The following is a 53,294-nucleotide window of genomic DNA, read 5'->3' as shown; positions in this document are numbered from 1 at the left end:
CGACGTAGCACGGCAGGACGTGTTCGATTCCATCGAGATGTTCTACAACCCAAATCGTAAGCACACGAACAATGGCATGCTGTCACCGGTTGACTGAGCAGAAACTACGAGCACCTCACGATGAGCAAACTCTGGAAGTTCGAACTGTTGAGGTTGCCGGCAAGGCGTCTCAAATTAGCGCACTGAAACTACCATCTGGCTCACGAAAATGCGGCTATACATTCTTGCGTTCTAAGCGACTTGCGAGCGGACGAAGTACTATGAAGCCAACAATCGCCACACATAGATTGAATACAAGGTGGATCACCGCAACGGCCATATCATCCGACGCTATATTCGTTTCGACCCATTCTGCAACCCAAGGCATAATGGGTACAAAAGCCGCGACGCCTAACACGTTAAATATCAGATTTGCGATTGCTGACCTTCTTGCGACAGTGCCCATACTGAAGGAACTGATGAGCGCCGTTGACGTCGTCCCGATATTCGTACCCACGATAACAAAAAGCACATCGTGAAATCCGATTAAGTTTTGTTGCACAGCAATGATAGAAAGGCCCACCACGACGCTACTCGATTGCAGCAGCGCTGTCGCGAGGATGCCAATGGCGAAAGCGATCAAGGGATTTGTGGCATAGGCCATCCATTCTGCGACTTCAGTGTTTTCCTTTAAGGGCAACACAGCATCACTGATCAATTGCAGGGCCAGAAGAATGACACCAAGGTAGAGGATCGAGCGGCCAAACAGCGACGCTTTTCCAGGCAGAAATGACACCGCAACGCTCAAAATAATGAGAAGTGGCCCAATCATAGTCGCATCAAGTGCGACCAACCAGGCAGTGGATGTCGTCCCAACATTTGCGCCCAAAAAAACAGGAAGGCTATCGCGAAAACTGATTGTTCCAACTTCAACCAATGCCACTGCGATCCCCGATACAGCGCTTGACGACTGCACCAGTGCAGTAAGGCCTGCGCTTGCAAAAAAGGTTACGAGTGGGCGCGATGTGATCCGCGACAAAGCCATGCGCAGGGCCTCTCCGCCGGCTTCCTGCACGTCCTTGCTGAAACCTCTGAGGGCATACACGAAGAGTACGACAGCCGCTGCTACAGAGACAAATACTTCAAACACGGAAAATTCCGTCACTGGACCCTCTCCATCTGCTGTCAGTTCAGATAATTAGACCAGAACCGTGTCGCTGTCATGCTCGAACGAATGTGACGCGTCGATGCCAAGTTGGGCGAAGTTGTCAAAGTGGCTGAACATGGCGCTTGCGTTGACAACCAGAGGCACGACAGTAATTGGTTTTACTGCCGCAGCATTCGACCGGACTATGCACATTGCCATCACACGGTTTGCCAAAATGCTGCGCCAAGTGCGAACGGCAGGAATGCAAATGCCGGATCTCAGTGTAAACCGACCCCCTAATGTCTCTTATGGGCCGTTCGTGTCGAACGGCCCAAACATTTAGATTTCAATAGCTTCCGCAATTGCCAACGCATCTTCAAGTTCAACACCCAAGTATCTTACCGTGCTGTCCATTTTCGTATGTCCCAGCAGAAGCTGAACAGCGCGCAGGTTGCCCATTTTCTTATAAATCTGAGTGACTTTCGTGCGTCGCATTGAATGTGTCCCATAGGCGGTCACTTCCAGCCCGATGGACGAAACCCAATCCCGCACGATGCGGGCATACTGGCGCGTTGAGATGTGAAGCCGCTCATGAAAACGTCCAGGCCAGAGATACTCGGACCCAATCATCAGCGGATTTTCCATCCACTTCGCCACGGAGCAGCGCGTGCCCTCGGAAAGTTCAAACCGGACCGGCTTTTGGGTTTTGCTTTGCAGCACCGAGGCCCGTTCTTTGATCCGTCCAGACGCCATGACATCGACGACTTTCATCCGCACAAGGTCACAGCCGCGTAATTTGCTATCGATAGCCATATTGAACAGAGCAAGATCGCGATGGTTCTCGGACAGTTCCAGCCTGACACGGATCGCCCAGACATGTTTGGGCTTCAGTGGCCGTTTTTGGCCAACGATGCGACCCTTGTTCCAAGCGGGGCGAAGTGCGCGAATGGCCGGCAAGTTTCGTGTTTGCATGACAGTTCCTCCGATCCGCCATGCCCTCCCACATCGACAACCCGACGTTGACACTGCATCTTATCACGAGAAGCTGCACTACATCCGAGGTCGGCGTAGAGCCCAAAGTCAATAATGCTGCGCGAAGCATGGATGACTGCATTGCGCTTTAACGATTTTTAGAGGGCAAAGAGGCACTTCTCAGTGACTGAGCTTCTGCGATGGCAACAAAGCCAAGTCAATATGGCGCTCACAAGCAACCACAATATCGGCCCATAACTGAAAGCCAAACAGTTGCGTCTAATCCAAAACATCCCGCCATGAGTGCTTTGGTTGAAAACCTACCATATGCTTAGCTTTCTTGTTGGAAAAGAATGTCTCGTTGGGTCCCATCTCGCCGCGCACTTCGACTCCCGAATAGAACTGCTTGATCACTTGATCCGAGGTGAGACCGACCGACATATCATTGTTCGATACGTTGAATACTTCGTAGCCCAAACCGTCCGTTTCTAGGCAGCAATCAACCATATGCCCCAGATCACGGGCATCGATATAGGCAAATATATTACGGCGACGAAGGGCCGGATCCTCTACGAAGGCCGGGAACATCTCGGCATACTCGTGCGGTTCAATCACATTGTTGATCCGCAGCCCATAGATGTCGACACCTGTGCGCGCCTGAAAGGATCGTGCCGTCATTTCGTTGCAGACTTTCGACATCGCATAGCTGTCATGGGGTACGGTTGGGTGGGTCTCATCAATCGGCACAAAATCCGGTTTTAGATCTCCGTCCGCAAAGCAAATGGCATAGGTTGTTTCGGAGCTTGCAAAGATCACCTTGGGTATGGCCAGCTTCGTTGCAGCCTCGATCACATTATAGGTGGTCAAAGTATTCTGGCGAAAACACTCGCCGTCTGTGCCTATCATGACGCGGGGTATGGCGGCAAAATGCACAACGGCATCATAGGTGGGGACCCCGGTGCCTGTGTCCAGTTCCCCGAACTCGACGAATTGGGACATGGCCCCGATGACTTGCCCAGCGTCGCAAAGGTCAATCAGCAACTCCGGACAGCCGAGACCCGAAGGCGTTTGATCGACATTCACAACGTGATGGCCCTGCTCCAATAAGTGCCGGATCGCCCATTTACCAGCCTTGCCGCTGCCGCCTGTAAAGAGAACTCGCATATTACCCTCCGATTTGATCACGTAAGTGTCGTCATAATTTGATCCTGATGAATGCCATTTGGACGATGGACCTCTCACGCAAACCGGTCAATCAGACCGTCATACCAACGCTTGCCTGCATCATGAATTGCGCTCCGATGGGCCGTGTTGCGGCACCGATTGCACGGGCCTTGCCGCCGATGCTTCCGCTTTCGATGCGAGGCTTGATAAGGCCACGTGTGTCTTGGGTCACGACATAGCGGCGAACACGGCTCACAAGGTCGTCGCGGACACTGGCAGGGAAGGCACCGTCGATCAGGATCGCTTCGAAATCAATGACCGAGCATGTGGACAGTGCGGCCTTGGCCAGTTCTTGGGCGGTCTGTCCGAGCCATGGGTCTACATACCGCGATAGGGAATGCCAGCTATCAGGGTCAGACCAAAGCTGTTGCGGGTCAAGATCGACCTCGCGAAGGCGTAACTCCAACTGATGGATCGATGCCATATCGACCAGCTGCATACTTTCACCGTGGGGGCCAATGCTACGCAGCGATCCAAGTGCGCCTGCATTGCCTTGGCGTCCTTCAAAGACGGAGTTGTTCAGAACAATTCCACCGCCAATGAATGCACCGATAAAGAAATAGGCATAGTCCTGAAATTCTTTTCCGCGTCCGTATGTGTGCTCGGCCTGACAGGCCGCAGTCGCGTCGTTTAACAAGTGTACAGGAAGTTGCGTTCGTGACTGCGCTTCCGCCTTCAGATCGATGCCTTCCCAAGGCGCGAACGCAGCAGATATGTCCATGGATGTGTCTGGCCAATTCCACATCTCAAATGGCGCCGCGATTCCAATGCCGCAAATGCGGTCAGCGTGATCGGAAGGCATCGCGTCCGTGATGCTTCGGACATTATCCTCAAGGAATTCAAATATATCTGCGGGGACGGGCACGGGGTAGGTCAATCGCCGCTCTTCACGCAGATCACCATTCAGATCGATCAGCACCAGATCGGTGGACCTGCGCCCGATCTTGAGGCCAAACGAGAACACCCCATTTGACGCCAACCTCATTGGGATTGATGGCTTTCCAACCTTGCCGCGCATGGGCTCTCCGCGTTCAAGGATTCCTTCGCCCTCAAGGCGGCGCAGGATGCTTGAAACAGTGGGAGGCGAAAGTTCTGCAAGCTTTGATAAATCGCTGCCCGGCATCGGACCATTGCGCTGCAACAGCGATAGCAAAAGCCGTTCGTTGTGATCGCGAACGCCCTTCTGGCTAAGGCCGGTGCTAATTGATCTGATGAGTCCGTCTTCCATAGAATGCACCATAGCAGCCTGAGAATACGGGTAAACACATTAATAAGAAAAGTTAACTAATTAATTGACAGGTGATTGAGAATCACATCACTTAGGGTCAAGCGATGGGAAAATTCTGGTCGCATCAACGTCGGGGTGGAGGCTCTGACTCATCAATTGTCTGGGAGGACATCATGAAAAAGTTGCTCATTGGCACTGCTCTTGCTGCCATTACATCTGCCGGTTCCGTTTTGGCTGACGGCCACGAAGTATCTGCCTGTCTGATCACTAAAACAGACACCAACCCATTCTTCGTTAAGATGCGCGAAGGCGCAGAAGCTGCTGCTGCTGAAGCTGGCATCACACTTCGTTCGTTTGCCGGTCAGGTTGATGGGGACCACGAGACTCAGGTTGCTGCGATTGAAACATGTATCCTTGATGGTGCATCTGGCATTTTGCTGACCGCATCAGACACATCATCCATCGTGGGTGCTGTGACACAAGCCCGCGATGCTGGTCTTTTGGTCATTGCCCTCGACACGCCGCTCGACCCCATTGATGCAGCTAACGCGACTTTCGCGACAGACAACTTTTTGGCAGGTGAACTGATCGGTCAGTGGGCTGCTGCACAACTCGGCGACGAAGCTGCGAACGCAAAGATTGCAATGCTTGACCTTGCTGTTTCCCAGCCAACTGTTGGTGTTTTGCGTGACCAAGGGTTCTTGCAAGGCTTTGGCATTGATCTGGGTGATCCTAACAAGTGGGGGGATGAAGATGATGCGCGGATCGTTGGTAACGATGTAACTGCGGGCAACGAAGAAGGCGGGCGCACCGCGATGGAAAATCTCCTCGCCGTCGATGCTGACATCAACGTCGTTTACACGATCAACGAACCGGCTGCTGCGGGTGCATATGAAGCCCTACGGTCTATCGGTCGTGAAGACGACGTTCTAATCGTATCCGTTGATGGCGGTTGCCCTGGTGTTCAGAACATCGCTGACGGTGTAATTGGCGCAACGTCCCAGCAATATCCACTGCGCATGGCGGCCCTGGGCATTGAAGCGATTGCTGCTTTTGCAGCGGGCGGAACAATGCCAGAAAACACACCGGGCAAGGACTTCTTTGACACAGGCGTCGCCTTGGTCACAGATCAGCCAGCAAACGGCGTCGAAAGCATCTCAGTCGCCGAAGGCACCGAGCTTTGCTGGGGCTAACCCAAACCTCCCGCATCTTATCTTAGGTGCAACACAAGGGGCGGGAAATTACCCCGCCCCTTTTTCAAAGTGGGGTATGTTCCCACAAGCTATCCAATTCACCACAAGGGGATCGAACAATGTCTGGCAACGCCGACGATTTTGAAGCCGCCATCAAGCCATCCGCAGCAGACACAGTGGCTTCGTTCACCGAGCGCAAAGGTTTTCTGGCGAGGTTGCAACACGCCTTGCATGTGAACCCTGCGCTTGTGCCGCTGTTCGTCCTCCTTGTCTCAATTTTCCTGTTCGCGCTTTTGTTGGGGTCGAGATTCCTCTCTCCCTTCGCGCTGACGTTGATCCTTCAACAAGTGCAGATCGTCGGCATCGTCGCTGCTGCTCAAAGCCTTGTCATCCTCACCGCTGGGATTGACCTAAGCGTCGGGGCTATCGCTGTCCTTTCAAGCGTCATCATGGGGCAGTTTACGTTCCGGTATGGTGTCCCTGTCGAAGTCGCAGTTGCGTTCGGCCTTGCATTCGGCACGATCATCGGTTCGGTCAACGGTTGGTTGGTTGCCGTGATGAAGCTGCCACCCTTCATTGTAACGCTTGGCATGTGGCAAATCGTTCTGGCGGCAAACTTCTTGTACTCCGCTAACGAAACCATCCGCAGCCAAGATATCGAACAAAACGCGCCATTGCTTCAGTTCCTTGGGTCCACATTCAAAATCGGTGCAGATGCTGACGGGCGCGGCGGGGCCACATTCACCTTTGGCGTAATCGCAATGGTCTTGATCTTTGCCTTCCTTGCTTATGCCCTCAAACACACGGCTTGGGGTCGACACATCTACGCAGTGGGCGATGACCCTGACGCCGCGCAGCTTTCAGGTGTGAATGTAAAACGCACCCTGATTTCGGTCTACGCAGTTACCGGCTTCATCTGTGCCATTGCGGGCTGGGCCCTAATTGGACGCATCGGTTCTGTCAGTCCGACCTCTGGCCAACTGCTCAACATCGAAAGCATTACGGCTGTGGTGATCGGTGGTATCTCACTCTTCGGTGGGCGTGGTTCAATTATGGGGCCGTTGTTTGGTGCCCTTATCGTTGGTGTCTTCACCCTCGGTCTTCGCCTTGCAGGGGCCGACGCCCAATGGACATTCCTTCTTATCGGCGCACTCATCATTGGCGCTGTCGCAGTAGATCAGTGGATCAGAAAGGTCTCGGCATGACGTTGACGGAAAACATCGCGAATGGGTCGATTGAACCCATCCTCAAGGGGCGTGGTTTGGTCAAACGCTACGGCAAGGTCACGGCTCTGGACCACTGCGATTTCGATCTCTACCCAGGTGAAATTCTTGCCGTGATTGGCGACAACGGAGCGGGTAAATCATCCCTGATCAAAGCCGTCTCTGGGGCCGTAATCCCAGATGAGGGCGAAGTATTCCTAGAAGGCAAACAGGTGAACTTTGCGTCACCCATTGATGCCCGCAAAGAAGGGATCGAAACCGTTTACCAGACCCTGGCCATGTCGCCGGCGCTGTCGATTGCAGACAACATGTTCATGGGGCGCGAAATTCGCAAACCCGGGTTTCGTGGCAAATATCTGCGACAGTTGGATCGGCCCAAGATGGAACAGGTCGCCCGTGACAAGCTGTCGGAGCTTGGCCTGATGACGATCCAAAACATTAACCAGGCGGTAGAAACGCTGTCAGGTGGTCAACGTCAGGGTGTGGCTGTCGCACGTGCTGCGGCCTTCGGGTCGAAGGTCATCATTCTAGACGAACCTACTGCAGCACTCGGTGTCAAAGAATCCCGCCGTGTGCTGGAGCTGATCCTTGATGTCCGGTCTCGTGGTATCCCGATCATTCTGATCAGTCATAACATGCCGCACGTGTTTGAGGTCGCCGATCGCATCCACGTGCATCGTCTTGGCAAACGTTTGTGCGTGATCGACCCCAAAGACTACACAATGTCGGACGCGGTTGCGTTTATGACAGGTGCGAAGGAAGCGCCGACCTGACGCTGATTAGACTTGGATCGCTCTGCGCCAATTCCCGAAACCGGTCATTGGCGCAGTCGCAGCAAAATGGCGCTTCGTCCCGCGCTACCGACCTTGGCCCCCATTTCCCTTGGTTTTTCGGCCAAACTTGTTAGATGCTAGCTGTGAGCCCCAACCTCCATTTTTGTCTGCGATAGCAATGTCTGCTAAAGGGTCAGATTATGAAACTTCTCTATCAAACTCATCCTCCATTTGCCCGCAAGACAATGGTATTTGCACATGAAATTGGGATAGAACTTCGAGATCCACCTTCCTTTGCGCACCATAGGCTGATGGGGGGCCGGCAATAGATGCCTATGAAAAGAACTGCGAATAATTAACATGGTTTCTTTCCCAAGAGTACAGATTTCCTTGGGCCCGCGCCCCGGAAAAAAATCGATCAAACGGCTGCAGGACCTAAACCTCACACATTGCTGTACCTTGCTAAGCGAACGCGAAGGCGCACCTCTGATCGCAAAGGTTTGCGCACAATTGGGTACTGCAGAGCGGCCCTGCGAATGGGTCTGGCTCCCTATCGAAGGCGGCAATCAGGAAGCCCTGCGCCAAACGGATATTCTCTCATTGGTCGAAAACTTGCGCGAGGCAATCGCCAATACTCCCGACGTTCACATATACTTGCATTGCTCTGCAGGCATCCATCGAACTGGTTTCTTTGCCTATATTTTACTAAGGTTGATGGGCCATGACAGCGCCGCAGCTTTGGGCGAACTCGCTGATCTACGGCACGTAACATCCAACCAAGTTGGGGAAGAGCGCATAGAGCTGGCCGATGAATTTGTTGCGAGTCTAGCAACTGCGCAATGATCGAAACCAGTCTAACCGTCAATGTGCGCTTGGTCCGCTTGGCTGACCTACACCACCAAAATGCTGTACCTGTGCGCCAACGGCTGGTTTCGGGAAGCTGCACCGCAGCGTTAGATGACCTGACGAGCGGCAGCTCTGGGCCGTTCGTTACTTGCAAGCTTATGCATGGCCCCAATTTGCAAAGCCCTCTATCTGCGCATAGCAGCCGTTAGTCCAGGGCGCGGCGAATTCACGCTCTCCGCCCCAAATGCTGAGCGATTAGCCAAACCATTGTAAGCAGCCGCTCTGAACATCAGCAAGTTTTCAGCTCATCAGGTTTGAAGCCTTGGATAGATGGCTTCATCCTTAGAACATAGATAGGTGGCCGACCTCTGTCCCGGAGCTACTCTCTACCTCCCCCACCAACCCACTACCATATCCCAAAAACACCACACAAATTTGACTGAGGTGGTGGAGTGCGCAAAGGAGGGCGGGTGCCGCCGAAGTACCCCCGCCTCTTCACCTCCAATTCGGGAGGGGATACCTAGCCTTGAGAATAGATATTCAAGTGCACGAAGCTTTTTCCACCAGTGAATGGGAGATCTTAACTGCCTTTGCATCAGGCATCTGTCGGGACCATCTTCAGTGCGTGGAGTGTTGCCCTCAAACGATATGGGGCCGAGCCGGTCAACTCAACTTACGATCGTCAATCAGCAGACCACCCACGCAGCCCGCGCCAGCGCTATCAGAACAGTGAGGGCTTTCCAGCTTCGAAATGCTGGTAAAGTGAACGCGACGTCTTCCATACCCGGGCTATTGCAACAAAGAATTGTTGGGGGGATAAGAAATGCGTTTAAATTCGCAAATCATTGATATTATTTGGGTAATTAATTTTTATGGTGCCCAGAAGAGGACTCGAACCTCCACGACCTTGCGGTCACTGGCACCTGAAGCCAGCGCGTCTACCAATTCCGCCATCTGGGCACGGGTGGTGAAGCGCGGTTTAAGCCCGCCCCACTAGGGTGTCAACATTCTTTTTAAAAAGAATATCCGCGCGGCAATCCTACACCTTGCCGGGGAGGCCTTGGACCGGTATCCCTGCCTCAAGAAAGCATGCATGAGGAGATACCCAATGCCCAAACTCGTGACCATTTTCGGCGGAGCGGGATTCCTGGGGCGCTACATTGCCCGGCGCATGGCCAAAGAAGGCTGGCGTGTCCGCGTTGCCGTCCGCCGCCCTAACGAAGCCCTACACGTCCGCCCATATGGCTCCGTAGGCCAGGTTGAACCGGTTTTTTGCAATATTCGCGATGACGCCAGCGTCCGCGCGGCCCTTTTGGGGGCAGATGCTGCAGTGAACTGCGTTGGCACATTCGACAAATCCGGCAAAAACAATTTCGACGCCGTTCATGTCGACGGCGCTGGACGCATCGCGCGAATCGCTTCTGAAGTTGGAATCGATCAACTGACCCATATTTCTGCCATTGGCGCAGACGCCGGATCAGATAGCCTCTATGCGCAGTCCAAAGCCGCTGGCGAAGCTGCCGTTCTGGAACACATGCCCGACGCCGTCATTTTGCGCCCGTCAGTGATGTTTGGCCCAGAGGACCAGTTTTTCAACCGCTTTGGCACCTTGGCACGTTATAGCGTCGTACTGCCGATTGTCGGAGCCAACACCAAGTTTCAACCGGTTTACGTTGATGATGTTGCCCAAGCCGCAGTCAAAGCCACCCTTGGCCAAGCTCAAGCTGGCTCATATGAGTTGGGCGGGCCTGACGTCAGCACCTTCCGCGAGCTGATGCACGAAATGCTCCGTACGATTCACCGTCGCCGCTTGGTTTTGAACATTCCGTTCTGGGCTGCGTCGATCATCGCACCTATTTCCGAAGTGGTAGACAAGCTGTCTATTGGCCTTATCCCTGCCCAAATCACTGGCGACCAAGTCCGCAGCCTCAAATCCGACAATATTGTTTCTGACGATGCCAAAGGATTTGCCGAACTTGGAATCAAACCAACTTCGACCGAAACCTTGTTGCCAGAATACCTGTGGCGCTTCCGCCCCTCAGGGCAGTTTGACGCGATCAAGGAATCTGCAAAGAACCTTCGCGTCTGACAACGCAAATAGGGGCCAACTGGCCCCCACAAAACACACCAACAAAAAGCCCCGCGCAAATTCGCAGCGGGGCTTTTTGTTAGTTAGGCCTGCGCAATCGCGTCAAGGTCTCGCCGTTACAGCACCCAGGGGGTGGCAGCGCCACAAGAGCAGCCTGTTGCGAAAGCCACTTTTCGCAAGCTTCAACCAAAGCACAGCCACGGCAGTGCGTGACCATTCGGGCATAGGCTTCTGGTGCCAAATTACCGGTCTGCATCTCTTCGCTCAGGCTTAGCCCCATGACGCGTGCTACACTGCGGGTCATAAAGAAATGGCGCATGGGATCGCCCAGTTCTTGTCTCATTCCTAAAGCTCCTCAAGCTCTGCTTTGATTTCTGCAAGACGGGGGCGATTGACGCACTTTGAAGGGAGATCGCGCACTTCGTCTTTTGGTTTGTTTAGCCATTTCCCGCAGCCTTCGGCCCAACCGCAGCCCCGACAGTGGGTCACGATGCTTGCCCAGTCTTTTTGTGACATGACATCCGCGTCTGCAGCTTCAACCAAGTCAATTCCGGTGGCCTTTGCCATGCGTTGAACCAACCAAAAATGTTCCATTTCCGGTCCAAGCACCAATTTGGGCGGCTGTTCGGTTTGCACACTCATTGTTGGTCACCCCGCTTAAGATTTGTAAACAGCTCAGTGTTTCGGCAATAATCCGGTGTTTCTGATGCAAAGCTATCCTTCGCCTTCAGCCATACCGAGCAGGCGTCAGGCCGTGTACAGCTGGCGCATCGCAATACGGCATCTTCTATTTCTGGGATGGTTATAGTGCCGGCAAAAGTCGCCTCTTCGAGGTCGATTCCTTGTGCGGCCGCCATGTCGTCAAGTAAGCCTGCGTGCTTCCGTAACGTACTTAAGTCATACATGTTCGAATCCCTCTTGATCCCGTTGGATAAGAGGTAAAATAGCGCTTGAGCCAAAATCTACCTTGATGCAGGTCAACGCGCCCTTTGGCGAAGCCCTGATCAGAGCTGGGCGGCGGTGTCCCGAACGATCTGCCGCCGTGCCGCATTTGGTGGGTGCGAGCCCAAAAATTTATTGCCGGGATCTGGAATGCGGGTGAAAAACTCGGACCCTTTCACCGGATCATACCCGGCGCGCGCAGCGATGATTGTTCCCAGCTCATCTGCCTCCAACTCGTATTCTTTGGAAAACGAACGTGCCCCGATGACTGCCCCCAGCTCCTCAGCTGACTTCACTTCTTCTACATCCGCCCCGCTGATGGCTGCGATGCCGGACATGATAACCGCCCCATAGGTTGCCGTTTCGCGGGTCTTCTCAAGATGGTCCAGAATATGATGTGCCGCTTCATGACCCATGATAAAGGCCAGTTCATCGGCATTTTGTACGGAGGCGATCAGCCCCAGGTTAAACGCGATGATGGGCCGCCCCATACTGTCGACAGTCTGAAAGGCATTGGGCGGTTGGTCCGGGCGATCATCCACAACGATCTGGAAATCGCAATTGAGCCGTGTCGGGGCATTGCGGCATTCACGTTCCGCAACCGGTTCAACGGTTTCAACCACCGACACAAATTGCCGGGCAGCACGGACCGCCTGTTGACGAATAGCCGCGTTTTCTACGCTGTCACCCGTGGCGGGCGGCAGGATCGTTTCTTGCATTGGCACCGATGCGCAGGCAGACAGCAAGATGAAAATGAAAGGCAGCAATCTGGTCATAGTGCGTTCCCATTGAATAGGCCTGACCATAGGGGCGGTTTTGCCTAGGGGCCAGCCCTTGGAAATCACGTTTCAATCTACACAGGGATTTTGTGGTTTCACACCATAGAAAACCGGCTTAGGATTAACTTATGTTCAGCATAGAGCACGAATTTGACGCCACAGTCGTCACCCTTGTCGATGAGGGCGAAAGCCCCCTGCAAGAAGATGTTATTGTCTCGACCTTCGAGGAATGCGTCACGGTCGAGCAATTTGACCCACGCACAGAAGACACCCAGAAAGTAACGCTGTCTATCGCGCAAATGCGGGATTTGATTGCAGCGGTGACATTGCCCGAAGGGGTATATTCCCGAACCGATGATTAATTAACTATGCATCAAGGATGAGAAAAGACTTGTCGCGGGAAGTTTGCCCACGAACAAGCGACAGGCGGGATTTCGGCATGCCCAGCGCTTTTGACAGCAGCTTGACCACAGCGGCGTTGGCTTTTCCGCCTTCTGGCACCGTGGTGACATAAACCCGCAAAGCATCCCCATCGCGTTCGATTGTATTGCGCGACGCTTTGGGCGTGACCCGGACTTGGATCACGGCGTTTGGGGTCGCAAGGTCGCTTAGATCGGGTAATCGCATGGGGTTGGGCTAGCACTTGTTCCACAGCTCGGCAACTTTGCCGGTTGAAACCCTGCGTCAAAGCCCTGACATAAGCAAAGCGACAACAGGAGAGATCATGCCCAGCCCCAACCCCCAAGCGCTTGAGTTTATGCTGACACGCCGGTCTCGTCCGGCCAAAACCTTGCAAGGCCCGGCACCGGATGCAGACCGGCTCAAAGTATTGCTCACTGCTGCCGCGCGAAGCCCGGACCACGGCAAGTTAGAGCCATGGCGCTTTATCGTGCTGCAAGGCAATGCGTTGCAGCGTTTGGCTGCGGCGGTTGGCTCTTGCGGGACCGGCTTGGACAAAACTCCGGACGAGATAACCAAAGCACAGGCCGCATTCTCTGACAGCCCGCTATGCGTCGCAATCGTCGAAAGCCAGAAAGACAGCGCCAAAGTTCCTGCGATAGAGCAAAGCTATTCGAGTGGTGCAGTATGTTTGGCCCTGTTGAACGCTGCTTTGGCTGACGGTTGGGGTGCAAACTGGCTCTCGGGCTGGGCCTCACATGATCGCGGTTTTGTCGAAGGCCAACTGGGGCTGGCTGCCAATGAAAGGGTCGCGGGCTTTATCCATATAGGCACCGAACGGATCGTGCCACCAGAACGCCCCCGTCCAGATTTGGACAGTATCACAACTTGGGTCAGCTCATGATTATCAGTGCCTTTATGTCCGCCCTTGCGCAGATGAGCGATCCGCGCTTTCGATCCGTGCTGCTGCGCGGTGTCGGATTGGCGATTGCCATTTTGTTTGCCATCAGCACGGTTTTCATCTGGGGCGTTGGCCTGTTTGTCGGCGATGCGGTGTCCTTGCCTTGGATTGGCGACGTTCAGTGGCTAGACAACGTGCTCAGCTGGGCCATGGTGCCGCTGATGATGATCTTGTCGGTGTTCTTGATGGTGCCAGTCGCATCGGCCATCACGTCGCTCTATCTGGATGATGTGGCACAGGCCGTGGAAGACCGGCATTACTCGGCGCTTGGCCCAGCCAGCGAGGTCAGCTTTGCTGACGGGCTGCGCGATACCTTTAGCTTTCTCGGTGTTTTGATCTTCGCAAACCTTGTTGCGCTCATCTTTTATGTGATCGTGGCCCCTTTGGCTCCGTTCATCTTTTGGGCGCTAAACGGGTTTTTGCTCGGGCGGGAATATTTCACCTTGGCTGCCATGCGCCGTGTCGGACGTGAAGAGGCCGCAAAACTGCGAAAACGGCACCGCATGACAATCTGGGCTGCCGGCGTGTTGATGGCGATGCCTCTGTCGATCCCCTTGGTGAACCTTCTGATTCCGGTTCTCGGGGCAGCAACCTTTACCCACATTTTTCACAGGCTGAACATGCCGGGGCGCTAAATTGCGCCCCGCCGCGTAGTTGTTTCACCCGCCTCGATTTTCGAAACGGGTCCAGCGAGCGATGTCGTCAACTGTGATTGTCTGGGTAAAGATAATCGCAGCGACACCGCCCCAGATCACTGCCGCAATTGCACATGTGATCCAGGCTTTGCGCTTAAGGTTATGCACCTGCGGGCTGCCCGCGTGGGTACCCGGCACGACCTCGCCCATGTCTCCTTGGGTTTTTAGCCGGATTGGGATCACAACCAAAAAAGTCAAAAACCAGATCACGGCATATAAAACGAGACCAGAGGTGATCCCCATCAGACTTGCTCCAGCTCCACAAGGCAGCCGTTAAAATCTTTGGGGTGCAAGAACAAAACCGGCTTGCCGTGCGCGCCAATTTTCGGCTCGCCTGTGCCCAATACCCGTGCGCCCGTCTCCGTCAGATGGTCACGCGCCGCCAGAATGTCATCCACTTCGTAACAAATGTGATGAATACCGCCTGCTGGGTTTTTGTCCAAAAACCCTTGGATCGGGCTGTTTTCGCCCAGCGGGTACAGCAATTCGATCTTGGTGTTTGGCAGTTCGATGAAAATCACGGTGACACCGTGATCCGGTTCATCTTGGGGTGCCCCAACTTTGGCACCCAAAGCGTTGCGATATTGGTCTGCTGCGGCGTCCAGATCTGGCACGGCAATTGCGACGTGGTTCAAGCGTCCGATCATGTTTCTCTCCAAGTCCTGTCTTTGTCCGCGGTTATGGCGCAATGGCCACGAAAGGGGCAAGCATGTCACGGAATACTGCGGCCTTTAACCGCTTGTTCACCAGCTTCGATGAATCCTGTGTAACGACTCGCACCGTTGGAGGGGACCATGGAAGACGACCTAATGACCGCACATTTACGACCTACCGCCACAAGGCCACTGCTGGGGCTAACTGTCTTGGTGGTAGAAGACAGCCGATTTGCCTGTGATGCCATGCGCTTACTCTGCTTGCGTTCTGGCGCACGCATTCGCAGGGCCGACTGTTTGAAATCAGCGCGCCGCCATTTGCAAGTCTATCGGCCCAGCGCCGTCATAATAGATTTGGGCCTGCCGGATGGCTCAGGTGCAGAACTAATTTCTGAACTATCTGTGACCAGCCCTCGGGTAGAGGTGATTCTCGGCACCAGCGGGGATAGTTTTTCAGAAGAGGTTGCCTTGGCTGCCGGGGCCGACGGATTTCTTGCAAAACCGATTTCCTCGGTTATTGCGTTTCAAAACGCTATCATTTCTGCCCTGCCAATTGAACGGCAACCCAATGGCCCGCGTTTGGTCAGTGATGATCCAGTGTCGCCCGATCCACTGGCCTATCGGGACGACATGGCGCATGCCGCTGACGTTTTGGATGATCGCGAAAATGATCGGTCTTTGACCTATGTCACTCAATTCATCGCAGGTGTGGCGCGCAGCGCTGGCGACGGCGTACTGCAAAAGGCTGCTGAGGCGTTAGCCGACGCGCGTCAATCAGGCCGACCAATGCAGTCCGATTTGGCCCGTGTCGCCGCCTTGGTTCAGGACCGCATGACGGACCGCCTTGCCATGTGACACTCCCTTACAACAAAAGCCCCGGATCAACACCCAGATCAAGCTGGGGAAAGATCTCACGCTCGATTGTGCTGGATTGCAGCCCGAACAGCCCGTGCATCAACCAGCCCGCATAGGCACGCAGATCGCGGGTCGGGGTGAGATCCCTGCCCTGAAAGAGATTTGCGTCAGACAACCCCGGCCAATCAGCATAGACTCGGCCACCTCGAATGGCCCCGCCCGCCAAAATCATTGCGCCGCCGGTGCCATGATCCGTTCCGTTGGTCCCATTTAGCCGTGCCGTTCTGCCAAATTCGGTGACAGCCACGATGGCTGTGTTGTTCCACACTGCCTCCTCAAGCTCGGACTTCAAAGTCAATACAACGTCGGACAATGTTGAAAACGATCTTCCCAATTGTCGGTCTTGCGCGGCATGGGTATCCCAACCGTTTAATGAAAACGAAGCGATCCTTGCATCTTGTTTCAACCGACCGGCCGCAAATTTGGCCAAACGGTTTTCGTAACCTGACTTACGGCTGGCCGCTTGATCCTGCGCGACCATCGACATCATTTCGTCCATACCGCCTTGGACAGCGATCGGGTCACCATCTGCCGTAGCGAGCTTAAATGCTTCGGCCAAGGACGCCGCCATGACCGGATCGTCCTGCATCACCAGTTCAGCCAATCGAATCGCTTGTGGTGTCAACGCTAAGTCCACATCCGGCGACCAGCGATTAACCGGAAAGCTGCCGTCAAGAATCGTCAGCGCATCACCGCCGATGGCATAGGCAGAATCCATATTCATACCGGGCACAGCGCCCATCATTCTATTCAACCAACCGTCACGCGCATTGCCAGTTGCAAGGTCAGCAACGCCAGCTTCCAAAAGATCCTGACCATCAAAGTGACTGCGCTTGTTGCGATAGGGCGTCGAAACGGCATGTACAAACCCAAGTTGACCGTCTTGCCACAACGGTAACAATCCGCGCAGCCCGGGATGCAATGCATAATACCCATCAAGGTCAGAATACCCTTTGGCACCCAATGGAATTTGTCCACGCAGTGCGGCAAAGTCAGGGTCTCCATAGGGGGCAACAGCCGCCATGCCGTCCATCCCGCCCCGCAGGATAATGACCACCAAACGGTTGTTGCCCGGCGCACTGGCAAAGCTGATCGGAGCTAGTGCGGGGCTTGCGGCAAGTGAGCAGCCCAATGCTGTACTTTTGGTCAAAAACGAACGGCGATCCATGACTTACATCCTTTGAAACGCTGGGGAAATCAGCACCAGCCCTACGCCTTCTGCCCGGCTCTCAGCTGCAGAGGCCGCAAATCGCACCGCCTCAGACGCCCGCCCGCCCAAAGCGATGTCCACGAACTCCCGCGGGTCCGGAAGGCGCGGCATTAACAGCTGCGGAACAATAACGGCCCATTGTAGGCGTGCAGCCACGCCCTGCGGGGTCAACCATTCGCCATCGGCTTCCTCAAGTCCATCAGGCCCTGATGGCTTTTGCCAGATATGGCCCATCAAGCGTAAAGGCTCAGAAATACGTTGCCGCATTTCCTTTTCTTGGAACCGCTGGATTGTCTTAGGCGGAATCGCCAAAGCGCGGGCTGCGGATGAGATATATTCGAACGGCTTTTTGACATTGTGTGTGTCTGTCCACCATGCTGCCGGATGCTTTAACAGAGCGCCATATACTTCACTCAGGTTGCCATCACTGTCTCGCCACGTCCGCTCGAGGGCGTCAACCAAAGCTGGGTCTGGTGTGTCCGAAACGAAATGAACCGCAAGCTTGCCAGCCATATGGCGCGCCGTCGCAGGATGCCGCGCAAGATCACGCAACACCTCTTCAATGTCACCAAAATCTGGACGGCTTCCACTATACGATTTGCCGAGTACGGTTTCAGAGCCGGGTTCCGCCATGTTTGTTTTGAATTGTCGGCCCTTGCTTGCCTGACTGGTCAGACCCGTCAATAACTCGGCCAGCTCACGAACGTCGGTTTGTGTATAGGGGCCCGCAACCCCAAGCGTATGCAGTTCCAAAATCTCACGAGCAAGATTTTCGTTCAATCCGAACTTGCCCGGCTTGTTCGTGGCCCGGATTGAATTGGGACCTGTTGAACCAACTTGATCCAAGTAATGCACCACAAGGGGATGCGTAACGGCTGCGATCAACAGGTCTTCGAACGCCCCCGCCATGTTTGGCCTGATCGCACTTTGGACAAATGGGGAAACGGCGCGCCTCAGCAGGCCACCTTTGCCCGCCGCCGTGAAATGATCCGCCCAAAACCCTTCCAGCCGCTCGCGAAACGGGGTCTCGGAATAGGTCCGGCGCAGGATATGTGACCCAAGCCAATCAAAATGATCTTGCCGCGCGGCCTTGTTTAACAATCGGATCTGTTTGCGAAGCTCTTCGCTGTCAGCCCCGTCACTTTGCATCCGTCTTTGCTTTTTCAAAGCTTGGGCGCGAACCAAACGCTTGCTAAACTCCTGAAACGACGGAATTCGGAACCATTCTGACATTTTGTCAGCGCCAACCAAACCATCCAACATTTCGTCCACACTGGAAGGCGGGTCAATTTTCGGTGACAGACCGCAGCCAAATCGAATTTCAGCCGTTATCGGATCAAATGTCATATCAAGCCCGCCGCTATGTCGCCTTGACTCAATATAGAAAAAAGCCGGCGCATTTGCACCGGCCTTTAAAACTAACTAGCGATAGTTTGCTGTTAATCCTGCGGAATGACGCGCAGGCCCAATTCCATCATTTGGTCTGACATCGGATCAGATGGTGCATTCATCATCAAGTCTTCGGCGCGCTGGTTCATTGGGAACATCACGACTTCGCGGATGTTCTGCTGATCAGCCAGAAGCATAACGATGCGGTCGATACCAGCAGCGCAGCCACCGTGCGGCGGAGCGCCGTATTGGAACGCGTTGACCAAAGCCCCAAAACGCTTTTCGACCTCATCTTTGCCGTAGCCCGCGATTTCAAAGGCTTTGAACATGATCTCGGGCTTGTGGTTCCGAATTGCGCCGGACAGCAATTCATAGCCGTTGCAGGCCAGATCATATTGATAGCCAAGCACGTCAAGCGGGTTGCCTTCCAACGCTTCGGCACCACCTTGTGGCATCGAAAACGGGTTGTGCTCAAAGTCGATTTTTCCGGTTTCTTCGTCTTGTTCGTAAATTGGGAAATCAACGATCCATGCGAATGCGAAACGGTTTTTGTCGGTCAGCCCAAGCTCTTCGCCGATCACATCACGAGCACGGCCCGCGATTTTCTCAAAGGCTTTTGGCTTGCCACCAAGGAAGAAGGCCGCATCACCGACGGTCAAACCCAGCTGTTGGCGAATTGCTTCGGTACGCTCCGGGCCGATGTTCTTCGCAAGCGGGCCAGCAGCTTCCATACCAACTTCGACTTCGCCGGCTTTCATCTTAGCCTGCGCTTCTTTGACCGTGATACCCAGCTCTTGGGCAACGGAATCCGCGGTCTTGTCGCGCCAGAAGATGTAGCCCATGCCCGGCAAACCTTCGCCTTGGGCGAACTTGTTCATCCGGTCACAGAATTTACGTCCGCCGCCCGTGGGGGCCGGAATCGCACGCACTTCGGTGCCGTCTTGTTCCAGAAGTTTCGCAAAGATCGCAAAACCGGAACCACGGAAATGTTCCGAGCAATCTTGCATCTTGATCGGGTTACGCAGGTCGGGCTTGTCGCTGCCGTACCACTTCGCAGCATCGCGATAGGAAATCTGCGGCCAGTCTGCGGCTGCATCAACGTTTTTACCTTCGCCAAACTCCTCGAACACACCTGCCAGAACCGGCGCGATGGTGTCAAAGATGTCTTGCTGCTCAACAAAGCTCATCTCCAGGTCGAGCTGGTAGAAGTCCGTGGGCGACCGGTCTGCGCGTGGGTCTTCGTCGCGGAAACATGGTGCAATCTGGAAATACTTGTCAAAACCAGACACCATGATCAGCTGTTTGAATTGCTGAGGCGCCTGCGGCAACGCATAGAATTTACCCGGATGCAAACGCGATGGCACCAGAAAGTCGCGCGCGCCTTCGGGCGACGACGCTGTGATGATCGGCGTCTGGAATTCGCGAAAGTTCAGATCCCACATCCGCTTGCGCATGCTGGAAACAACGTCAGACCGCAGGGTCATCGCCTTTTGCATCACTTCACGGCGCAGATCGAGATAGCGGTGACGCAAACGCGTTTCTTCGGGATACTCTTGATCGCCAAAAACCATCAACGGCAGCTCGGCGGCTGCACTCAAGACTTCCAACTCACGGGCAAACACTTCGATAGCGCCTGTGGGCAGGTTCGGGTTCACAAGGCTTTCGTCGCGCGCAAGCACATTGCCATCAACGCGGATACACCATTCGGACCGCACCTTTTCCAGATCCGCAAAGGCAGGGCTGTCAGCGTCCGCAATGACCTGAGTGATACCGTAATGATCGCGCAAATCGATAAACAGCACACCGCCGTGATCACGGATGCGATGCACCCAGCCCGAAAGGCGAACGGTATCGCCCACATTGTCCTTGGTCAGTTGGGCGCAGGTGTGGCTCCGGTAGGCGTGCATGGTTTACCCCTTATGCATAGGCATTCGTTCATGCGCGGGTACACATTGCGACGCGCATGAAGTCAAGGGAAGGGTCGCTTTTTGCACAAAAATGCAGGTGGCCAGCGGAAAAGAGCCGTCAAAAACCGGATTCGCGGCCTCAAACCAAACGGAAATCGCCTGCCAAAAGGATAGCTACACTTTCGGGGCTTGAACCCGTTCGCCCCATGTCTATAACCCACGACAATTTGCGAGCCGCAGCTTCTCTGAGTCTGTGGCCTGTACTCATGCTTTCACACGAGGTCCGTCATGCCCAAAAGAACCGATATCAACTCCATCATGATCATCGGAGCCGGGCCCATCGTGATTGGGCAGGCCTGCGAGTTCGACTACTCCGGCGCACAGGCTTGTAAGGCGCTGCGCGAAGAAGGTTACCGGGTCATTCTGGTGAACTCGAACCCGGCGACAATCATGACCGATCCGAACATGGCGGATGCAACATATATTGAGCCAATCACCCCCGAGGTCGTTGCCAAGATCATCGAAAAAGAACGCCCCGATGCGCTGTTGCCAACCATGGGTGGCCAGACCGGTCTGAACACCTCTCTCGCGCTGGAAGAGATGGGCGTTTTGGAGAAATTCAACGTCGAGATGATTGGCGCGACCCGCGATGCCATTGAAATGGCAGAAGATCGCAAACTGTTCCGTGAAGCGATGGACCGTTTGGGTATTGAAAACCCCAAGGCGACAATCGTTACAGCCCCTAAATTTGCTGACGGCAAGGCTGACCTCGACACCGGTGTTCAACTGGCGCTGGAAGACCTTGAGACAATCGGATTGCCCGCGATCATTCGTCCGGCCTTTACCATGGGCGGCACCGGCGGCGGCGTGGCCTACAACCGCGAAGACTACATCCACTTTTGCCGGTCCGGCATGGACGCATCTCCGGTGAACCAGATCCTTGTGGACGAAAGCCTGCTGGGGTGGAAAGAATTCGAGATGGAGGTTGTGCGCGACAAAGCCGACAACGCCATCATCGTGTGTGCAATTGAAAATATCGACCCGATGGGCGTGCACACAGGCGATTCGATCACTGTTGCCCCAGCCCTCACGCTGACTGATAAAGAATATCAGATCATGCGGACCCACAGCATCAACGTATTGCGTGAAATCGGCGTCGAAACCGGCGGTTCCAACGTACAGTGGGCTGTGAACCCCGACGATGGCCGGATGGTTGTCATCGAAATGAACCCACGTGTATCGCGTTCCTCCGCGCTGGCCTCAAAGGCAACCGGTTTCCCGATCGCCAAGATCGCGGCCAAACTGGCGGTTGGTTACACGCTGGACGAGTTGGACAATGACATCACCAAAGTCACGCCAGCCTCGTTTGAACCCAGCATCGATTATGTCGTAACCAAAATCCCGAAATTCGCGTTTGAAAAATTCCCCGGCTCCAAGCCCTATCTGACAACCGCGATGAAATCTGTAGGCGAGACAATGGCCATCGGCCGTACGATCCACGAAAGCCTGCAAAAAGCGCTGGCATCAATGGAATCTGGCCTGACGGGCTTTGATGAGGTCGAAATCGCAGGCGCCCCCGAAAAGGCTGCTGTTGTCAAAGCTATAGGCGAGCAAACCCCGGACCGGATGCGCACCATTGCGCAGGCCATGCGCCACGGGTTGACCAATGACGAAATCAACACCGTCACCGCTTTTGACCCATGGTTCCTTGATCGTATCCGCGAAATTGTGGACGCAGAAGAGCAGGTTAAGGCAGATGGCTTGCCTAACGACGAAGCAGGCTTGCGTCATCTTAAAATGATGGGCTTTAGCGATGCACGTCTGGCCATGCTGACCGGTTTCAGCGAAAAAGACATCCGTACCAAACGGATCAATGCCGGCGTCACGGCTGTGTTCAAACGGATCGACACCTGCGCGGCCGAATTTGAAGCGCAAACACCCTATATGTATTCCACCTACGAACAGCCGATGATGGGTGAAGTGGAATGCGAAGCACGGCCTTCCGACCGCAAAAAGGTGGTAGTCTTGGGGGGTGGTCCAAACCGGATCGGCCAAGGGATCGAGTTTGATTACTGCTGCTGTCACGCGTGTTACGCATTGTCGGATGCAGGTTATGAAACCATCATGATCAATTGTAACCCTGAAACGGTTTCAACCGACTATGACACGTCTGACCGGCTGTATTTTGAGCCTCTCACATTTGAAACCGTCATGGAAATTTTGCGGGTAGAACAGGAAAACGGCACGCTTCACGGCGTGATTGTCCAGTTTGGCGGCCAGACTCCGCTGAAATTGGCCAATGCGCTGGAATCCGAAGGCATCCCCATTCTGGGCACCACACCGGACGCCATTGACCTTGCCGAAGACCGCGAGCGTTTTCAGGCTCTGGTCAATCAGTTGAGCCTCAAGCAGCCCCATAACGGTATCGCATCGACTGACGCGCAGGCCATGGCCATCGCCGAAGATATCGGCTTCCCCCTCGTGATCCGCCCGTCTTATGTGCTGGGCGGCCGTGCGATGGAAATCGTGCGCGATATGGCGCAGCTGGAACGCTACATCGCCGAGGCGGTGGTGGTTTCAGGTGACAGCCCGGTTTTGCTTGATAGCTATCTGTCCGGCGCTGTTGAGCTGGACGTGGATGCGATGTGTGACGGCACCGATGTGCATGTCGCCGGCATCATGCAACATATCGAAGAGGCTGGTGTGCACTCGGGCGACAGCGCCTGTTCATTGCCACCCTATTCGCTGTCAGACGAGATTTTGACAGAAGTGAAACGCCAAACAGTCGCGCTTGCGATGGCGTTGAATGTTGTCGGCTTGATGAACATCCAGTTTGCCGTCAAGGACAATGAAATCTACCTGATCGAAGTGAACCCGCGCGCATCGCGGACTGTTCCCTTTGTCGCAAAAGCGACTGACAGTGCGATTGCTTCGATCGCGGCGCGCGTCATGGCGGGTGAAAAGCTTTCGGCCTTCCCACTGCGTGAGCCATATCCCGAAAACGCCGACTACGATACAGATCTGCCTCTGGCAGATCCGATGACACTGGCAGATCCGAACGTGCCATGGTTCTCGGTCAAAGAAGCCGTTTTGCCCTTTGCGCGCTTCCCCGGTGTTGACACAATCCTTGGCCCGGAAATGCGCTCGACTGGTGAAGTCATGGGGTGGGATCGCTCCTTCCCCCGCGCCTTCCTGAAGGCGCAAATGGGCGCGGGAACGATGCTCCCTGAATCCGGAGCAGTCTTCTTTTCGATCAAGGATGACGACAAAACGCCCCAACTGGTTGAGGCCGCGCAGGTTCTGACCGAGCTTGGGTTCAAAATCGTTGCGACCTCTGGCACGGCAGCATTTTTGGGCAGCCATGGCATTGAATGCACCGTCACCAAGAAAGTCTATGAAGGACGTCCCAACATCGTTGATCTGATGAAGGATGGCGGCATTCAGCTGGTGATGAACACCACCGAGGGCAACGCGTCTGTGTCTGACAGTCGCGAAATTCGCTCGGTCGCGCTGTATGACAAAATCCCGTATTTCACGACAGGGGCCGGTGCCCACGCAGCAGCCCTCGCTATGAAGGCCCGCGAAGAGGGTGAGCTGGTCGTAAAATCTCTCCAAGCCTAAGCCTGTCAAAAGAACAAAAAAGGGAGCCGTTCAGGCTCCCTTTTGCGTTTCATGTTCGTGGCGACGCTCAGCTAACCAATCAGGCCAGTCACGGGCCACATGACATATTGAAGGGCGCAAAGGCTGTGATGCCTGTGCGCCCTCAACCATAGTCAAAAGACTTAGGAGAACAGCATGCCGCCATTGATGTCGACATTGGTGCCGGTCAAGAAGGCTGCGCCATCCGACGCCAAATAGACCACCAAGTTCGCAACATCGTCGGAAACACCCTCACGCTTCAGCGGCGTGATATTGGCGACATGTGTGCGCACTTCGGGTTTGGTAAAGATGTTGTGGAAATCGGTATCGATCATGCCGGGGCACACGCCGTTAACACGGATGTCCGGACCCAGTTCTTTGGCCAAACCCCGTGTCAGGGTCATAACGGCACCTTTGGAAGCGCCATAAGCCGACGCACCGGGGCCACCGCCATCACGGCCAGCCTGTGAGGCCAACGCAACGATTGAGCTGCCAGCAGGCATATGCGGAATGCATTCGCGCACGGCCAGCATGTAGGATGTGAGGTTCACATCCATAACGGCAGTCCAATGTTCCATGGTCATATCCGCCATAGATACACGTGCAAGAATACCACCGGTCACATGAACCAATGTATCGACTTTCCCATATTTCTCGACAGCTGCTGCAACCAGTGCTTTCACGTCGGCTTCTTTGGTCATGTCACCTTGCATGGCGATGGCGCTGCCACCCGCTGCAATGATTTCAGCAACTGCTGACTCTGCGCCTTCGCTGCTGGAGTGATAGTTGATAACCACATTGGCGCCTTGCGCGGCCAGCCCCATAACACATGCGCGGCCAATATCGCGCCCGCCGCCTGTTACAATCGCGGTTTTGCCTTCAAAACTCATAGGTCTTCTCCTGTTAATGCATACCGCCCGCGAGTTTCTAAATGCGGGCGGCAAGTTACGTGTCCAGCGACGATAGGTGCCGCTGAAAATTATGCTTTGGCGAGTTTTTCCACCACAACTTTGAAGCTGTTCTCATCGGCATCGGTGAAATACAGGTCGCAGTCATAGCCTTGGTCATCAAGGAAATGGAAAATCCGTTTCGGATCGGTTGTGCTATATGGCACCAACAACGTCGCGATCCGATGGCGTTTTGCCTTGGGATAGCTGGCGGTCATGCAGGTACTAATTGGCAGACCCTCAACTTCCTTCATATCGACCCCTGGAAAGCCTGTTTCCTGACTGATCTCAGGCTTGCCAGCCTCTGACCAAAGGACTTCGCCATAAAACCCGGCCTTGTCGCCGGTGTACCGGAACGAACCCTTGCCCAACTGGAAGGGGCCGTTGGCATGGATACGGAAATCAATGGTAACCGGCTCATCCGCATCAATTGTGTCAACGATCACGAAATAGCTGTTGTTGACGAAATATATCTCGCGGTGGACCCGCGTCACCTCGGGGGATAGCGACTGATACGCCGCCGTTGCATCGCCCTTGATGTAGATGTGATCGTCACGTTCTTCGGCAGCCAGAACCTGCCCCGTCGATTGCATCTGCTTGGCTTTGTCGCGATCTGCGTATTGGCCTTTGCCATTGATCAAAATAGCGTTTTTCGAGATCGTCTGACGGCGCCATTTCTGGTGCATGGAACTGTTGAACGCCACGTAGTGACCGGATTGAATGGCAAGATCTTCGCCGTAGGCTGCCAAACAGAACGCGTTCTGATCGCCGTGACTGTGACTGATCGATCCAAAGGAGGACGCTTTGAATACAAACTGGAGATGCTCTTCCGGCACGTCCATTTTGCTTTGGATTGCAACCCATCCGATCCCCTTGAACCAACGCAGGCGATCATCGGCGGCGGGTGCTTTGGCTTCCACGATGGGCCATTGCTGACGGTACAGCATTTCGTCAAAGTTGAAGTCCCACCAACCCCAATTGTAAAACGCCATTTCGGTACCGGGATCATTGCGTTTGATCTCGTCATAATACCATTGATAGGCGCCATTCCCGGTCACACCAGCGTATTGGCGCAGATTGTAGCCGATTTTGAGGCAGGGCAGATCGCCCATGGTGCTATCATCGCCAAAGGTGGCACGGCGGGTGTCTGGCGCTTTGGTATAAAGCGGCATGTCACCGGTTTTTTGGAAGAACGGCCGCTCGTACAGATCAAAACCGGTAAAGGCCTTGAGCAGGTTTGCAGCATCGATCAGATAGGCCTGACCTGTCATCCAGTAGTGCGGGCCTTCGGCCCATCCGCCTTGATCATCGCCCCAAGGGGTGTAGACCGTGGATAGGAATTCGATGGAATAATCCAGCCATTCACGGGCCTCTGGCTCTTCGTCCAGCATCGCAATGCAGCATGGAACCAGAACCGCCGACACGGCGCGAACCGCATGGCTGTCATAGGGGAACAGGTGAATATTGGCGTGGTCGATGATGTGCTCTGCGATCTCGCGGGTGCGGATCAATAGCGCCGTGCGCACCTTGGTGCGTTCTTCGTCGCTCAGCTCATTATACAGCCAGTCGTAGCCCCAGCCGAGCGCCAGTGTAACACGGAACGCCCATTCGTCTGTGTAGGCGCGCGACGTGGTGCCGGCAGGGTCCCAATCCGCAGCGGCCAACAACCATTCCTTGGCACGGTCCAGCATTGCGCTGTCTTCCAAAACCTGACCGGCAACGGCCAAGTGGCGGATTGCATACATCAGTTCCTGACAATCGATATAGGTTTGGCGCCAAACCGGGGGCGTCCGCTGGTGGTTTTCATAGCCAACAGGTTCATCCATCACCGGACGGTCCATCCAAGGCGCAGCGGATTTCTCGAAAAATGTTGACCACGCACAATGGTCTGCATCCTTCGCAAGATCTTTTTTAAAGGCCGCTAGCTCTTTGGGGCCAAGCCACAGACGCGGGTGGGCCATGTCTGATTTGGCGTAGCGAGCACCCCGCCCAGCCAGCGGCACCTCAGTTGCCCCTTCGGCAATACTAAAGCTTCGGTTCTTGCTCCACTCGGTGGCGGGACCTTTGGCTTTGGCATCCCAAACGGCATAGGACCAAACGTATTCGCCCGGCTCAAACACCACGTCAGGGGTCAAAAAATTCAATGGGAGATCGGAAAACACATGAGCATCCGTATAGCTGTCATCGCGGGCAACGCGCAGCACATAGGTTGCTTCTTCCTCGACAACGGGCAACCACATGAAACGCGGAGGGTTTTCTGCCATCACAACGCCGTCAACGGGCGCATATTGAATGTTCAGGCGTCCGGCGCGGGGCTGGTCCAGATAGTTTTCACTCGCTGACATCGAGGAGTCTTCCTTTGGTAAAGCAATAGATGTGCCGCCCAAATCGTATGGGCGGCACGATTTTGGATCAGTTATTTGTACTGACGGTCGTAAGCGGCTTGCATCACTTCAAGAACCTGGCTGTAGCCACGCTTTTCAAGCTGCTCTTGATACTCGGCCCATTCGGCTTCTACTTCGCCTGTGCCCAGGATCCAGGCCTGCTGGCGCTCAAGCATATAAGTACGCAGCTGTGCGTTGTACTTGTCATAGACCTTCTGTTCGTCGGCGTTCAAAGACACACCCAAGAACTGATCGATCAGATAATCGCCTTCGTCATAAAGCGCGATACCTTCGAGAGCGAACTCGTTCGACCACTGCTTTTCATACTCATAGTCTTGGAAATAACCACGGGCATGAAGCTGTGCGCCGATCTGGTACAACTGCGAGTTTACAGGACCGCCATCAAGGAACGCCTGAGTGAACTGTGGTTCACCGTCGACCAGCTCGTACTGTTCACCTTCAACACCAAAGTTGACCAGATCGCGACCTTCAGGGGAGAACCAGAAGTCAAAGTACTTGATCGTTTCAACAGGGTGCTTGTTGGTGCCGCCCATTGCCCATCCATCGGGCTTGAACGGAATACGGCGGTGTTCTTCGATACGCTTGCCTGAAATCGAGGCCGGCGGTGCCATCGCTTTGAACGAGAAGCCATCGATGTCGGCGGACAGACGGTTATAACCGGATGTCGATGCGAACCAATCGTGTGTCATGCCGCCCATGTTTTCGGACAACAAGAATTCACGCGAGGACGAGCCACGCGTAAAGATTTCTGCGTCGATCAGACCTTCGGCGTACCACTGTGCGAGGTTCTTGATACCTTCACGATAGCCCTCACCAGCATAGGGATGGGCAAGCATGCCATCGGTGACATAGTAATCGTGATACGTGTCAGACCCGGAAGACCGGCCATCCCACAAAGTTACCAAGCGGATCAGCTCTTCCCACTGGCGAGCAAAGTAAGGAACTTCGTCCTTTTCGCCGTTGCCGTTTGGATCGCCGTCACGGAACGCTTCCAGAACTGTTTTCAGCTCGTCCACAGTGTTCGGAATTTCAAGACCCAGCTTTTCAACCCAGTCATAGCGGATGAAATAGGCGCGGCCGTATTTGCCATCGGGCAGATACGGAATGTAGTACATGTTGCCATCCGACGACGTGATCGCAGACTTAACGTCAGGGTGCGAGTCGAAGTAGGCCTTCATGTGTGGCGCGTGCTCTTCGATCAGATCATTGAGCGGTGTGAACGCACCTTGTGGACCGTACTGGTTTACAACGTCGCGGATGCGCGATGTACCGATGACATCCGGCAACTGACCAGAAGCCAGCAGCAGGTTGATGGCTTCGTCACTCTGCGGTGTGTTCGAGCCGAAGGTTTTGTTGATGAGGTGGATGTTGGTCATCTCACGCGCTGCTTGCTCAACAGGCCAGCTTTCGTCGTAGCTGGTATAGCGCTTGTGGTGCATGTGGATGGTCAGCTCTAGCGGCTCGTCCACAATCTTGGAACCATGGCCATCGGCCAGTACCGGTGTTGTCATCATGGTCGATGCCAGCGCCAGCGCGGTTATCGTGAGTTTCTTCATGGTAGTCCTCCCTTGAACTTTGATATCGTTGGTATTCTTTCCCAAAGTCATTCTTTCACGCCTCCCAAAAGGATGCCTTTGTTGAAGTACTTCTGAACAAACGGATAGATGATCAGAACTGGTATGATCGAACAGACAATGATGGCTGCTGTGACTGTTTCGACCGAATAGGGTGCCGTCAGCAAAGTCGCGGCGAACTCTTCGTCATCGGACAGGGTCGCGATGATTTGACGGAGATAGACCTGCAGCGGAATTTTGCTTTCGTCTTGCAGCAACACCATCGCCCAGAAAAACCCGTTCCAGCGCGCCACGATGCAGAACAATGTGACTGTTGCGATGGCCGGTTTCGAAAGGGGCACAAAGACCTTCCACAACACCTGAAACTCATTTGCGCCATCCATACGCGCCGCTTCTTCGAAGGACGCCGGAATGCTTTCGAAAAAGTTTCGCAGCAAGATGATGTTAAAGGCGTTACAGGCAAAACCGATAATCAGGCCAAAGTAGCTGTCCATCAAACCCAGATCGCGCATGTTCAAGAAGAACGGGATCATGCCGGCGTTGAACCACATGGTGAATGCAACGACGAGGTTCCAAAACCGACGCCCGATCAATTGCGGACGAGATAGAGCATAGGCACCGGGAATGATGATAATCAAACTCGTGATCGTGCCGCCGATCGTATAGATGAACGTGTTCAGGTAGGACCGCCAGAACGCGGGTTCTGACAGAACACGCTCATAGGCCGCTAGGGTCATATCGATGGGTGTTAGCACCACCTTGCCTGCGGTTGCGGCAAAGCCGGAACTGAAGGACACAGCTGCGATATAGATGAAAGGATACAGGGTTGAGAGGGCAAAGATCCCGATCAGCACCATATTTGCGACAACGAACAATTTGTCGCCACGTGAATAGAGGTTCATGTTTGTCATAGCTCAGCCCTCACCACAGCGATGTGCGCGATACGCGGCGCGAAATTGTGTTGGCAGTCATCACCAGAACAAAGGCGACCACGGCGTTGAACAGACCTGCAGCAGCAGCGACATCGTATTGCCCACCTTGCAGACCCTGGCGGTAGATGAAGGTATTGATCACGTCGGCGGTTTGGTACGTCGCTGGCTGATAGAGCAAGATGACAAGCTCAAAACCGATTTCCAGAATGTTGCCGATACGGATGATCAACATGATGATGATTGTCGGCATGATCGACGGCAAAGTGATCTTCCACATCATTTGCCAACGACTGGCCCCGTCCACCACCGCGCTTTCGTACAGCGACGGGTTCACACCTGCGATGGCCGCAAGGAACACGATGGAGCTAAAGCCTGCCTCTTGCCAAATACCAGAGCCGATGAAGATGGGCCTGAACCATTCCGGCTTTGTGAGGAAGTATATCGGTTCAACGCCGAACCAGCCTATAATGGTATTCACAATACCAGCCGAGGGCGAGAAGGCCGTCACCACAACCCCGGCGATAATCACCGTCGAGATGAAGTGCGGTAGATACACCAATGTCTGCGCGGTTTTCTTGTAGGTCTGGTTGAGGATTTCATTGAACATCAGCGCCAAAATGATTGGCATGGGAAAGCCAAAACACATCGACAACGCGCTGATAATCACTGTGTTTTTTAGCGCCCGTAAAAACGTGTCACTGCCAAACAAAGTTTCAAAATGCTCAAGACCAACCCACGGGCTTCCGGCGATACCACGGAAAATACTATAGTCTTTGAACGCGATCTGTAGCCCGTACATCGGTTTGTAAAGGAACAGAATGAACCAGATAATCGTCGGGGCCAGCAGAACGTAAATCTGCCATTCGCGGCGTAGGTGTTGTAGAAGCCAGCTAAATTTCTTTTCCATCTCGCCCCCCGATCATCCTTGAGTGGGATGCACAAAGACATCCCCCGTTTCACCGTCAAAAACTTTGATCCGCTCCGGCGAGACATAAACGTCCTTCACGCCGTACAGGTGATCCACATCGCCGTGGGTTTCCGTCTTGATAACAAAGGGGTTGCCCGAAACATGCGTGTGCAGCAGCGCCTCGGACCCCAAGGTCTCCACCAGATCCAGATCAACAGGAATGGTATTTGCGCCATCTTGCGGCGTAATCAACGCGTGCTCCGGACGGATGCCAACAGTGACTTTGCGTCCAACCTGTGTCTGCAACTGGGGCAATTTCGGTAATGCAACGCGCAGATCGGCAAGCACCGCAATTGGTCCGGCGTCAGAGCTTTCTACGGTCGCCTCGAATTGATTCATCGGCGGTGATCCGATGAATCCTGCAACAAAGGTGTTAACTGGATTATTGAACAAATCCATTGGCTTGCCGATTTGTTCAATTCGGCCATCGCGCATAACAACAATTCGGTCTGCAAGAGTCATCGCTTCGACCTGATCATGGGTCACGTAGATGCTTGTCACGCCAAGGCGCTTGTGAAGGCGTTTGATTTCGGCCCGCATCTGCGTGCGCAATTTGGCGTCGAGGTTTGACAGAGGTTCGTCAAACAAGAACACTTCGGGATGGCGCACGATGGCGCGGCCCATTGCAACCCGCTGGCGTTGACCGCCAGACAGATCCGCAGGGCGGCGATCAAGATATTCAGTCAAACCAAGAATATCCGCAACTTCAGAAACCGACTTGGCAATCTCCGGCTTTTTGACTTTGCGAATGCGCAGGCCGAATGCAATGTTTTCGGCCACATTCAGGTGTGGGTAGAGTGCGTAGTTCTGGAATACCATCGCTACGTCGCGGTCTTTCGGTGCGACGTTGTTCACATTGCGATCCGCAATGGAAAGCTGACCATCCGAGATTTCCTCAAGGCCTGCGATCATCCGCAGGGTTGTTGACTTCCCGCAGCCCGACGGGCCAACCAAAACAACAAATTCCTGAGGTTCAATCTGCAAATCAATACCGTGCACGACCTGCGCCGCACCGTAGCGTTTGACGATCTTTTCTAGGGTTACACCCGACATGTTTCCTCCACTTTCCCACCGCGCCCTTTTGAGGCGGCCTTAGATCGGCGGGAGCGCGACGGCGCATTTCCTGCCTCGTTTAGATGTTCGATAAATTCCAGAAGCCCTGGCCGTTCACGCAGGGTTTGCAGCTTGCCTTCAAGCGGCCCGATATGCGCAACCAAAGCTGCCTCTGCCAAATCCGGGTCGCCGTGCAGCACGGCGGCAACGATCTCTTTGTGTTCTTGGATGGCCTGCTCAGACCGGCCCAGATTTTGCGTCTGCAACAGGTGCCGCACGCGAAAAACATCAACTTGGGTTCGCTCTATTGCTTCCCAAACTCCGGGAATGCCTGCCATGTCGGCAAACACCTTGTGCAGCGCAACATCGTTCCGGAAATACTCGGGATAGTTGCCGTCTTTGACAGCCCGCTCTTGCGCGGAAATCAACGCTGACAACTGTCCGGAATACTTCGAACGGTTGGTGTTTTGAGCTGCCAAACGGATGGCTCCTGCCTCTAGAGACAGACGGATAAAACAAGCTTCTTTATAGCGGCCCAAGTCCACCGGAGCGACATAGGTGCCGCTTTTGGGCACTATGTTGACAAGGTTGGCATTCTCCAACCGGATCAGTGCTTCGCGAACGGGGGTTTTACTGGCCTTCAATTCTTCTGCAATTTCCAATTCAGACAAGAGTTGATGCGGCAGTGCTTTCAGCGAAACGACCAGATCTCTCAGGATTTCATAAACCTGATTTGTGAGTGTCCCCTCGCCGCTCAAAGAGTGACCTTGCAGAAGCTCTGCGATACTCCGCATGTCACCGACAGGGTCTTCAACATTTGCTGCATGGATCATCTATGCCCCTCCCAAGGCCTTCGATGATCAAACTGATATATCAGAAGTGCGATTGCGACAATACAAATTATGACAACCGTCTCAAAATTGGTTTCAAAAATTTGGATAGTTAATTAATTTCAATAACTTGCACTAAAGAGAGAAAACGACTTTTTGTGCGAAACTGACATCTGATTTTGTTTTACTATGGAATTCGCTGCCGATCGCGAATCGTTTCATTTGCATCTTTTGGCAGTTTTTTGGCGCATATCGCTGGCTAGACTGCGCAAAACACCGCTTAACGAGTTATGCTTCCCGTTCCGCAACGATTGGACCAGAGCATCAATTCGAGCGTGAATTACAAATTTGGACAAGTTTTCTTACCGAAGCAGAGGGTGGCATCGCCTGCCGTTCATCTGCATTCGGTGTCGCCGCACTTTTTGCAAGACACGTGTTAGATCAATGGACCTTCAAACACCCGCCTGCGCGCATTATCAACATGCGCCCGCATGGCCGCACGGGACGCGCCCGCGTTACGCTGCTCAATGGCGTTAAAAATTGCGTGGTGTTCTTTTTGAACCATTTCCAAACGGTCCTGCGGCTTGGTCAGCGACAGATTCCGCGTCAGGTTCATTCCGGTCAGGATATTGCGCTTCATTGAGGTGCGTGCAGCGACAAAGTACTGATTATCAGAAGCGGCACAAACCGCACGGTGAAATTCTTCGTCCTCATCCACGCCCAAAGATCCATCATGAACACAGCGGTCCAATTCAGCCAAAGCGACGCTCAGTCGGTGCATATCCTCGTCAGATCTGCGCAATGCAGCCAGATAGGCCGCTTCGCTTTCAATCGCGGTGCGAAATTCGAATGTTCGTTGGATGTCAGCAATAGAACCGACGGGTGCAAAATCCAGAACCGCCCCTTCTGGACGTTGCTGCACAAACGAACCCGAACCCTGCCGGGATACAATTACCCCATCCTCACGCAATTGCTTGAGCGCTTGGCGCAAAACAGGACGAGAGACTTCGAGCTGGTCACTCAAGGCATGCTCGGTTGGCAGCTTTGCCCCCACAGGGATTTCACCGCTTACGATCATTCCAAGAATGCTCTCGTAAACACGATCAGATAGCGTTCTGTCGCGGCCGGTTTTCTCCGAAACACCCTGCTTGGCCGAAGAGGCCCTTATATGCCGTTTTGCTGTCTCCATGAGTAACGCTTTTCTTTCGCTTCTGGGTCGGAAACCTGAATCACCCCTAAAGTTGGTGCACTGGTTTGGACCGTATTCATATTAAAGTCCTCAACGACTGTCATTTCGATTGTTTCATCTGCAACGTCACGTTTGTGAAAAAAGCGCTGCAACCGTTAAACTGACATGGACCAGGTTTTCGGAAGTGTCTGCCAGATTTAACGACGTCGTCCAATCGCTCCTAAAGTGCTGCTACAGGCCCACGCGGGCCGGTAGCGATGCATTTACGCTCCTCCTTCACGGATGCGGCCTGTACCGCACCCGCGCTCGCTTTATTCAAAAAGCGAGGGGAGGAACAAAGATACTGCCGGCACATAGGTGATCAAGATCAGTGCCGCCAATATGGCCAGATAGAACGGCCAGATAGATTTCAGGGTCTCTTCAATTTTGATCTTACCCACGGCGCAACCAACAAAGAGGCAGGTGCCGACAGGCGGCGTACACAGGCCCAATCCAAGGTTTACCAGCATCATGATACCGAATTGGATTGGATCCATGCCAAGGTCTTTGGCGATCGGCAAAAAGATTGGCGTACAGATCAGGATCAGTGCCGCCATATCCATGATCATACCCAGCACCAGAAGCATCAGGTTGATCATCAACAAAACAACGATCTTTTCTTCGGAAATGCCCAGCATGAAACTGCTCAGCTTATCCGGCACCTGATAGAGCGCCAACAAATAGGCAAATGAGCTGGCAAAGCCGATCAGAACCATCACCATCGCCGTGGTTTTCACCGCAGAGACCACCGAGATCTTGAAGCTTTCCCAATCAAGGCTGCGATAGACGAATGCGGTCAGAAGCAGCGCATAGATCGCTCCAAAAGCGCCGGATTCTGTCACCGTGAAGACCCCGGACAAAACGCCACCCACAATAATCACCGCCGTGATCAAACCCGGGATCGCGGCCACAGACGCCACCCAAACAGCTTTCCAACCCGGGAACGGCTCAGATGGGTAATTGTGTTTGATCGCAATGAAGTAAGCCGCCACAGCAAGGCAGATACACATCAACATACCCGGAACAACACCGGCCAAGAACAACTTGGAGATCGATATTCCGCCCCCCGCAGCGACAGCAAAAATGATCATGTTGTGGCTGGGCGGGATCACGATACCCGCGATTGATGACGTCACCGTCACGTTGACTGCATAGTCTGCGCGATAGCCACGCTCTTTCATCACAGGGATCAAGATCGAGCCCAGCGCCGAAATATCGGCAACCGCAGAGCCGGAAATGCCGCCAAACAGCATGGATGAAAAGATATTGACCGACGCAAGGCCGCCGCGAACATGGCCCACAAGGGCCGAAGCAAAGCGTACCAAGCGGATCGCGATGCCACCATGCAGCATTAGTTCGCCAGCAAAGACGAAGAACGGAATCGCAAGCAGGGAGAACACCGAAATGCCTGATACTGAACGCTGAAAAGTGATCAGCAAGGGGAAACCTTCGTACCAGAAGGCGGTCAGAGCCGCGATTCCCATTGCGAAAGCCACTGGGACACCCAGAACGACGCAACCGAAAAACATGCCAAGAAGAATAGCCAAGCCCATGCTTAGGTCACCTCGTCAATTTCAAAGGGTTTGCCTGTAGACAGGCAATGGATGCGAAACAGAGCACGCATACCGGAAAATATGAACACCAGACCGCCGCACAGCAGGGCCGACAAAGTGCGGAAACTTTCTGGGATGTTGAGCATCGGCAACATCGTGTCCCAACCGAACTGAAACAGTTCAAGGCTGGCGATTGCCATCAGAAAGCCAAAGAAAGCCAACAAGATATCCGTGCCAATCAGAACCACCTTGCGGAGAGTTTCAGGCAGGGCATCGCGGAACAGTGTCACGCCAAGATGGGTGTTTTCATGAACACCGGCCGCCGCGCCAAGGTAGGCAATATAGCACACCAGCAATAGTGCCAGTTGCTCAACCCAAGTGGGGGTTACGTTCAGTACATAGCGGCCAAAGACCAACCAACCAAAGGTTGCAACAAGCACAACCAAAGCGCAGGACGCAATCAAAATGCAAAGCCCGCTCAGTCTGTCGAGCCATAACCTGGCTTGCTGCACAAAAGCTGTCTCTTGATCCACCGACCATCCCCCCAATGTCGAAAAAGGCGCTCCGCGCAACCGCGGAGCGCCTTGTTTTGCGAATGATTATTCCGCGTTGCGGAACAAGTTCACCAGATCAGTCATGTCAGGGTTAGCTGCCAGATACTGTTCGTAAACCGGAGCCATCGCCGCCTGGAAGGCAGATTTGTCTTCGATTGTGTTGACCTCAACACCGCCATCCTGAACGATTTTCATCGAAGCAGCTTCGCGTTCCTGCCACAAGCCACGCTGAAGATCAGTCGATGCTTTACCAGCGGCGCGCACGATTTCCTGCTGCTCTGGCGTCAGAGCGTCAAAAGTCTTTTTGCTCATGCACAGGCACTCTGGAATGATCAGGTGCTCGGACAGGGAATAGTACTTCGCAACTTCAAAGTGGCTGGTCGATTCGTAGCTGGGCGGGTTGTTTTCCGCGCCATCAACAACACCGGTTTTCAGCGACTGATACACTTCGGCAAAGGCCATCGGTGTGGCGTTGCCGCCCATGGCTTCGATCATGCCAACGAACAGGTCGTTGTTCATGACGCGCACTTTCATGCCGGTCACATCATCAGGAGTGTTGATTGGCTTGGTGCCGTTATAGAACGAACGTGCGCCAGCGTCGTAATAACCCAGTGCAACGATGCCTTTGGCTTCGAGACCTGCGGAAACCGCTGCGCCCGCTTCGCCGTCCATCAGCTCATACATCTGCGGGACGCTTTTGAAGATGAATGGCAGCGATACAACGTTGGTTTCAGGCACGGCCTGACCCATTGGCCCAAGGCTGAATACACCGAAATCGATGATGCCAAGGCGCACCTGCTCGATTGCATCAGGCTGGGAGCCCAGAACACCGGCGTGGAAGGTTTTACCCTTGATCGCGCCGTCAGTCTTTTCGGTAACTTCGGCCATGAAGGCTTCCATACCGTGAGAAACCGGGTAGTCTTCTACGTGGATGTTCCAACCGCGCCAGTCTTTGGCTTCGGCGGCAAGGGCAGACATCGTCAGGGCAACGGCGGTCATCGCGCCAAAACCTGCAAATCTTGTGAAAGTCATTTGTCACTCCTCCTCAGGACAATTTCCTCAGGGGCAATGGGTAATCAAATTACAAATATTTACAACATCTATTTCAATTTTTCGTAACAATCCCGCTGATCGCAGCTATGTAATTTTCATTTTCCATCCGCGCATGATCTCCTCAAATCACTGTATTAAAACAATAATAAAAGTTTTTTCGCCATATGAACGCCCCCATCGGACTTGGTTAAAGAACCATCTTGCAAGGATGCCTGCTCAGCGGTGACGTTTGCAAAAGCACACCTCGAACAAATTCAACCCTTGGCCTACACAACCCATGGGCACGCTCCAATGAGTGAGTTTTGATTCGAATGTTACCAGATCGAGCCCACTTTTAGCCAAGGTCGTTGCCTGCGCCGCGTTCCGGCATTTCGCCAAGCACATGCACTTCGTCTTCGTTACTGATGTCAGCCAATTGGTCGATCACCCGATCTTGCTGGATCTCCAGTTCGTAGGCGACACGGTTCAAGGCGTTACGGGCAACAGCGATTGTCTCGTCTTCGATATCGTCGCGCCAAACGTGGAACATCGGATACGGAAACCGCGGGGCACCCGGAACCAGAAAAAGCTGCTCGTCGTCCAAAAAGTGCTCAATATAACGGGCCGGCACATAGGCCGCGTATTTTCGCGTCAACAAGTATTCAACGGTCATGGCCCCCAAAGCAAAAGTCAGCCCCGGGTTCGTCAAGCCCGGCAGATGCATGGCATGTGCCTGCACAAATTCCGGCCCCCAGTCGACAAACAAGTAGCGCCCGTTAATATGATTTAGCTGGGGATCGCGCCATGACGCCACCATAACCAATTCGTCATCCATCACCCGTTCCAACTGGAACCCGGGCCGCAACTGCGGCGTATAGATCAGTATGGATTGCACCACCCCTTCGATCAAAAACCGCGTCAAAGTGCTTGGAGCACCAACTTCGGTTCGAATACTAAGATCAGGAAGCTTACGGCGCATTCTATCAATCCAGCGAAACCCCATCCGAGGCCACAAGGAATGCTCGGCCCCGATAACGAGGCTTTTGGTAAAGCCTTCGGGGATCGCAATCTGTTGTTTGGCCTCTTCCCAAAGCTTGATGTGACCAAAGGCAAAGCGCTCAAACTCTTTCCCGGCCGCCGTCAGTTCAGCTCCGGCTTTCGATCTTTGGAACAGAGGTCGTCCCAAATCACTTTCCAACCGTTGTATCCTGAGGCTGACCGCGGATTGCGTTACAAAAAGCCGCTCCGCAGCCGCCGCAAACGAACCGTGGGCCGCGACTTCGACAAATGTCCGTATCAAAGTAATGTCCATACAGCTGCCATAGCACAGCTCATCCATAAGTTTAACTCAAGTCAAACATGTTTATTATTCGTTTTTCTTGAGGATTGTTTTGTCATACCCCTCGCATCACGAAACGGCAGCCAAAACCGGCAGTAAAGTTAAGCTAACGCCGTCAGGGTTTCAAAAAAGGCGGCCCTTGAACTCTGTGCGTGCGATTTGTCGATTTTGCACCATACCCGACAGGAACAAGAACCATGCTAAACGAAGACAGCATCGCAGGACCCGAGCTTCCTCAGCTATTGATGGCGGCAATTGGGGCGCAGGACGGCAATCACATTGCTTCGCTGCTACAGCCATTGACCCATTCCGAAGCCCTGCGCGAAATCTTGAACCTAAAAGAAGAGGACCGCGTCGCCGCGATCGCTCTCATGCCGGTTGAACTGGCCGCTATGCTGATTGAGGAGGCTCCGAGCGAAATTGGTGCCGAACTGGTTGGTTCATTGGCCCCGAAACAAGGTGCGGACGTTCTGGAAGAGCTGAACTCGGAGGTTCAGGCCGATGTTGTTGGTGAAATGGATACCGCACAGGCCGAAGCGTTTCTGTCTCAGATGGATGCCGAAGAAGCCTCAGATGTGCGCCGCTTGATCGAATATGACGACGACTGCGCTGGCGGACTTATGTCGGCGGACGCCTTTACATTTCCGCAAGATGCAACCGTTGGAACAGTGCTTCGCAAACTTGCATCTGATGACACAGACTTTGAACGTTATCGCGGTCAACACCCCTATGTCCTTGATGCGCAGGGCATCCCTATCGGCGTTTTGTCGTTGCGCGGCCTGCTAACTGCAAAACGTGTTCAAAAGCTATCAGACATCATGGTTGCTCCGATCACCATTCAAGTGGAAACGCAACTCAGTGCATTAGAGGACATTTTTGACGCCCACAGTTTTCTTGGGATGCCGGTGGTCGAGGCAGACGGAAAGCTGGCCGGTGTTTTGTCGCGCACCTCTGTAGCCGAAGCCGTGGCCGAACGTGCCGAACACGAAAGCCTGCGCCGTCAGGGTGTTTTTGGAGACGAGCTCCGCTCAATGCCCCTGCGCATTCGGTCAAAAAGGCGGCTTGCCTGGCTGTCGGCAAACATCGTTTTGAACATCATCGCCGCCAGTGTCATTTCAGCCTACGAAGAAACCCTGACGGCCGTGATCGCTATCGCGATCTTTTTGCCAATGGTGTCGGACATGTCGGGTTGTTCAGGCAATCAAGCCGTTGGCGTCACCATGCGAGAGCTGTCTTTGGGCCTTGTTCGGCCGGTCGATGCAATGCGCGTTTGGCTTAAAGAAGTGTCTGTAGGTGTGATAAACGGAGCCGTCTTGGGTGTCCTCATAGGACTTGTTGCCTGGGCTTGGAAGGGCAACGCATGGCTGGGTCTTGTCATTGGACTCGCTTTGGCGCTGAATACAGTCCTTGCGGTCTCCATTGGTGGAGTTGTCCCATTGATTTTGAAGCGATTGGGCCAAGATCCCGCTGCGGCAAGCGGACCTCTTTTGACAACGATCACAGATATGGCCGGGTTCTTTTTGGTCCTCAGCCTAGCTACCCTGTTTATGCCCTTTCTGCTTTAAGACTCTAACAAGGCACTTTCGCGATGAAGAAACCCAAAAAACTCGTCATTGGCTGGCGCGAGACAGTATCGTTACCCGATCTGGATCTGACCGGTTTTCAGGCTAAAATTGATACTGGTGCACGGACCACTGCGCTTCATGCCACGAACATTCGAAAACTGGAAATAAACGGCCGGTTGTGGGTGGAATTCTTGCCGGACCATCAGGTTTTGGAAGGCTCTGATCTCTGCGCAGCACCTGTTTTACACAAGCGCTGTATTACCAACACAAGCGGCACCCCTGAAGAACGCTTTATCATCACCAGTCACATTCACCTTGGGGCCCGTCAGGCCCGTATCGAAATTTCACTCACCGACCGGACGGACATGATTTTCCCTATCATCGTGGGGCGTACCGGTCTTCGTCAATTGCGCATGATCGTCGACCCTGTCCGGTCATGGCTTCAATCAGAAAAACCGCATGGCCTCTCGGAAAGGGACCTCAAATGAAAATTGCAATGCTCGCACGGAACCCGAACCTGTATTCCCACAAACGCCTGCAAGAAAGCGCCATTGAGCGTGGGCATGAGTTGGACATCATCAACACCACGCGCTGCTATATGAATATTGCGTCGCGCCGCCCCGAAATCTACTACAACGGTGAGATTTTGCAAAGATACGACGCTGTCATTCCGCGTATTGGCGCATCGGTAACCTTTTATGGCACCGCGGTATTGCGGCAGTTCGAAATGCAGGGCGTTTATCCCCTGAATGAAAGCGTTGCGATTGGCCGGTCACGTGACAAGCTCCGCTCCATGCAATTGTTGGCGCGCGATGGGATTGGCCTTCCTGTCACAACATTTGCCCACGATCCAAAGCAAACCGACGAAGTGTTGAAGGTTGCTGGCGGTGCCCCGCTGGTGGTGAAACTGCTGGAAGGTACACAAGGGATCGGCGTCGTTCTGGCCGATACAAACCGGTCGGCCAAATCCGTGGTCGAAGCCTTTCGCGGTGCCAATATCAACATCTTGATCCAAGAGTTCATCAAAGAAGCCGGAGGCACCGACATTCGTGCCTTTGTGGTTGGCGGCAAAGTAATTGCAGCCATGCAGCGCACCGGTGCTGACGATGATTTCCGGTCAAACTTGCACCGCGGCGGCAGCGCCAAAGTTGTTAAATTGTCTCCAGAAGAACGCTCAACCGCGATCCGGTCCGCCAAATCCATGGGCCTAAACGTCTGCGGCGTTGACATGCTGCGATCAAACCATGGTCCTGTGGTCATGGAAGTGAACTCGTCCCCCGGATTGGAGGGCATTGAAAAAGCAACGGGTATCGACATCGCAGGCAAGGTGATCGAATTTATCGAAAAGAATGCCCAGCCAGGCAAAACACGGACAAAGGGCAAGGGATAATGGTTACACGCGCTGCATTTGAAATCGGGGGCGCGTCCATCGCCCCCGGCACTCGCAGGACGGTAGATATTCCGGTTAGTGTTCTGGCAGACCACACGCCGGTGGCAATGTCGGCCCATGTCATCCATGGCCGCCGTGAAGGTCCTACGGTTTTTGTCAGCGCTGGCGTGCATGGGGACGAGGTCATCGGCGTTGAAATCGTTCGACGCATCTTGACCCTACCCAACTTGAAAAACCTGAAGGGAACGCTGATTTGCGTGCCGGTGGTCAATGCTTTCGGGCTGCTCAATCATTCGCGCTATTTGCCAGATAGACGCGATTTGAACCGCTGTTTTCCCGGTTCTGACAAAGGTTCATTGGCATCGCGTTTGGCTGATATCTTTATGACCGAAATCGTAGAGAAATGCGATTTGGGCATTGATCTGCATTCGGCGGCCATTCACCGGACAAATCTGCCGCAAATCCGGATCTCAAGCGGCAACTCGACAACCAAAAAGCTGGCGCATGTCTTCGGCGCGCCCGTAGTGCTGCAGTCAAGCCTACGGGAAGGTTCATTGCGTCAAGCGGCCAAAGACATGGGCGTTGACGTCCTCCTCTATGAGGCGGGCGAAGCGCTTCGTTTTGATGAACTTTATATCCGGGCGGGTGTTTTAGGCGTTTTGCGTGTCCTTCATCACCTAGGTATGATCGGCGCCAAAGGTATTGCAAAGGCCAAGTCCGACCCGCTGTTTTGCGGTGCCAGCCGTTGGATCAGGGCGACACAAGGCGGGCTGCTCAGAACCTTCAAGTCAGAGGGAGATGTGGTTGAGGAAGGTGATGTGCTGGCCGCTGTGTCAGACCCTTTCGGCCAAGTCGAACACAATATCATAGCCCCGATTTCAGGTGTTATCATCGGACGTGCAGTTATGCCGATTGTGAACGAAGGCGATGCAATCTATCACATTGCGACTGTCAAAAGCACCGACGATCCAGAGGACACTGTCGACACACTGTCAACGCAGCTAGAGGACATGCCTCTTTTTTACGAAGATGAGATCATCTGAAGGAAAAGCATCCGTCAAACGGATGCGCCTTTGCAATTGGTCATGTAAGATATCATTTCAATTTTGTTCAAGAGGGTGGGGTTTATGAGTATCAAAGACGAACAAACTGCGGCTCTTGCCGATTTGATTGCCTGCCCGACCTGTGATGCCTTGTATCAAAACGTTGAGCCGCAATTTCAACAACGGGCCGTCTGCACCCGGTGTCACACGGTTCTAAGCGCTCCTATCAAAGGATCTGTTGCCAGGATTGTGGCCTTGGCGATTGCCGTGGTTGTGTTTTTGATCGCAGCGGTCTTTTTGCCCTTTTTGAGGATCGAGGCGAACGGATTCAAAAACGCGTCCTCAATATTTGACGCCGCCTTTTCGTTTTCCGCAGCGCACCTTGTGGTCTTATCTATCGCTGTCCTCATATTAATTTTGTTTATTCCGATGGCCCGAGCGGCCTTGCTCATCTTTGCCTTGTCGCCTTTGTTGCTCCAGCGCCCGCCATTTAGGGGGGCCTATCTGGCCTTTCGCTGGTCCGAAGACTTGCGGCCTTGGTCTATGGCAGAAATATTCGTCTTGGGCGTCGGGGTTGCTTTGGTCAAAATCGTGGATCTGGCCCGTGTCGAAGTTGGTGCAGCCTTTTGGCTGTTCTCCATTTTGGTGGTCTTCAACGTCTTTCAAGACACGCTTTTGTGCCGCTCATCTGTTTGGCGCGCACTCGATCGGGCAAGAAACGGGGTTCGCAATGATTGACTCCGGCATTGAAACAACAGCACGACAACAAGGGCTTGTGGCCTGCACACACTGCTCACGCGTTTGGCCGACGGCCGCCACCCAATGCCAGCGCTGCGGTGCGAAACTGACCAGCCGCGATGCCCGAAGCCTAAGCCGCGTCTGGGCTTGGTGGATGTTGGGTCTGATTTGCTACATTCCAGCCAATATCTATCCAATGCTGGAAACCAAATTGTTGTTCAAGGTCTCTGGCGGCACAATTGTTGGCGGCGCTGTCGAGCTGTTTGCGCATGGCGCGGTGGCCGTCGCCCTTGTCATCCTTTTGGCCTCGGTGGCCATTCCGCTCGCCAAATTCGGTGCTATTGCCTATCTTGCCCTGTCTGTTCAGCAAGGCTGGCAGTCAAACCAACATCGCCGCATGCAAATATATGAAGTTGTTGAGTTTGTCGGCCGCTGGTCGATGATCGATGTCTTTGTCGTCGCAGTGCTTTCTTCGCTTGTCCAACTGGGGTCTGTGGTTTCGATCTCACCCGGACCCGCCTCTTTGACCTTCGCCCTTTCCGTTGTTTGCACAATGCTTGCTGCCCGCTCCTTTGACAGTCGTCTGATCTGGGACAGTATCGCCAAACACGACACCAACCGTGACCAGGTATTCAAACCATGACCGATAAAATCCCCGACGTGCAGATCCAGCCTGCCCGCAAGAGCCTGCTTGAGCGAATTTCAATTGTCTGGCTGATCCCGATTGGTGCCTTGCTGTTGGCCTTTGGCATGGTTTGGCAAAACTACCAAGACCGCGGTAGCATCGTTGAAATCGGCTTCGAAAGTGCGACCGGAATTGTCCCGAACCAAACTGAGCTGCGGTTTCGCGATGTGCCCGTTGGTATGGTCGAAAAGGTCTCATTTGCCAAAGACCTGTCATCGGTGGTCGCCCATGTCCGGGTCGACAAAGATGTCGAAGAATACATCGATGCCGAAGCGATATTCTGGGTCGTTCAACCCGAAGTCTCGACACGCGGCATAAGCGGATTGAGCACGGTTTTGAACGGGGTTTACATCGAAGGCAGCTGGAATGCCGAGGCCGGTGGATTGCACAAGAAATTTCGCGGGCTGGATGACCCGCCAATTGCCCGGCCTGGCCAGCTTGGCACCAGCATTACATTGAAATCAGAAACCGCGAACGGCGTTTCCGCTGGCACCCCCATATTCTTTAAAGGTCTGGAAGTTGGCCGCGTCGGAAAACCCGAGCTGGCACAGAATGGAATTGGCATCGAAGCCGACGCCTTTATCTTTGCGCCGCACGACAAACTATTGTCGACCCGGACCCGATTTTGGGAAACCTCCGGCTTTTCATTTAATCTGGACGCCTCCGGAGCCTCGATCGATTTCGAAAGCGTTGCATCGCTGATTGCAGGCGGCATCGCATTTGAAACCATGGTGTCGGGCGGCGTTCCGATTGAAAGCGGCCAGGACTTTACACTGTATGACGACCAGAACATCGCCCGTTCCAGCATTTTTGACGAGCAAGAAGTCGACCGCCCCAAAGTCGAAGTGGCTGTGGTCTTTGAAGAAAACGTAACCGGCTTGTCCGTCGGCGCTCCGGTGTCGTGGCGCGGACTAGACGTCGGCAAGGTGATTGATTTGTCCGGGCGTGTGGACGCAGAACAATTCGGGGATGAAAAGGTCCGGCTGGTTGTTGTGCTCTCTCTCGCGTTGGACGACATCAAAACCACCGCGGGGGCGGCGGTCACCGAACAAGACGTTTTGGACTTTTTGGAGGCACAGGTTAATGACGGCCTGCGCGCAAGACTGACCCAAGCGTCGGTCTTTTCCGGATCTTTGAAAATCGATTTTCTAGTGCCCGAAAATGTCGAGCCCGCTACGTTCAATCGGAATGCGGCCCCTTATCCGATCATTCCCAGCATTCCCGCGAAAATCAACGATGTCGCAGCCTCGGCTGAGGGTTTGATGCAACGCGTCAATGGTCTCCCCGTCGAAGAGCTTCTCGGTTCTGCCATCAGCTTCCTCAACAATGCCAGCGCCTTGGTGGCCAATGAGGACTTGCAACAAACGCCTTCTGACATCCGGACACTGATCCAAAATTTGCAAAGCGTGGTTAACAACAAGGAGCTTCAAGAGCTGCCAAAACAATTGGCCGTTGCCACAGACAATCTGAATGCACTCTTGCAAAAAATCGATACAGAGCAAGGGGTAGAACGACTGTTTTCAGCTGTAGATGCTGCCGGTAAGGCCGCCGCCGATGTGGGCAGCGCTGTCGAAGATATTCCTTCTGTTGTTGCCCGGATCGAAGCGGTGGCGGCCAAGGTTGAAACGTTACAAATCGAACCTTTGCTGGACGAAGTGGCCCTGCTGGTCAGCGCAGCGCAGACCCTGCTTTCAACTGAGGCAACCAAAGATTTACCAGCCTATCTGAATACAACTTTGGACCAACTGGCCCTTGCGATCAAAGATATGCGCGACGGTGGCACCATAGAAAAGGTCAACGAAACGTTAGGTTCCGCGCAAGGGGCTGCAAAGGCCGTGGAAACCGCCGTGGGCGATTTACCCAGCGTCATGCGCCGCATCGAAGCGGTTCTGGTCCAAAGTGAAAAAGCCATGTTGTCACTGTCAGAAAGTGGTGCCTTGAACAAAGAAGCCCGTACAACTTTGCGCGACATATCCAATGCCGCAGACGCCTTTCGGTCCCTCGCACGGGCTTTGGAACGCAAACCCAACGCCCTATTCATCGGGAAATAATGCCCGCTGCTGGGCATCAAACATAAATTGCAGACCGCGATCCAGCATGATCGTTCAGCCTGCGCTGCCACATAAGACGGAATCGACATGAAGCATTTCATTATCATCGGACTATCCCTTCTTGCATTAACTGGCTGCTCTGAATCCGCAGTTCGTTACGCGGCCCCCCCGATAGAATCGGGCACAAAAGTCAAAATCTCCGTCGCTCGCCTAGAAGTGAGCGAGGTTTCCTTGCCTGCTTATGCCAAATCCGAAGAGATCTGGCGCGAAACAGAAACCGGCGGGCTGGTGTCGGATGCATCCATTCTTTGGGCGGATGATCCATCGCGAAGCATTACACTGGAACTGTCGAAACATCTTTCGGCCATCACGGGGGCGCGGGTGGCCGCCGAACCCTGGCCGTTCGAAGAGCCTGCACAATCGAGACTGACCGTGCGCGTCGAAGAACTGCTGGCCAGTCAGGCCGGCGTCTTCAAAATGTCCGGCACTTACTACGTTTCGAAAAACGAAGACGGTCGTGAACGATCAGGCAGTTTTCAGATCGACACTCCAATCGCGGCTGATGGCGGGGCATCTGAAATCGCCGCAGCGCGGGCTATAGCCGTACGGGATCTGGCACAGCTGATTGCCAAACGCGGAATCTAAGCGGGCTGGCATCGACATTGGTTTCAGAGTTTCCCAAGCGATTTAAATGGCATTGGCGTTTGGCGACAAGATGGCGTTGATCCGGCTACGCGCCAGTTCGCAAAACGCTTGGTGATGATCCGGATCGTGTCGTAGCTGATGCCCAGCGAAACTCTGTCCAGTGTATTTGCTGGGGTAGCATGGATTTCTGCAGCCCTGATTGCGGTCGCTCGGCTGGACAAGACCGCCAGATTGACCCCGTCGATGCGGATTTTCTCGGCATGTCTGTTGCGCGTGTTTTGAAAGTACCCAAAACAGTGTTCGTCACTCTCGGCTTTGGCGAATCACGCGTCGACTTGGATCTCAGGTATTGGACCGCAGACCGGGATGGCAGCGAAGCTGCTGTTTCAAGCGATACGGTCTTGAAAAGTTTGGAAATCTTTTCGCGCCAACAATACTTAAATTCCGTCCTCACAACGCGAACTCTGAATTCCCAAAGATGCGCCCATTGAGGACCTGTGATCAGGACCAAAAGCAAAACGCCCCACAACAGGAAATCCATTGCGGGGCGTGTTCGATTTCGGCCTTTGGTTCTAGTTGACCAAAGGCCTAGCCTTTTTTGGTGTGCATTTAGAACTGCGAGTAGTCGATCTCTTGGTTTTTATCCAAACGGCCTGTGACTTCGGGCAATGGGTATTTCAGACCTGTGGCACAGTTCCAAAGCACCGCACGGTCTGTGTCTTTGATCTGGCCAGCTGCCAAAGCATGCTTGTAGGCTACAGCAGTCGCCGCACCTTCCGGGCACAAAAGCAAACCTTCGTCTGCCGCGACGGCATCCCGCATCGCCATGATCTCATCGTCAGGCACCGCAATGGCAAAGCCGCCAGACTCGCGCACAGCACGGATGATCAGGAAATCGCCAACAGCGATTGGTACGCGGATGCCCGCAGCCACGGTGTGGGCGTCTTCCCACAAAGGTGCGTGCTCTTCGCCGTCTTCCCAAGCTTTTACGATCGGGGCACAGCCAGTTGCCTGAACTGCAACCATTTTCGGCATCGGACCATCGATCCAGCCCATTTCTTTCAATTCGGCAAAAGCCTTCCACATGCCGATCAGGCCAGTGCCGCCGCCTGTAGGGTAGAAAATCACGTCTGGCAATTCCCAGCCCAGCTGCTCTGCCAGTTCAAGGCCCATCGTTTTCTTGCCTTCGATCCGATAGGGTTCTTTCAGCGTCGAAATGTCGAACCAACCAACCGCTTCCTTGCCCTGACCAACAATCTTGCCGCAATCATTGATTAGACCGTTCACCATGTAAGTGTCACCACCCTGCGATTGGATCTCGCGGATGTTGATGTCCGGCGTGTCAGATGGGCAAAGCACGGTCGACTTCATGCCTGCGCGCCCGGCATAGGCCGCCATTGCCGCACCGGCATTTCCGTTTGTCGGAATCGCAAGATGTTCAATGCCGAATTCTTTGGCCATTGAGACTGCCAAACAAAGGCCGCGCGCCTTGAACGACCCTGTGGGCAAACGACCTTCGTCTTTGACCAAAACATTGCCGGGCTTGGCACCCAGATGATGCGCACTTTGCTCAAGAGGGATAATCGGCGTCATGACTTCGCCCAAAGACACGCGGTTTTCAGGTTCCGCGACAGGCAGGAAATCAGCATAGCGCCAAAAACCCGGTGCGGTTGATTGCGCCAAAGCCGATTTACTGAGTTTTTCCTTCATTGCGTCCAGATCATAACGCACGAGCAATGGACGACCCGCTTCGGAGAGGCCATGTACCTGCCCCGCTGGGTAGATTTTGCCTGTCAGGGAACATTCCAAATGGGTGACGAAATTCATTGTGCGGACCTTTCGCGCTTAGACTCAGCGCGACGCTATGTGGGAAGGTGCCGCACTTCAAGCGCGCCACCGACGATGAAGCAAATGCAAATCGGAGTTTAATGTGCAGCAAAGGAGACTTACGACCAACGCCTTACGTTTTTACGCTAGATGCGCGCCCGCGTCCGTGCCAATCATGGGGATATGATCGGCAAAATGCTTGAAAAACTGAAACCTGTTAGATCGTTGCGGGGCTGGCTGTCAGCGCTCGTCATGATGTTGTTTTTCAGCGCGAGCAGCGTTTGTGCTGAGACGATTACAATCTTTGCAGCAGCCAGCCTAAAAAATGCACTCGATGAGGTGGCCGCTGAATTCGACACTGTGTTTGGGCACGACACCACAGTGTCTTATGCCGGATCCTCTGCCTTGGCGCGGCAAATCCAATTGGGCGCGCCTGCGGATATTTTTATCTCGGCCAACCCGGATTGGGTGGATTTCCTTGAGCAAAAAGAGGCGGTAATCCCAGAAAGCCGGATCGATTTCCTCGGCAACGAACTGGTTTTGATTTCCCATGATCCGGTGACAAATCTGGACTGGCAAGCCTTGGATCTATTGGCACTCTTGAATGGTGGCCGGTTGGCCATGGCTTTGGTTCAATCGGTGCCTGCGGGCATCTATGGCAAGGCATCTTTGCAATCCTTGGGCCAATGGGACGCAATTGTCCCATATGTCGCCCAAGTCGACAATGTCCGCGCAGCCTTGGCCTTGGTCGCCTTGGGTGAAGCCCCGTTTGGCATTGTCTATGCAACCGACGCCCGTGCTGACCCACGTGTCCATGTGGCCGTAGCCATTCCCGCCCAAAGCCACCGCGCAATCGTATATCCGGCCATTGCCGTGACCCATAGCGAAACCGCGCATGCGTTTTTGGCGCATTTGCAAAGCTCCCAAGCCCGCGCAATTTTTGAACGCCACGGGTTTTCCGTGTTAGTGGAATAGCGCGATGGATTGGCTTGGCCCGGAAGAATGGAGTGCTGTCGCATTGTCGTTGCGGGTGTCACTGTGGGCTACACTGGCGGCTTTGCCGGTTGGCTTGTTTGTCGCTTACATTTTGGCACGTTGCGATTTTCCTGGCCGTCAGGTCCTGAATGGGCTGGTGCATTTGCCCTTGATCTTGCCACCTGTGGTGACAGGGTACTTGTTGCTTCTCACCTTTGGGGTTCGCGGGCCGGTCGGATCTGTTTTGCATGAATTTGGCATCACTCTTGCTTTTCGCTGGACCGGCGCGGCGCTGGCCGCAGCGATCATGGGCTTTCCTTTGATGGTCCGCGCAATCCGCCTATCCATCGAAGCCGTCGACCCCAAATTAGAGCAAGCGGCGGCAACGCTCGGGGCAAGTCGGTTCTGGGTATTTGTGACGGTAACTCTGCCGCTGATTTTACCGGGGATCTTGGTCGGTTCAATTTTGGGATTTGCCAAGGCCATGGGCGAGTTCGGAGCCACCATCACATTTGTATCGAACATTCCAGGCCAGACCCAAACACTGCCTTCGGCAATCTACGCCTTTTTGCAGGTGCCCGGCGGCGAGAACGCCGCGCTAAGATTGGTCGCAATTTCAGTAGCCGTCGCTCTTGCGGCCTTGGTCTTGTCTGAAGTGTTAGCCCGGAAAATGGCCCGCCGGATAGGCACATCATGAGCCTTTCAGTCGCGATTCAACATTCCGTTGGAGAAACGAATTTTAGCATAAAATTCGACGCCCCCGACGGGTTGACAGCGTTGTTTGGCCGGTCCGGCGCTGGCAAGACCACCGTCATAAACGCGGTGGCAGGCCTCTTGCGTCCTCAAACAGGGAAAGTGGTCGTGAATGGGAGGGTTCTGTTCGACAGCAACAACGGAACCAACGTCGCACCACATAAACGGCGTCTTGGATATATTTTTCAAGAGGCGCGTCTCTTTCCACATCTGAGCGTCCGCCAGAACCTGAAATACGGGCGTTGGTTTGCAAGCCAGTCAGCTCGCACCGAAAGCATCGATCGCGTGGTCGACATGTTGGGCATTGGCTCCCTATTGGATCGTGCGCCAAACGGGCTTTCAGGAGGCGAAAAACAAAGGGTAGCAATAGGCAGGGCATTACTGGCGGGGCCAGAATTAATTCTGGCAGATGAACCATTGGCGGCCTTGGACGCAGCGCGCAAAGCCGAAATTCTACCCTATTTTGAAACCCTGCGCGACGAAGCCCGCATCCCCATTCTCTACGTCAGCCACTCTGCAACCGAAGTCGCGCGTTTGGCCACAACGGTGGTTGCTTTAGAAGACGGAAAGGTCGCACAGCAAGGGAGTGCCTCCGAGGTCTTAAGCGATCCGAGCTTTACCCCCACTGGGGTCAGAGCGGCAGGCGCAATCCTCGAAGCGATCATTAGCAAGCATCATGCTGATGGTTTGACAGAATTGGATGCATGCGGTGTGCCCTTGCTGTTGCCGCGATTGTCAAAGCCCATTGGAATGCGGGTCAGAGTCAGGATCACGGCTCAAGACGTAATTCTTTCCAAGGACCGGCCCACAGGATTATCAGCTCTCAATATATTGCCGGGCAGGATTATTTCTATGCGTACCGGCGATGGACCGGGCGCAATGGTATCCATACAAACCCCAGCAGGAAAAATACTCGCCCGTATTACACGCCGGTCGGCGAATTCCTTGGGCCTAAACATAGGATCAGAATGCCACGCTGTCGTTAAGTCAGTTTCGGTTGCTCCCCAAGACATTGGCGGAGCCTAATCTGTATCCTTAAACTTGCAGAGGTTGTTTCAAAAATATAACGACCAGCCAAAATGCTTTTTCTAAGTAGTACAAGAACAAGACTGGGGACCATCTCCCGGTCTCACGAAACCTAGACAGAATGGTAACACAATTCCGGCCCTTGATTACTAGTCCTTTTGCCGGCTCTCAATGCAACAAATGAGAATGACTACGGGATCAGGATTCGCGACCGGTAGCTGAATACTTGATGTTTCTAAAAGTTGATATGTGTGGCGACGCGCAGTAGATGGCCAACGAATTGTTTGTCGGCCTGCCTACACAGCGAAACAACGGCGTCACGAAGGTGCGTTTCATGGAAAAGCATGATCATCCCCATCCCGACGGGATCTATTGTTGCATTAGATGTTCAGAATGGGGATGGATTATCGGCGAACCAGTGGTGACGTCTAACCACCTGTGCGCATCGGGCTGATGCACACAAGGCCGATGCACCCCATTGTCTTGCTTCGGTTTAATTCCGGTCTCTCAATTCATTTAGGCAGCCTTTCGTTCGAAGGCCAAGGGGCTTTTGCCACCTAACGACGAGTGCCGCCGTCGTGGATTATTGAAGCCGTTGATATACTGGAATATCGTCCCTTTAGCCTAGCGTCTCGTTTCCCATCGGTTGCGCCAGATCAGTTCTAACTTGAGAGATTTGAAAAAGGTTTCGACCATGGAATTGTCGTAGCCATTTCCCTTTTGCGCTCATTGTTACCAGAAAGCCGTGTTGCTTCAGCCGTTTCTGATAGTCGCCAAAACAGTATTGAGACCCGCGACCCGTGTGATGAGTGCAGCCTTTGGATGGCTGACGAAAGGCCACTGCCATGTCCAGTGCACGGATCGCCAAATCACGTTTCATTCGATTGCTTGCGGCCCAGCCGACAACGCGGCGGGAATACAAATCAAGGATCACAGCCAGATACAACCAACCTTCACCGGTCCAGATGCAAGATATGTCGCCTGCCCGTTTCTGGCTCGGCGCATCAGCGGAGAAGTCCTGATCCAGCAGGTTGGGAACGATGTTGAACGCATGATTACTGTCGGTTGTTACCTGGTATTTGCGGGTTTTGATGATCTTGAGGCCCGTCTCGCACATCTGGTGCCCAACCCGACGATGCCCCACGTTCAGCCCCAACTCCTGCAACTCCTCGGTCATGGTTGGTCGGCCATAACTTTGCAGGCCAAGACGATGCTGTTCTCGGATATGGGCCAAAATCACCATATCGTCGCGCTGTCGCTGGCGCATCGGGCGAACCCGCCACGCCCGGAAACCACGGGACGTGACCTGCATCACACAATATAGAAACCCTACTGGCCATTCTTCTTTCCAGGCATCGATAGAAACGAACCTCATCGATTTTGGCCCGCAAAGACGATTGCCATCTTTTTTAACACTCCCCTCTCCTCTCGCAGCAAACGGACTTCTTTGCGAAGGCGGGTATTTTCCTTTTCCACATCCTCATGCGCTCCAGCCATCAGGTCTTCATGCTCCCTCTCGGGACAGTGTTGGACAATGCCCTGCCGGGCGATGGATACTTTTGAACCCTCTTACTCAGCGTCGAAAGGCCAACACCCACATCAGATGCAACCTTTGGTCTGGTCAGACCGCTCGTCGTTGCAATTCGTACTGCATCACAGCGAAATTCTTCGGTGTATCTCGTTGCCATTCCTTGTCTCCTTTGTTGCAGTAAATGCTATCAAAGGAGCGGCATCAAACCGCGACAGGTCCACCTTGTTTCCAAAGTTACCAAGCAATGCCGCTACAAAACTAGAGCACCTCGGTACTGGGCAAGTTTTTCGTCTGAAAGTGGGCTTTGGAAAGTTTCGCAGACCCAATTTGAAGTGCCTGCCAAGGGAGAACGGAGAGTGAGTTTTAAGAGGTATGTTCATTTGCGCCTGCGTCAAACGCCAAAGGCCGCCCGTTGAGGGCGGCCTTTTGGGTATTATTGGTTGCGGGAGTAGGATTTGAACCTACGACCTTCAGGTTATGAGCCTGAC

General features: G+C 53.9%; 48 protein-coding genes, 1 tRNA gene and 1 pseudogene. 21 read left to right on the top strand and 29 right to left on the bottom strand.

Annotated elements, in window-relative coordinates; translation table 11 throughout:
- Positions 1-214 precede the first annotated feature (214 nt).
- The 4 genes from C8N36_RS21560 to C8N36_RS21545 form a co-directional block, all read right to left on the bottom strand.
- Positions 215-1,144, bottom strand: a complete 930-nt coding sequence (locus C8N36_RS21560; protein ID WP_097806819.1) for a Na/Pi cotransporter family protein — start codon at positions 1,142-1,144, stop codon at positions 215-217.
- Positions 1,145-1,465: 321 nt separating this feature from the next.
- The gene (locus C8N36_RS21555; RefSeq protein ID WP_097806820.1) at positions 1,466-2,098 is read right to left on the bottom strand and encodes a tyrosine-type recombinase/integrase; all 633 of its coding nucleotides are present in this window, start codon (positions 2,096-2,098) and stop codon (positions 1,466-1,468) included.
- A gap of 279 nt (positions 2,099-2,377) precedes the next feature.
- Positions 2,378-3,262, bottom strand: a complete 885-nt coding sequence (locus C8N36_RS21550) for an NAD-dependent epimerase/dehydratase family protein (protein WP_097806821.1) — start codon at positions 3,260-3,262, stop codon at positions 2,378-2,380.
- 91 nt (positions 3,263-3,353) lie between these two features.
- Positions 3,354-4,550: an ROK family transcriptional regulator gene (locus C8N36_RS21545; protein WP_097806822.1), complete on the bottom strand. Its 1,197-nt coding sequence runs from the start codon at positions 4,548-4,550 to the stop codon at positions 3,354-3,356.
- A 173-nt stretch (positions 4,551-4,723) separates the two neighbouring features.
- Here C8N36_RS21545 and C8N36_RS21540 point away from each other — a divergent pair, with 173 nt between their 5' ends.
- From C8N36_RS21540 to C8N36_RS21525, 4 genes are all read left to right on the top strand, one after another.
- Positions 4,724-5,743, top strand: coding sequence for a sugar ABC transporter substrate-binding protein (locus tag C8N36_RS21540; RefSeq protein WP_097806823.1), 1,020 nt, complete (start codon positions 4,724-4,726; stop codon positions 5,741-5,743).
- Between the two features lie 119 nt (positions 5,744-5,862).
- Positions 5,863-6,948, top strand: coding sequence for an ABC transporter permease (locus tag C8N36_RS21535; RefSeq protein WP_097806824.1), 1,086 nt, complete (start codon positions 5,863-5,865; stop codon positions 6,946-6,948).
- A 29-nt stretch (positions 6,949-6,977) separates the two neighbouring features.
- Complete coding sequence (locus tag C8N36_RS21530; RefSeq protein ID WP_097806862.1) at positions 6,978-7,739, top strand: ATP-binding cassette domain-containing protein; 762 nt, start codon at positions 6,978-6,980, stop codon at positions 7,737-7,739.
- Between the two features lie 360 nt (positions 7,740-8,099).
- Positions 8,100-8,582 carry a protein-tyrosine phosphatase family protein gene (locus C8N36_RS21525; protein WP_110767973.1) on the top strand — a complete coding sequence of 161 codons (483 nt, stop codon included), beginning with the start codon at positions 8,100-8,102 and terminating at the stop codon, positions 8,580-8,582.
- 876 nt (positions 8,583-9,458) lie between these two features.
- On the opposite strand, the gene C8N36_RS21520 is transcribed toward C8N36_RS21525, so the two are convergent.
- A tRNA-Leu gene (locus tag C8N36_RS21520) sits at positions 9,459-9,545 on the bottom strand.
- Between the two features lie 148 nt (positions 9,546-9,693).
- Between C8N36_RS21520 and C8N36_RS21515 the strand changes: the two genes are divergently transcribed.
- The gene (locus C8N36_RS21515; RefSeq protein WP_097806827.1) at positions 9,694-10,674 is read left to right on the top strand and encodes a complex I NDUFA9 subunit family protein; all 981 of its coding nucleotides are present in this window, start codon (positions 9,694-9,696) and stop codon (positions 10,672-10,674) included.
- A 79-nt stretch (positions 10,675-10,753) separates the two neighbouring features.
- Here C8N36_RS21515 and C8N36_RS21510 read toward each other — a convergent pair whose 3' ends face one another.
- The 4 genes from C8N36_RS21510 to C8N36_RS21495 all read right to left on the bottom strand — a co-directional run bounded on the left by C8N36_RS21510 (position 10,754) and on the right by C8N36_RS21495 (position 12,392).
- The gene (locus C8N36_RS21510; protein ID WP_097806828.1) at positions 10,754-11,017 is read right to left on the bottom strand and encodes a DUF6455 family protein; all 264 of its coding nucleotides are present in this window, start codon (positions 11,015-11,017) and stop codon (positions 10,754-10,756) included.
- Between the two features lie 2 nt (positions 11,018-11,019).
- Positions 11,020-11,316, bottom strand: a complete 297-nt coding sequence (locus C8N36_RS21505; protein ID WP_245911022.1) for a DUF6455 family protein — start codon at positions 11,314-11,316, stop codon at positions 11,020-11,022.
- Positions 11,313-11,579: a DUF6455 family protein gene (locus C8N36_RS24595; RefSeq protein WP_097806829.1), complete on the bottom strand. Its 267-nt coding sequence runs from the start codon at positions 11,577-11,579 to the stop codon at positions 11,313-11,315. Before C8N36_RS24595 ends, C8N36_RS21505 begins: the two co-directional genes overlap by 4 nt.
- A gap of 99 nt (positions 11,580-11,678) precedes the next feature.
- Entirely contained in the window at positions 11,679-12,392 is a 714-nt protein-coding gene (locus tag C8N36_RS21495; protein ID WP_097806830.1) for a M48 family metallopeptidase, read from the bottom strand.
- A 131-nt stretch (positions 12,393-12,523) separates the two neighbouring features.
- On the opposite strand from C8N36_RS21495, the gene C8N36_RS21490 reads away from it, so the two are divergent.
- Positions 12,524-12,757, top strand: coding sequence for a hypothetical protein (locus tag C8N36_RS21490; protein ID WP_097806831.1), 234 nt, complete (start codon positions 12,524-12,526; stop codon positions 12,755-12,757).
- A gap of 4 nt (positions 12,758-12,761) precedes the next feature.
- Here the strand turns inward: C8N36_RS21490 and C8N36_RS21485 are convergent, their stop codons facing one another.
- A complete protein-coding gene (locus C8N36_RS21485; RefSeq protein WP_097806832.1) occupies positions 12,762-13,022 on the bottom strand; it encodes a DUF167 domain-containing protein in 261 nt (86 codons plus the stop codon).
- 97 nt (positions 13,023-13,119) lie between these two features.
- Here C8N36_RS21485 and C8N36_RS21480 point away from each other — a divergent pair, with 97 nt between their 5' ends.
- A complete protein-coding gene (locus C8N36_RS21480; protein WP_097806864.1) occupies positions 13,120-13,698 on the top strand; it encodes a nitroreductase family protein in 579 nt (192 codons plus the stop codon).
- The gene (locus tag C8N36_RS21475) at positions 13,695-14,390 is read left to right on the top strand and encodes an EI24 domain-containing protein (protein ID WP_097806833.1); all 696 of its coding nucleotides are present in this window, start codon (positions 13,695-13,697) and stop codon (positions 14,388-14,390) included. The genes C8N36_RS21480 and C8N36_RS21475 overlap by 4 nt, the downstream gene beginning before the upstream one ends.
- A 24-nt stretch (positions 14,391-14,414) precedes the next feature.
- Here the strand turns inward: C8N36_RS21475 and C8N36_RS21470 are convergent, their stop codons facing one another.
- Both C8N36_RS21470 and mce read right to left on the bottom strand, forming a co-directional pair.
- Complete coding sequence (locus tag C8N36_RS21470) at positions 14,415-14,693, bottom strand: DUF1467 family protein (protein WP_097806834.1); 279 nt, start codon at positions 14,691-14,693, stop codon at positions 14,415-14,417.
- Positions 14,693-15,097 carry a methylmalonyl-CoA epimerase gene (gene mce, locus C8N36_RS21465; RefSeq protein WP_097806835.1) on the bottom strand — a complete coding sequence of 135 codons (405 nt, stop codon included), beginning with the start codon at positions 15,095-15,097 and terminating at the stop codon, positions 14,693-14,695. Before mce ends, C8N36_RS21470 begins: the two co-directional genes overlap by 1 nt.
- A 147-nt stretch (positions 15,098-15,244) precedes the next feature.
- On the opposite strand from mce, the gene C8N36_RS21460 reads away from it, so the two are divergent.
- Positions 15,245-15,958 (top strand): response regulator, encoded by a 714-nt coding sequence (locus tag C8N36_RS21460; RefSeq protein ID WP_097806836.1) that lies wholly within the window; start codon positions 15,245-15,247, stop codon positions 15,956-15,958.
- A 7-nt stretch (positions 15,959-15,965) separates the two neighbouring features.
- Here C8N36_RS21460 and C8N36_RS21455 read toward each other — a convergent pair whose 3' ends face one another.
- From C8N36_RS21455 to aspS, 3 genes are all read right to left on the bottom strand, one after another.
- Positions 15,966-17,186 (bottom strand): DUF1501 domain-containing protein, encoded by a 1,221-nt coding sequence (locus tag C8N36_RS21455; RefSeq protein WP_097806837.1) that lies wholly within the window; start codon positions 17,184-17,186, stop codon positions 15,966-15,968.
- 3 nt (positions 17,187-17,189) lie between these two features.
- A complete protein-coding gene (locus tag C8N36_RS21450; protein WP_097806838.1) occupies positions 17,190-18,575 on the bottom strand; it encodes a DUF1800 domain-containing protein in 1,386 nt (461 codons plus the stop codon).
- 92 nt (positions 18,576-18,667) lie between these two features.
- Positions 18,668-20,524: an aspartate--tRNA ligase gene (gene aspS / locus C8N36_RS21445; RefSeq protein WP_097806839.1), complete on the bottom strand. Its 1,857-nt coding sequence runs from the start codon at positions 20,522-20,524 to the stop codon at positions 18,668-18,670.
- A 288-nt stretch (positions 20,525-20,812) separates the two neighbouring features.
- On the opposite strand from aspS, the gene carB reads away from it, so the two are divergent.
- The gene (gene carB, locus C8N36_RS21440) at positions 20,813-24,145 is read left to right on the top strand and encodes a carbamoyl-phosphate synthase large subunit (protein WP_097806840.1); all 3,333 of its coding nucleotides are present in this window, start codon (positions 20,813-20,815) and stop codon (positions 24,143-24,145) included.
- Between the two features lie 161 nt (positions 24,146-24,306).
- Here the strand turns inward: carB and C8N36_RS21435 are convergent, their stop codons facing one another.
- The 12 genes from C8N36_RS21435 to C8N36_RS21380 form a co-directional block, all read right to left on the bottom strand.
- The gene (locus C8N36_RS21435; protein ID WP_097806841.1) at positions 24,307-25,053 is read right to left on the bottom strand and encodes an SDR family NAD(P)-dependent oxidoreductase; all 747 of its coding nucleotides are present in this window, start codon (positions 25,051-25,053) and stop codon (positions 24,307-24,309) included.
- An 89-nt stretch (positions 25,054-25,142) separates the two neighbouring features.
- Positions 25,143-27,455 carry a DUF4962 domain-containing protein gene (locus C8N36_RS21430; RefSeq protein WP_097806842.1) on the bottom strand — a complete coding sequence of 771 codons (2,313 nt, stop codon included), beginning with the start codon at positions 27,453-27,455 and terminating at the stop codon, positions 25,143-25,145.
- A gap of 71 nt (positions 27,456-27,526) precedes the next feature.
- Positions 27,527-29,071 carry an extracellular solute-binding protein gene (locus C8N36_RS21425; RefSeq protein WP_097806865.1) on the bottom strand — a complete coding sequence of 515 codons (1,545 nt, stop codon included), beginning with the start codon at positions 29,069-29,071 and terminating at the stop codon, positions 27,527-27,529.
- Between the two features lie 47 nt (positions 29,072-29,118).
- A complete protein-coding gene (locus C8N36_RS21420) occupies positions 29,119-30,000 on the bottom strand; it encodes a carbohydrate ABC transporter permease (RefSeq protein WP_097806843.1) in 882 nt (293 codons plus the stop codon).
- A gap of 10 nt (positions 30,001-30,010) precedes the next feature.
- Positions 30,011-30,928: an ABC transporter permease gene (locus tag C8N36_RS21415; protein WP_097806844.1), complete on the bottom strand. Its 918-nt coding sequence runs from the start codon at positions 30,926-30,928 to the stop codon at positions 30,011-30,013.
- 12 nt (positions 30,929-30,940) lie between these two features.
- Positions 30,941-32,041: an ABC transporter ATP-binding protein gene (locus C8N36_RS21410; RefSeq protein ID WP_097806845.1), complete on the bottom strand. Its 1,101-nt coding sequence runs from the start codon at positions 32,039-32,041 to the stop codon at positions 30,941-30,943.
- Positions 32,029-32,874, bottom strand: a complete 846-nt coding sequence (locus tag C8N36_RS21405; protein WP_097806846.1) for a GntR family transcriptional regulator — start codon at positions 32,872-32,874, stop codon at positions 32,029-32,031. Before C8N36_RS21405 ends, C8N36_RS21410 begins: the two co-directional genes overlap by 13 nt.
- A 433-nt stretch (positions 32,875-33,307) precedes the next feature.
- Positions 33,308-34,060 carry a FadR/GntR family transcriptional regulator gene (locus tag C8N36_RS21400; protein WP_097806847.1) on the bottom strand — a complete coding sequence of 251 codons (753 nt, stop codon included), beginning with the start codon at positions 34,058-34,060 and terminating at the stop codon, positions 33,308-33,310.
- Between the two features lie 311 nt (positions 34,061-34,371).
- Entirely contained in the window at positions 34,372-35,652 is a 1,281-nt protein-coding gene (locus C8N36_RS21395; protein ID WP_097806848.1) for a TRAP transporter large permease, read from the bottom strand.
- Positions 35,653-35,654: 2 nt separating this feature from the next.
- Positions 35,655-36,185 (bottom strand): TRAP transporter small permease, encoded by a 531-nt coding sequence (locus C8N36_RS21390; protein ID WP_245911021.1) that lies wholly within the window; start codon positions 36,183-36,185, stop codon positions 35,655-35,657.
- Positions 36,186-36,251: 66 nt separating this feature from the next.
- Positions 36,252-37,205 (bottom strand): TRAP transporter substrate-binding protein, encoded by a 954-nt coding sequence (locus C8N36_RS21385; protein ID WP_245911023.1) that lies wholly within the window; start codon positions 37,203-37,205, stop codon positions 36,252-36,254.
- Between the two features lie 388 nt (positions 37,206-37,593).
- Positions 37,594-38,538 carry a LysR family transcriptional regulator gene (locus C8N36_RS21380; protein WP_245911019.1) on the bottom strand — a complete coding sequence of 315 codons (945 nt, stop codon included), beginning with the start codon at positions 38,536-38,538 and terminating at the stop codon, positions 37,594-37,596.
- Positions 38,539-38,774: 236 nt separating this feature from the next.
- On the opposite strand from C8N36_RS21380, the gene mgtE reads away from it, so the two are divergent.
- The 8 genes from mgtE to C8N36_RS21340 all read left to right on the top strand — a co-directional run bounded on the left by mgtE (position 38,775) and on the right by C8N36_RS21340 (position 46,694).
- Positions 38,775-40,142, top strand: coding sequence for a magnesium transporter (mgtE, locus tag C8N36_RS21375; RefSeq protein ID WP_097806850.1), 1,368 nt, complete (start codon positions 38,775-38,777; stop codon positions 40,140-40,142).
- 23 nt (positions 40,143-40,165) lie between these two features.
- Entirely contained in the window at positions 40,166-40,630 is a 465-nt protein-coding gene (locus C8N36_RS21370; RefSeq protein ID WP_097806851.1) for an ATP-dependent zinc protease family protein, read from the top strand.
- On the top strand, positions 40,627-41,532 hold the full coding sequence (gene rimK / locus C8N36_RS21365; protein ID WP_097806852.1) for a 30S ribosomal protein S6--L-glutamate ligase: 906 nt from the start codon (positions 40,627-40,629) through the stop codon (positions 41,530-41,532). The genes C8N36_RS21370 and rimK overlap by 4 nt, the downstream gene beginning before the upstream one ends.
- On the top strand, positions 41,532-42,575 hold the full coding sequence (locus C8N36_RS21360) for a succinylglutamate desuccinylase/aspartoacylase family protein (protein WP_097806853.1): 1,044 nt from the start codon (positions 41,532-41,534) through the stop codon (positions 42,573-42,575). Before rimK ends, C8N36_RS21360 begins: the two co-directional genes overlap by 1 nt.
- Positions 42,576-42,659: 84 nt before the next feature.
- Complete coding sequence (locus C8N36_RS21355) at positions 42,660-43,313, top strand: paraquat-inducible protein A (RefSeq protein WP_097806854.1); 654 nt, start codon at positions 42,660-42,662, stop codon at positions 43,311-43,313.
- Entirely contained in the window at positions 43,306-43,956 is a 651-nt protein-coding gene (locus C8N36_RS21350) for a paraquat-inducible protein A (protein ID WP_097806855.1), read from the top strand. The genes C8N36_RS21355 and C8N36_RS21350 overlap by 8 nt, the downstream gene beginning before the upstream one ends.
- A complete protein-coding gene (locus C8N36_RS21345) occupies positions 43,953-46,049 on the top strand; it encodes a PqiB family protein (protein ID WP_097806856.1) in 2,097 nt (698 codons plus the stop codon). The genes C8N36_RS21350 and C8N36_RS21345 overlap by 4 nt, the downstream gene beginning before the upstream one ends.
- Positions 46,050-46,136: 87 nt before the next feature.
- Entirely contained in the window at positions 46,137-46,694 is a 558-nt protein-coding gene (locus C8N36_RS21340; protein ID WP_097806857.1) for a PqiC family protein, read from the top strand.
- Positions 46,695-47,303: 609 nt separating this feature from the next.
- Here C8N36_RS21340 and C8N36_RS21330 read toward each other — a convergent pair.
- Positions 47,304-48,521 (bottom strand): threonine synthase, encoded by a 1,218-nt coding sequence (locus C8N36_RS21330; RefSeq protein ID WP_097806859.1) that lies wholly within the window; start codon positions 48,519-48,521, stop codon positions 47,304-47,306.
- A 195-nt stretch (positions 48,522-48,716) separates the two neighbouring features.
- Here C8N36_RS21330 and modA point away from each other — a divergent pair, with 195 nt between their 5' ends.
- Genes modA through modC form a run of 3 tightly spaced genes read left to right on the top strand, consistent with a single transcriptional unit; the run spans position 48,717 to position 51,275 of the window.
- Entirely contained in the window at positions 48,717-49,496 is a 780-nt protein-coding gene (gene modA / locus C8N36_RS21325; protein WP_097806868.1) for a molybdate ABC transporter substrate-binding protein, read from the top strand.
- 4 nt (positions 49,497-49,500) lie between these two features.
- A complete protein-coding gene (gene modB / locus C8N36_RS21320; protein WP_097806860.1) occupies positions 49,501-50,193 on the top strand; it encodes a molybdate ABC transporter permease subunit in 693 nt (230 codons plus the stop codon).
- Entirely contained in the window at positions 50,190-51,275 is a 1,086-nt protein-coding gene (gene modC, locus C8N36_RS21315; protein ID WP_097806861.1) for a molybdenum ABC transporter ATP-binding protein, read from the top strand. Before modB ends, modC begins: the two co-directional genes overlap by 4 nt.
- 516 nt (positions 51,276-51,791) lie before the next feature.
- On the opposite strand, the pseudogene C8N36_RS21310 reads toward modC, so the two are convergent.
- Positions 51,792-52,963, bottom strand: a pseudogene (locus tag C8N36_RS21310) (IS3 family transposase).
- Positions 52,964-53,294: the final 331 nt, after the last annotated feature.

The sequence above is a fragment of the Pelagimonas varians genome (genome assembly GCF_003208435.1).
Classification (GTDB): domain Bacteria; phylum Pseudomonadota; class Alphaproteobacteria; order Rhodobacterales; family Rhodobacteraceae; genus Pelagimonas; species Pelagimonas varians.
The sequence above is the reverse complement of the archived record's forward strand: the minus strand, read 5'-3'. Positions and strand labels throughout refer to the sequence as shown.

Coding starts and splice junctions, on each gene's coding strand:
- C8N36_RS21555 (WP_097806820.1), bottom strand. CDS start 2,098: ATGCAAACACGAAACTTGCCGGCCATTCGCGCACTTCGCCCCGCTTGG.
- C8N36_RS21550 (WP_097806821.1), bottom strand. CDS start 3,262: ATGCGAGTTCTCTTTACAGGCGGCAGCGGCAAGGCTGGTAAATGGGCG.
- C8N36_RS21545 (WP_097806822.1), bottom strand. CDS start 4,550: ATGGAAGACGGACTCATCAGATCAATTAGCACCGGCCTTAGCCAGAAG.
- C8N36_RS21540 (WP_097806823.1), top strand. CDS start 4,724: ATGAAAAAGTTGCTCATTGGCACTGCTCTTGCTGCCATTACATCTGCC.
- C8N36_RS21535 (WP_097806824.1), top strand. CDS start 5,863: ATGTCTGGCAACGCCGACGATTTTGAAGCCGCCATCAAGCCATCCGCA.
- C8N36_RS21525 (WP_110767973.1), top strand. CDS start 8,100: ATGGTTTCTTTCCCAAGAGTACAGATTTCCTTGGGCCCGCGCCCCGGA.
- C8N36_RS21515 (WP_097806827.1), top strand. CDS start 9,694: ATGCCCAAACTCGTGACCATTTTCGGCGGAGCGGGATTCCTGGGGCGC.
- C8N36_RS21510 (WP_097806828.1), bottom strand. CDS start 11,017: ATGAGACAAGAACTGGGCGATCCCATGCGCCATTTCTTTATGACCCGC.
- C8N36_RS21505 (WP_245911022.1), bottom strand. CDS start 11,316: ATGAGTGTGCAAACCGAACAGCCGCCCAAATTGGTGCTTGGACCGGAA.
- C8N36_RS24595 (WP_097806829.1), bottom strand. CDS start 11,579: ATGTATGACTTAAGTACGTTACGGAAGCACGCAGGCTTACTTGACGAC.
- C8N36_RS21495 (WP_097806830.1), bottom strand. CDS start 12,392: ATGACCAGATTGCTGCCTTTCATTTTCATCTTGCTGTCTGCCTGCGCA.
- C8N36_RS21490 (WP_097806831.1), top strand. CDS start 12,524: ATGTTCAGCATAGAGCACGAATTTGACGCCACAGTCGTCACCCTTGTC.
- C8N36_RS21485 (WP_097806832.1), bottom strand. CDS start 13,022: ATGCGATTACCCGATCTAAGCGACCTTGCGACCCCAAACGCCGTGATC.
- C8N36_RS21480 (WP_097806864.1), top strand. CDS start 13,120: ATGCCCAGCCCCAACCCCCAAGCGCTTGAGTTTATGCTGACACGCCGG.
- C8N36_RS21475 (WP_097806833.1), top strand. CDS start 13,695: ATGATTATCAGTGCCTTTATGTCCGCCCTTGCGCAGATGAGCGATCCG.
- C8N36_RS21470 (WP_097806834.1), bottom strand. CDS start 14,693: ATGGGGATCACCTCTGGTCTCGTTTTATATGCCGTGATCTGGTTTTTG.
- mce (WP_097806835.1), bottom strand. CDS start 15,097: ATGATCGGACGCTTGAACCACGTCGCAATTGCCGTGCCAGATCTGGAC.
- C8N36_RS21460 (WP_097806836.1), top strand. CDS start 15,245: ATGGAAGACGACCTAATGACCGCACATTTACGACCTACCGCCACAAGG.
- C8N36_RS21455 (WP_097806837.1), bottom strand. CDS start 17,186: ATGGATCGCCGTTCGTTTTTGACCAAAAGTACAGCATTGGGCTGCTCA.
- C8N36_RS21450 (WP_097806838.1), bottom strand. CDS start 18,575: ATGACATTTGATCCGATAACGGCTGAAATTCGATTTGGCTGCGGTCTG.
- aspS (WP_097806839.1), bottom strand. CDS start 20,524: ATGCACGCCTACCGGAGCCACACCTGCGCCCAACTGACCAAGGACAAT.
- carB (WP_097806840.1), top strand. CDS start 20,813: ATGCCCAAAAGAACCGATATCAACTCCATCATGATCATCGGAGCCGGG.
- C8N36_RS21435 (WP_097806841.1), bottom strand. CDS start 25,053: ATGAGTTTTGAAGGCAAAACCGCGATTGTAACAGGCGGCGGGCGCGAT.
- C8N36_RS21430 (WP_097806842.1), bottom strand. CDS start 27,455: ATGTCAGCGAGTGAAAACTATCTGGACCAGCCCCGCGCCGGACGCCTG.
- C8N36_RS21425 (WP_097806865.1), bottom strand. CDS start 29,071: ATGAAGAAACTCACGATAACCGCGCTGGCGCTGGCATCGACCATGATG.
- C8N36_RS21420 (WP_097806843.1), bottom strand. CDS start 30,000: ATGACAAACATGAACCTCTATTCACGTGGCGACAAATTGTTCGTTGTC.
- C8N36_RS21415 (WP_097806844.1), bottom strand. CDS start 30,928: ATGGAAAAGAAATTTAGCTGGCTTCTACAACACCTACGCCGCGAATGG.
- C8N36_RS21410 (WP_097806845.1), bottom strand. CDS start 32,041: ATGTCGGGTGTAACCCTAGAAAAGATCGTCAAACGCTACGGTGCGGCG.
- C8N36_RS21405 (WP_097806846.1), bottom strand. CDS start 32,874: ATGATCCATGCAGCAAATGTTGAAGACCCTGTCGGTGACATGCGGAGT.
- C8N36_RS21400 (WP_097806847.1), bottom strand. CDS start 34,060: ATGGAGACAGCAAAACGGCATATAAGGGCCTCTTCGGCCAAGCAGGGT.
- C8N36_RS21395 (WP_097806848.1), bottom strand. CDS start 35,652: ATGGGCTTGGCTATTCTTCTTGGCATGTTTTTCGGTTGCGTCGTTCTG.
- C8N36_RS21385 (WP_245911023.1), bottom strand. CDS start 37,205: ATGACCGCCGTTGCCCTGACGATGTCTGCCCTTGCCGCCGAAGCCAAA.
- mgtE (WP_097806850.1), top strand. CDS start 38,775: ATGCTAAACGAAGACAGCATCGCAGGACCCGAGCTTCCTCAGCTATTG.
- C8N36_RS21370 (WP_097806851.1), top strand. CDS start 40,166: ATGAAGAAACCCAAAAAACTCGTCATTGGCTGGCGCGAGACAGTATCG.
- rimK (WP_097806852.1), top strand. CDS start 40,627: ATGAAAATTGCAATGCTCGCACGGAACCCGAACCTGTATTCCCACAAA.
- C8N36_RS21360 (WP_097806853.1), top strand. CDS start 41,532: ATGGTTACACGCGCTGCATTTGAAATCGGGGGCGCGTCCATCGCCCCC.
- C8N36_RS21355 (WP_097806854.1), top strand. CDS start 42,660: ATGAGTATCAAAGACGAACAAACTGCGGCTCTTGCCGATTTGATTGCC.
- C8N36_RS21350 (WP_097806855.1), top strand. CDS start 43,306: ATGATTGACTCCGGCATTGAAACAACAGCACGACAACAAGGGCTTGTG.
- C8N36_RS21345 (WP_097806856.1), top strand. CDS start 43,953: ATGACCGATAAAATCCCCGACGTGCAGATCCAGCCTGCCCGCAAGAGC.
- C8N36_RS21340 (WP_097806857.1), top strand. CDS start 46,137: ATGAAGCATTTCATTATCATCGGACTATCCCTTCTTGCATTAACTGGC.
- C8N36_RS21330 (WP_097806859.1), bottom strand. CDS start 48,521: ATGAATTTCGTCACCCATTTGGAATGTTCCCTGACAGGCAAAATCTAC.
- modA (WP_097806868.1), top strand. CDS start 48,717: ATGCTTGAAAAACTGAAACCTGTTAGATCGTTGCGGGGCTGGCTGTCA.
- modB (WP_097806860.1), top strand. CDS start 49,501: ATGGATTGGCTTGGCCCGGAAGAATGGAGTGCTGTCGCATTGTCGTTG.
- modC (WP_097806861.1), top strand. CDS start 50,190: ATGAGCCTTTCAGTCGCGATTCAACATTCCGTTGGAGAAACGAATTTT.